The following is a 57,671-nucleotide window of genomic DNA, read 5'->3' on the forward strand; positions in this document are numbered from 1 at the left end:
TTACAAGAATACATTTACTATTATAATCACAAACGAATGAAGGCAAAATTAAAAGACCTAAGTCCAGTAGAATACCGAACTCAGGTCTTGGAAGCGCCTAACTTTATGTCTAACTTTTTTGGGTCAGATCACATTATACGGGAAGCTTTTTTTTCGGGACGGAGGGACAGGTTCCTCGTCCCATTTTTTTATAATCAGGGAATGAACGACAAATCTAGAACGGAAACAAGAGGAAAAGTCGTTCATCGAGGGTATGAACGACAAAACTAGAAAGGAATCGATATCATGACGATGACTACTAGCAAATCAAACTTCATCCGCATCGGCTATCACCAATAAACTATTTCTAAAGTTTTATAAATTTGACTCCAATAGAAGAACCCAAAACGGGGTACTACCAACAAATATATAATGTTGGTGGTACCCTTTTTAACTTCTAAAACAGCCCACTGTAATATTAACATTAAATCAAACCACTTCTAAATATGTTAATGAAAGCAGTTAAGAGGGAGAATGTACAACCTTGAAACTCGTCTCAATATGTTTATTCATAAGTGTTTCTGCTTTAATTGGATCTCGCTCTTTTAAGGCCTCTAAAATCTGTTCATGATCGTTAATTAAGACAGGGAAACTATACGTATGTCCTTTTAGGAGGCAATTCCGGATATAGAGCACTTTTGTACTGATTACTTCAAATAATTGAATAAGCTGTTTATTTTGTGAAGAAAGTGTAATGGTGTCATGGAATTGTTGATTTAAGCGTGTCAGTTTTTCCGTATTATTTTTTTCTAAGGCTTTTTTAGTATCTTTTATAATTTGTTCGAGATCTTTTAATTGATCATCTGTAATTTTTTGTGCAGCTAGTCTAACCGATAGTAACTCTAAGCTTCTTCTGCATTCATAAATATCTATTATGTCATCTGGACTTGGGTTATAAACAAAGAGGTAACTATCTTTTTGTTCGATCAGCTCATCTTTCGTTAACATTCGAATAGCTTCTCTAACTGTCCCTCTGCTTACTCCTATTTGTTCTGCCAATTTAGATTCAACGAGACGCTCACTAGGTTGAAATTCTCCATTTAAAATTTTTTCTTTGACGATTTGATATACCTGAATATGAAGCGCGTCTGTTTTTTTAATTTCCCTCATTTCATTTCTCCCTTCAATTGTCGTATGTTCCATAGTTGATTCATGATATAAGGTTGATTTCATAACTTTGAAGCATTAACTTGGACTTTGAGTGTCAAATCTCCATTTTAGGAGTCTCTTTATATTAGCGAAATGATAGAAGAATATAAGTTTACTGTTGGTAAATTAATATTAAACTAAATATCTATCAGAAAAAAGCAAAATTTCTAAATTTTTTATACTGTTAACTGTTGACAGTCAACAATGGAGAAGTTAAGATAAAAAAACAGGTTTTCCATTTTCTGAAAATAGAAAACTTGTGAAAAAGCGCTTACATAATACGTTAAATGGAGAAAAATCGAGTGAAAATATTTGAAGGTATTTTATAACTATCTTCCTAGAATATTGGGAACTTGGAGAAATGAAATCATTTAACAAGGGGGTGACCATTCATGGGAATGACAATGTCAGAAAAGATTCTAGCTAAGGCTTCGGGGAAGTCTAGCGTAAAGGCTGGAGAGATCGTTTGGGTAAATGTAGATATTGCCTTAATGCATGATTTATTAGGTCCATGGTTAGTTGACGGAGGTTTTCGTCGTCTAGGAGGAAAACTATTTGATAAGGATAAAGTGGTGGTAGTTTCCGATCACTGTACACCTCCAGCAACAGTTCAACAAGCGGATATTTTAAAATTCACAAGAGATTGGGCACGTAATCACGACCTTCCTTACTATTACGAATTTGAAGGACCTTGTCATCAGGTGATTGTAGAGCATGGTCATGTTCGTCCTGGACGCTTAATTCTAGGTACTGATTCACATACATGTATGGCAGGTGCACTTGGGGCGTTTGCAACTGGGATTGGTTCTACCGAAATGATTGGTGTTCTATTAACAGGTGAAACATGGTTGAAAGTTCCTGAAACAATCAAAGTTGTATGGGATGGAAAGTTAAAAGAAGGCGTATATGCAAAAGATATTGTGTTAAAAACAATTAAGGAACTTGGACATGCCGGCGCAACCTATCAAACAATTGAATTCTCTGGCAGTGCGATTAAAGAATTGTCAATGGATGAAAGATTAGTATTATCGAACATGGCAGTCGAAGCGGGTGCGAAGACTGGTTTAATCGAACCGGATGAAACAGTGGTTGAATACTTACGCTCTAAAGGTGTACAAGATGAAATCGAATTGTTTGCAAGTGATGAAGATGCGGTTTATTCCCATGTGTTACATTTTGATGCTTCTGAATTAGAGCCTCAAGTTGCTTGCCCACACGAGGTAGATAATGTACATCCAGTTAGCGATGTAGAAGGAAAAGCGGTCGATCAAGTGTATTTAGGTTCATGTACAAATGGTCGAATTGGTGATTTGCGAATAGCCGCAGAAATATTAAAAGGAAGAAAAATCGCCAAACATGTCCGCTGTTTAGTTGTACCAGCCTCACAACATGTTTGGATGCAGGCCAATAAAGAAGGAATTTTAACCACGTTAACTGAGGCAGGCTGTATCGTTAATATGCCATCCTGTGGTGCATGTGGCGGGTTCACAAGTGGTGTTATAGGAGCAGGAGAAGTCGTCATGTCTTCATCCAATCGAAATTTTAGAGGACGAATGGGAAGTTCAGACGGTGAAGTGTATCTAGGGTCACCAGCAACTGTTGCAGCAACAGCGATCGAAGGAAAAATAGCGGACCCACGAAAGTATTTGTCGAAGGAGGTCATGCTTTAATGTCATTCGTAATTAGAGGACGAGTATGGAAGTACGGAGATAACATCAATACGGACATTATTTCTCCCGGACAATATATGAGCTATCCAGTTGAAAAGCAAGCTGAGCATGCAATGGAAGCAATTGATGCGGAATTTGCAAAAAAAGTTCAACCGGGTGATGTGATTGTTGCTGGAAATAACTTCGGTTCTGGCTCAAGTAGGGAAACAGCACAAATGGTATTAAAATACCACAAAATAGGGGCTATTGTTGCAAACTCCTTCGCGCGTATTTTTTATCGTAATTCGATTAATGTTGGTCTTCCAGTAGTCGAAATGATCGATACATCCGTCATTGAAGAGGGCGATGAAATCGAAATCAACCTATTGGAAGGAAAAATCATTAACCATACAAAGGGTGAAGAATACGAAGGAACAAAACTGCCTGAGCATTTAATCGAAATGGTAAAAGTCGGTGGTTTGGAACCGTACCTAGCAAAGAAACTAGGAATATCTTAAATTTTCAATAAGTTTAATGAAACTAGTAAAACCTATAACAAATAAGAAAAGCAATTCTTTCATAAACCAGGAGGGCTCGAAATGAGTAAAAATTATCGTGTAGGTCTAATTGTTCCAAGTTCTAATACAACAATGGAAACAGAAATCCCAGCAATGCTTAATAGAAGAATGCAAACAAAACCAGAAGAAACATTTACATTCCACTCTGCTCGTATGCGTATGATGCATGTGAATCCGGAAGAATTAAAGAAAATGGATGTGGATAGTGACCGTTGTGCAGTCGAATTGTCTGACGCTCGCTGTGACGTGTTGGCTTACGCTTGTCTTGTAGCGATTATGTGCCAGGGACCAGGGTATCATGAAATTTCTCAAGAACGTTTAGGTAAAGTGACGGAAGAAAACGGAGGGAAATCTCCAGTTGTAAGTAGTGCAGGTGCATTAATCGAAGGGTTAGAAGCAATCGGTGCCAAAAAAGTATCCATTATCACGCCTTATATGAAGCCGCTTACACAAACGGTGATCGAATATTTAAACGGGGCAGGAATTGAAGTGATTGACTCTATTAGTTTAGAAGTAGCTGATAATCTAGAAGTTGGTCGTTTGGATCCTGAAAATTTAATTGGCATTGCAGATCGACTTAATATTCAAGGTGCAGATGCCGTTGTTTTATCCGCTTGTGTACAAATGCCATCACTGCCAGCTATTCAAAGGGTTCAAGACAGATTAGGGGTACCTGTTTTATCAGCTGGAGTCGCAACAGTTTATAAAATCTTAAAGGAACTAAACCTTTCAACTGAAGTTCCTGAAGCAGGTCATTTGTTATCAGGGAAATTTTAATCGAAACAATTATAAAAAGGAGAGAGACTAATAGATTTAGGGATCTAGAGAAAGCTAGCACTAGTCTCTCGATGTTTCTTGCTCGAATTGTACCATGTTCGATTCTTTATAAACTTTAGAGAATATCAGGTTTGTAAAAAGAGTTCCAATTTATGAGTACATAACAAGTAAGTTTAACGGTTTCTTTATCAATTGGTATATAGCTAGATTGAGAGCTATTACTGTTAACAGTACAAATAACAAATTTATAAAATGAAATGTCGGAATATTCATAATTGAGATTAAGCTTTCCATTTAGTTTCACGGAGAATCATTCACACAAACAGAATCAATAAGGAGGCGAAATATATGAGTTTAGAAATCATCACACTTATCGTGCTTTTAGCAATGTTTATAGTTGGGTCAGTTATTTCAGTAAATATGGGCGTTTTAGGAATGGTAGCTGCCTTTATAGTAGGTACCTATGTTAGTGGATTAGAAGTGGCTGACGTGTTTGCAGCATTCCCAGTTCAAATGTTTATCTTGTTAGCGGGGGTTACCTATTTATTTGCCATTGCATTAAATAATGGAACACTTGATATGATTATATCTGCCGGTTTAAAGCTAGTGAAAGGAAATGTAGGGCTTCTTCCTTGGGTACTATTTTCATTAGCGGCTTTATTATCAGCTGTTGGAGCTTCAACGGTTGCCATTGCACCAATTTTATTCCCAATTGCGATGCGTTTGGCATTTAAACATAAAATTAACCCAATTTTGATGGGGACTTTGATTTCTACCGGAATGTATGCGGGTTCATTCTCACCACTTAATATCTTTGGATTGGTTGTAAAGGGTGTTATGGACACACAAAACATATCCTATTCCCCAATCATGCTGTTAGTTTACTGTTTCATTTTTTACGTATTAATCTCAGTAGTCGTCTTTATTGCATTCGGTGGAATTAAATTAATTAAACTTCATACTAAAGGTGTGATCGGTGGATTAGAAGCAGCTGCTACAGTTGAAAGCGGAGTTACAGGGGCTGCTAATAGTAAAGATGAAAATCCGACTTGGTATAAAATTGTTACACTTTTAGGTATTGGCCTTCTGATTACATTAGCTTTAGCATACGGAATGGATATGGGCTTCGGCGCTCTAATGATTGGACTAGCACTATCATTAATCCGTCCGAAAGATCAATCACAAGTCATTAAACAGATGCCTTGGGGTGTTATGTTAATGATCTGTGGGATTATGACGTATATTGGTGTGATGGACAAAGTAGGAACGATGGATTTCATGACAGATCAAATCGCAAGTGTTGGTAGTCCGACTTTCGCTACATTAATTGCTGCTTATGTGGGTGGAATTATCTCTGCCTTTGCTTCCACAACTGGTTTCTTAACAGCAGTTATTCCATTAGCTGCACCAATTTTACAAGATCCAACGATGTCTTCACTTGGCGTACTTTCTACATTAGCCATTGCAGCAAGTGTGGTTGATATTAGTCCATTCTCTACAAACGGTGCGTTAATCATGGCAAACGTTCAAGGTGTGGAAGAGCGTTCATTCTTTAAAAAGCTATTATTAATCGCAGCATTATTCATCGCATTTGGACCAGGTCTTGCATGGCTTATTTTCACAGTGATGCTGTAACTATATTTAAAATTGAACTTGGGGGAATGTATAAATGAAAGCGGTTGTAATTTCTGATTTTGGCGGTCCTGAAGTGTTAAAGTTAATTGAAATGGAACAACCATCAATTGGATCAAAACAAGTACTAATTAAAGTTGTCTCGACATCGGTCAATTTTGCTGATATCAAAGCAAGATTTGGCCAATATCATGGAACGGGTCAACCACCATTTATCCCTGGATTAGATGCAGCGGGAATTGTTGAAGCAGTTGGCTCGGAAGTTCAAAAAGTAAAAGTGGGGGACAGAGTAATTGCATTCCCTAAAAATGGCTCCTATGCCGAGTATGTTGTCGCAGAAGAAGAGTTAACTTTTGTCCTTCCTGATCAACTAGATTTTGATATTGCAGCGGCTTGTCCGACTGTAGCTTTTACTTCCTATAAGCTTCTAGCAGATGTTGCAAGAGTTCAGGAGGGTGAAACCGTTCTAATTCATGCAGCAGCCGGTGGAATTGGTACTACCGCTATTCAGTTAGCAAAAATCTTAGGAGCAGGCCAAGTAATCGGAACAGTTGGGAATAAATCAAAAATTTCTGCTGCTGTCGATGCTGGTGCAGACCATGTGATTTGCTATGAAACTGAAGACTTTGCTGAAAAAGTTAATGAATTAACTGACGGAAACGGTGCGGATGTGATTTTGGATTCGATCTCCGGATGGGTGACTGAAAAAAGCTTAGATTGCTTAGCTTACTATGGTAGATTAGTAAATTTCGGAATAGCTAATGGTGATGTACCTGGCATTGTGAAAAGTACCGACTTGCATTCTAGCTGCCGTTCTATTTTAGGTTTTAGTTTAGGGACAACCCGTAATCGTCGTCCTCACCTATTACAAGACACGGCCGATAAAGTACTTCCATATTTAGCAGATGGTCGTCTTCAAATGAAAATCGGTGCGCGGTATTCTTTGGAAGAAGCAGCTAAAGCACATGAACTCATTGAATCAAGACAAAGTACGGGTAAAGTGTTGCTAAATGTGAACCCATAAAATTTGTGTAAAAACCACTAGCACTGCGTGAATAGTTTAATACAAGAGCCGTAGATTTTAGTGGCAAGTAGATGGCTTCGGTAATACACCGGAGTCATTTTTTATCGATTCAACTTTAAATCCTCTTAAAAAAGTATAATATTTAGGAAAAATTTTTCGTATGACGTAATTTTATTATGTAAACTATAAATGGTAAAATTTGAGCATCGCAAGTTAATCTTTTATAATGGAGACGAACCAAATAAATGATAATCGGAGGATTTTATGAAACTAGGCGCATTCTCAGTTAGTTTAACGGTGAAAGACATTCATGCATCAAAAGCATTTTATGAAAAGCTTGGATTTACAGAATTAGGTGGGAACATCGAGCAAAATTGGTTAATTTTAAAAAATGGCGATACAGTCATTGGGCTATTCCAAGGAATGTTTGAAAAAAACTTGCTAACATTTAATCCAGGCTGGAATCAAAATGCCGAAAATCTTGACTCTTTCACCGACATACGTGACTTACAAAAACAACTAAAGGAAAATGGAATCAATTTTATTTCGGAAGTAGATGAAACGACAGAGGGACCTGCAAGCTTTATCATTAAAGATCCAGATGGCAACCCAATTTTATTCGATCAACATCGTTAACATAGGTGATAACTGAGGTAAAGAATAGTATTGTTGGAGGAAGGGGACTTTAGCTCTTCTTCTTTTTTTGTTGTTCGAGGTAAAGGGATTGGCTGATTTATTGGAGAAGGCTATTTGCTTAAGGAGATTTTTAGTGAGTTTATAATTATATTATGTAAACTATTATTTTAAAAGATATTGATGAGATAAAGAAAAAAGTTCCCGTTATTTTCTATATAATATGGTTTTTTAAAAACATAAGGGAATTTTCTTCCGTTAATGGATAAAGTGAAGGCTTTAGAAGTTGAAATAAGAGAATAAAATTCCGTTAAGTGCTCTAATCCAGAGGGAGATTTGAAGATTTTGATGAGATAAGGGAAAAAGTTTCCGTTATTTTTCAAATAATATGGTTTTTTTGACAATTAAGGGAATTTTGTTCCGTTAATGATTAAGGTGGTGGCTTTTGAAACTGAAATAAGAGAATAAAATTCCGTTAAGTGCTCTAATCCAGAGGGAGATTTGAAGATTTTGATGAGATAAGGGAAAAAGTTTCCGTTATTTTTCAAATAATATGGTTTTTTTGACAATTAAGGGAATTTTGTTCCGTTAATGATTAAGGTGGTGGCTTTTGAAACTGAAATAAGAGAATAAAATTCCGTTATATGCTCTAAATCAGGAAAAATTTGAACATTTTGATGAGATAAGGGAAAAAGTTTCTGTTAATTTTCATATAATACAGTTTTTTAGAAACATAAGGGAATTTTGTTCCGTTATTGAATAAAGTGGTGGCTTTTGAAGCTGAAATAAGAGAATAAAATTCCTTTATATGCTCTAAATCAGGAAAAATTTGAACATTTTGATGAGATAAGGAAAAAAGTTTCCGTTAATTTTCATATAATACAGTTTTTTAGAAACATAAGGGAATTTTGTTCCGTTATTGAATAAAGTGGCGGCTTTTGAAGCTGAAATAAGAGAATAAAATTCCGTTAATTGCGCCAAATCAGGAAAAATTTGGACATTTTGATGAGATAAGGGAAAAAGTTTCCGTTATTTTTCAAATAATAAGGTTTTTTTGACAATTAAGGGAATTATCTTCCGTTATTGAATAAAGGGGAAGCCTTAGAACCTAAATAAGAGAAATAATTTCGGTTACTTCTTTAAATAAGGCAGATTCCGCTATCTATTGCCGGCACTGCAGTGGCTATTCTTCCCAATAAAAATAACCCGATTGTTATCCCTTTTTTAGAAGGATCCTATTTGGAAAATTATGGACTTATATTTTTGCTCCTGCGTTGAAATAACCTTTGCTCTTCGCAAAAAAACGCGCGACACTATCTTCAAAATGTGTTCTCTGAAAAATGGACTCTACTTTAGATTATTGCTCCTGCGCTGCCATTGCTGCTCGTCGCAAAAAAAGGACCGACTTCCTCTATAAAAGAAGGTTTTTTCTAAAGAATTTTTGCAGTACTATTAATTATTGCTCCTGCGCCGCAATGTTGCTCGTCGCAAAAAAAGGACCGACTTCCTCTATAAAAGAAGTTTTTTCTACAGAATTATTGCAGTACTATTGATTATTGCTCCTGCGCCGCGGTAGCTGCTCGTCGCAATAAAAAATAACCCGATAACTACTTCTATTCAAAGGGAGATTACCTTAAGAAATATAAACTACTTTAGATTATTGCTCCTGCGCCGCAATGTTGCTCGTCGCAATAAAAAATAACCCGACTACTACTACTATTCAAAGGGAGATTACCTTAAGAAATATAAACTACTTTAGATTATTGCTCCTGCGCTGCGGTAGCTGCTCGTCGCAAAAAAATGGACCGACTTAAAGAGTCGGTCCATTTTCTTATTGATGCTTTCTTTGGAAATCTAACATGAAGTTTGCTAGTGCTTGGCAAGCTTCGAATGGTACTGCATTGTAAGTTGATGCACGGCAACCACCAACTGAACGGTGACCGTTTAATCCAACAAATCCAGCTGCTTTTGCTTCAGCTAAGAATTGTTTTTCTAATTCTTCGTCAGCTACACGGAATGTGATGTTCATTAAAGAACGGCTATCTTCCGTTGCATGTCCTGTAAAGAAGCCATTGCTGTTGTCGATCACATCATATATGACTTTTGCTTTTTCTACATTTTGTTTTTCGATTGCTTCTAGGCCACCTTTTTCTTCAACCCAACGTAACACCTCGCCTAACATGTAAATACCAAATGTTGGAGGTGTGTTGTATAAAGAGTTTGAATCGGCGTGTGTTGTGTATTTTAACATTGTCGGAATATTTGTATTAGCTTTTTCAAGTAAGTCTTTACGGATGATGACAACCGTCACACCTGATGGACCTAAGTTTTTTTGAGCACCTGCATAAATGATGCCGAATTTACTCACATCAACAGGGCGAGAAAGAATGTCACTAGACATATCTGCCACTAAAGGAACATCGCCAGTTTCAGGGAATTCTTTCCATTGTGTACCGTAAATTGTGTTATTAGAAGTAACATGAACATAAGCATCATCTGCATTGAACCCGATTTCACTTAAAGCCGGGATGTTGCGATATTTATTTTCTTTTGTACTAGCAGCTTCCACTGGAGTACCAAATAGTTTTGCTTCTTTTAATGCTTTTTCAGACCAAGAGCCAGTTAAAACATAACTTGCTTTTTGTCCTTCAGATAAGAAGTTCATTGGCACCATTGTAAATTGTAAACTTGCGCCACCTTGTAAGAATAATACTTCATAGTTTTCTGGAATAGAAAAAAGCTTACGTAAACGAGCGATTGCACTATTATGTACTTCTTCGTAATTTGCACTACGGTGACTCATTTCCATGATGGACATGCCAGCACCTTGGAAGTTTACGATTTCTTGTTGTGCTTTTTCAAGAACCTCAAGTGGTAGTGCAGATGGGCCTGCGTTAAAATTGTATGCACGTTGATTTGTCAAATTAATCACTCCTTGTACTAGTCGAAAAATATCGAATTACTCTATTTGATTATATACTTTTTTAGATAGAATTGGTTCAATTTTTCAATAATATAATGAATTTTGCAATTAATTTGAATAAAAACGCTTTCTTTTCGCGTATATGAGAAAAGAAAGGGGAAATTGAGATTATAGTATCCCACATTTAATAGATAAAGACGAACAAATTGTCATATTAGACCAGGTCATCGATAGGAAATACGAATATTGAGAATGAAATTAAAAAGGGATTGATTCATCGTTCGTGTTTTTATCTAAAAAATAAGTGGTTTCACATAATTGATAAAATCTCGAAATCTGAATCCTATAGAAAAAGGAATTTTACATTTTCTATTGAAATAGTAATTAGGAATAGACTAAGTAATAATTTAGAAAGAGGTGAACGGTCATGACATATTTAATATCATTATTATTTTATGTTGTACCCGCCCTGATCCTTTTGTGGTTTATGGTGAATATCGTATCATCGCAAAGAGAACGAAATAAAATATTAAGAGAAATTGCAGAAAAGCTAGATCATATAAGCAAAAAAGCTGACTGGGATAAAAAAGGGGAATAGTTTCATGTGTTTAGTTAATTTTAATTTTCAACAACATTCGAAATATAAGCTAATTGTAGTCGCTAATCGAGATGAAGAATATGGACGCCCGACGCAAGCAGCGCATTTTTGGGAAGACGAGCCGAACCTATTAGCCGGAAGGGATTTATTACAGAAGGGGACATGGCTGGGCATTTCAAAAAATGGACGTTTTGCGGCTTTAACGAATTACCGTGACCCAAGTGAACCACCTAGACCATTTTCGCGAGGGGATCTTGTGCGAAATTTTTTAACAATTGATCAAACAGCCGCCTCTTACATTAGTGAACTCAGACAAAAAAGAGAGCTTTACGGTGGATATAATCTGATCGTTGGAAATGGTGAAGAACTCATCCATTACAATAATGTTTTAGATGAAACAAATATCATCACACCAGGCGCACATAGTGTAAGCAATGCCTCACTTAATTCCCCTTGGCCTAAAGTAACAAAGGGAAGAACAAGATTACAAAAGTATATCGATACACATCCTGAGGAAGTTCAAATTGAAGAATTATTTTCGTTTTTATTAGACCGCGAACAAGCACCAGATGCTGAATTGCCATCTACAGGCGTTGGGATTGAAATGGAACGTAATCTATCTTCATTATTTATTCAAATTCCTGACTATGGGACACGATCATCGACAGTTGTTTTAATCGATCAACAAAATAACGTGACCTTTGTAGAACGTACATATATTGAAGGGGAGTTTGACTCAGAAAAACAATTTTCATTTCAGGTGTAACAAGAAAGGACTGCTTCTGAATGAGTTTCAGAACAGTCCTTTTCGCCAATTTAAAAACTATTAAATAGTTTGGCTCCTGGGGTTAACTCGGCGCATAAAAAAGCCTTGGACACATTAGGATGAAGAGGAAAATCACCCATGCGAACTAAAAATCCCCCACAAGCATCCAAAATCCTCTTTATTCTGGGTACGTCATCCCCGAGCGTAAACCCCGTCTCAAAAATTGCCTCTCAAGTAAGCAACTTATGCCATTTCCGTATAGTCTTTTGATTTTGTTAAAACATACGTCAAACTAAATACCCCTAGTAAACTAATCACACTCGCTACAAGTAAGTCATCACTGTATTCAATGAATTTAAACCCTAGTGTGAGCGATATACCATCTTCAGACCCATTTGGTAAGTAATAAAGATAATGATCCACCATTAAATCGATACTGCAAAGAATATAACAAAAAACGAAGCCCATCATAGCGGTTATGCCGTATTGCTTCCAATTTTGATTTTGGCCGCTTATTAACTGATAGTACAAAGAAAAAATCGTAATGGCTACGATAATGGTTGCAAGTTCAAACCAATCAACATACAAAGATTTTGTAATAGCTAATACCAATAATAATGTAATCGAAGTTCCAATTAATATGGATTTATTCACTCGGGATCATCTCCTTGCTAGTTTTGGTATTTCTACTATTCTTCTATTTACAGAAGATTCCCTTTATTTCATACGAAAAAACGTTCGACAGTGTTCGTAGATGTTTGTCATCGAATGATTATTATTAGATACTTTAGCCTAGTTCGCAGTTGTGGTTTTGTCGAAAAGATGGTGTAAATAGTTCGAGAAAATGGTGGAATAAATAATGAAATAAATAAGGTAAAACGGATTTCCAGATAAGAAAATAAAAAATTGTTGTTATCTAAACGAATGTCACTATTTTGTTGCCACCTTTTGCATTTACTAGTGTAGTAATGGCTGTAGGCTTTAGAAGCTAGTCAGTGGAAATTTTTTTCCGAAATCTCCACACCTGTCCATTACCACAGGAAGGAAACGCCATAAACTATAATATATCTTGAATGAAGGGGGTTAGAATTATGGGATACTCTAACGTTGGTGGAGCAGGCGGTTACGGATGTAACGGATTCGCATTATTAGTAGTCCTTTTCATCCTATTAATTATCGTTGGTACACATTTCAGCAATAAAGGCTACTACTAATTTATACTAACTTAAACAGCATATAACGTTTAAATGGATTCTAGAGTTTAGGCTCTAGAATCCGTTTTTTGGTAAGTCTAAATCATTCCACAATTCACCCTTTTCTCTTATAATAAAAATAGTATTGAAGAAAAGGGGATTTTTGACATGGATTTAGGTTTGAAGGACAAAGTAGCAGTCATCACCGGTGCTAGTAAAGGAATTGGCCTTTACTCTGCTTTACAATTAGTAAAAGAAGGCGCAAAAGTAGCAATTGCAGCACGAGATGAAGAAACATTAAAAGAAGCACAAGAATTTATCCAACAGCAAACTGGCGAGAAAATATTCACCATTTCTGCCGATGTTTCAACAGAAGAAGAGTGTAAAAAAGTCATTGAGAAAACCGTTGAACATTTTGGACAATTAAATATTGTCATTAATAATGTCGGAACGTCTTCTGCAAATTCATTTGAAGATGTCGAAACAGAACTTTGGCACTCCGATCTAAATTTAAAATTATTTAGCGCGATCCACTGTTCGAAATATGCTTTACCCTATTTAAAAGAACAAAAGGGTGGGGCCATTTTAAATGTCACAGCAGTGCTAGCTAAAACGCCCCCAGCTTCAAGTTTACCAACAACTGTGAGTCGTTCAGCTGGACTAGCCTTAACAAAAGCGATGAGTAAAGATTTAGGAAAATACAATATTCGTGTAAATACAGTGTGTATCGGACTAATTCGTAGTCACCAACTCGAAGCGAAAAGTCAAAGAGAAATGCCAGGAGCGACTTGGGAAGAGTACTCAGCAGAAGTTGGGAAAACCATCCCACTTGGACGCATCGGAAATACAGAAGAAGCAGCCAATGTAATTACATTTTTAGTATCAGATGCTGCGTCCTACGTATCAGGCACTAGCGTCAATATTGATGGTGGTTCAGGAAATGCCCTTTAATTAGTATTAAAGAGGCCTGGACATAAGTAGAATTTTTAAGGAAAGCCACTATTTTTTTTAGTAAGATATTGATATTTTATAGTTTGAGAGCAATAAGTGTTAGCCATTCTCCGAAAAAACGCGGCCTACCACTGTAAGCCGCGCCAGTTTCCGGAAAGTTTAGAATGACAAATTTTATGTGAGCGGACCTTGCACAAAGCCGGGGGCAAAAACGCCACGTCCGCATGTCTTGCCCCCATGACCAAGCACGCGCGCGGCCTCAGAGACAAGTCGTAAAGACACGTACCACGTGGCTTTGCGGCTTGTGTGGGGAGCGAAAGCGCCACGTCCGCATGTCTCGCTCCCATGACCAACGTCGTGTTGGCCTCTTAGTCCGCTCTCACCAGATACTTTATAAGACTCATTATTAGAATTAACAGAAAAAAAACATCAGTTTTCTCTTTTTGAGAAACTGATGTTTTTTGGATTTGTCCCTACCTCTTTTTCATTTTTCGCTTCTCATATTTGAATCCACTACCAACTTATAGTTAAATGAAAATCAAGTGAAACTTTTTCACACCCTATTTCGTATGTAAATTAAGATCATACCAATGTACTTATAAACAACACAGGTCATCCTGTTACATAGATTTTCACAATTGAACGGAGGATTTCCATGTCAGAAATGAAAAACCCATTATTCGACGATTTAGAAACACGAAACAAAGAACAAACAACGAGTGATTTAGTCGCGCAACCTGAGCCAAAACAATTGGTTTCAACAGAAGAAATGTCTCAAATTCGAAAACGACAACTTGCCTTAAAAGAAGAACCACAAGTACAGGAGCTTGCCAAAAAAATTGATCCAAAAAATCAAATTGCAGTACTCGAATTTGGGAAAGAGACAGCAAAAGGAATTTCCACCTTCTCTGATAAAATGCTGGCCACAATTAAATCAAGTAAACTTGAAAAATCAAGTGCACTCATCAATAACTTGAATAAAATTATGGACCGTTTTGATCCACAAGATTTTAAAGAAGAGAAGAAAGGGATTCTATCGAAAATTTTCGGAAAAGGTAAAGAAAAACTTGAACGTCTACTTTCCAAATATGACACGATGAATAAGGAAGTAGATAACATATATAACGAAATACAAAAGTATGAGTTTGAAATGAAAAAGAACACGATGGAACTTGAGCAAATGTACGATCAAAACTTGGAATACTTCCAAAGTTTAAGTGAGCATGTTGCGGCAATTGAGGTAAAGCTAGACCAATTACACAGCCAAATACCTCAGGTTGAGGCAAGAGCCAATGAAGGGGACCAAGAAGCGATTATGGAACTCGAATCGTTACGTACGGTTATGGAGTTGCTAGAGCAACGTCGCTACGATTTAGAAATGGCGCAACAAGTATCATTCCAATCCGCACCTCAAATTCGAATGATTCAACAAGGGAACAATCACTTAATTGGTAAAATTAACTCTGCCTTTGTCACAACCATTCCTATTTTTAAGCAAGGATTAGTTCATGCAGTGACAATCCAACGTCAAAAACTCGTAGCAGATTCAATGAATGAATTAGATAAACGAACAAACGAAATGCTCGTCCGTAATGCAGAAAATATCCGTAAAAATAGTGTGGATATAGCACGAACAGCTGGGAACCCAAGCATTAAAATCGAAACCATTGAAACGACTTGGCAAACGATTATGGCAGGAATTGAAGAAACAAAACAAATCCAAGCTGAAACGATTGCAAACCGCGAAGAAGGTCGTAAACGTATTGAACAATTGCAGCTGGAATATGAGAAATTAAAACGGGTTTAACATGCACCCCCATCTTTTTAAGTAGAGAAAAAATCCGAATAGGAAAAAGAAAAATAGATTACCCGGCAAAAGTCAGGTAATCTATTTTTTCATTTTGCAAAGCTTCTAATTAGAAACCAAAACCTCTTCTTCGAATTGGATGGCAGTTTGGATTTGGGTTTTCAGGAGTCCCGCAATTTCTATTTGTTTCTGTAAATTCGTTTACAGTTGATTGTGTAACCGGGAAGTAATGTTCATTATGTCGTACATGACGGTTAATAGTTGTGATATGCGTTGGATGGATATGTGGTACTACTGTATGAAATATGTTAGTGCGAACGACGTGTTGAGTTGGTGATACATGTGCTGGTGCGATTTGAGTAGGATGTACATTAGGAGGACAACAAATTGGGCACTTACAACGATTAGAATGACCGATATTTCTGTTAAACATAGTTGTGCACCTCCTTCTATTAGAATGACCTTGCATTATTACTATATGTTCTGCTAAATAGAGTGAATAGTTAGATACCTAATTTTCCATACAAAAAGGAAAAATAGAGTGTATTTGTAAAATAATAGACTAACTTCATAGGTTAAATTTCTTAAGTGAAATGACTAAAGGGAGTAAGTGCATGGGTCAAGAATCCGTCTCATTATCTCTTCTAGTCTTGTAGTCCTCGGAACCAAATTAATTGAAATTAGTGGAATGAAAATGGAGGCTGGGACAAATCAAAAAACTTGCTGTTAATTCTAATAATAAATCCAATTAACTATCCGGTGAGAGCGGACTAAGCACACAAGCCGCAAAGCCACGTTGTACGTGTCTTTACGACTTGTCTTTGTGCTTTGTGTAAGGTCCGCTCACATAAAATTTGTCCTTCTAAACTTTCCGGAAACTGGCGCGGCTTACAGTGGTAGGCCGCGTTTTTTCGGAGAATGGCTAACACTTATTGCTCTCAATCTAAAAATTATCAATATCTTATTAAAGATAATAGACGCTATCCTTAAAATCTGTACTTTTGTCCGGGCCTCTTTTTAAATAGAGAATTAAGCATCATTTCGCATATGAAAACAAATATAAATCTTCTCGAAAAGAAAAAAGATTACCTATGTCAACATGATCATAGGTAATCTTTTTGATTATTTTACCAGTGTCTTCTTCCTTTATGGCAGTGTCTCATATGTTGACCATATGGTGCGCCACAGCAAGGAGATTGAGCGCCACCTACCATACCCGGTGCTCCGCCGTATGGAGATTGTACGCCGCCAACCATACCTGGTGCTTCGCCGTATGGAGATTGAGCGCCACCTACCATACCTGGTGCTCCGCCGTATGGAGATTGAGCGCCGCCAACCATACCTGGTATTCCACGGTTTGGAGATTGAGCGCCGCCAACCATACCTGGTGCTCCGCCGTATGGAGATTGTGCACCACCTACCATATTAGGTCCATTAAATCGGCTACTTTCCTGTTGGAATTCATTTACAGTTGATTGTGTAACAGGGAAGAAGTGCTCGTTGCGTCGAACATGGCGATTTACATTTGTGATATGAGTAGGATGAACATTTGGTACAACTGTAGGGAAAATATTAGTACGAACAACTTCTTGAGTCGGTGATACTTGTGCTGGTGCCACTTGAGTAGGGAATACTTTTGGTGGACAACAGATTGGGTTATTGCAATGATGATGATGTTTTCTTCTATTAAACATTCAAAATTCCTCCTTTCGCTTGGTAATAAGCTAACAATAATAATATATGAGCATTTAAATGGTGCTCCTAGTTGTATACCTATTTGAGAAATAATAAAAAAGAATAAATCGCCAAGTAGGGAGGATCTTCGTTTGAATATTATCATTAATAAAACATTTAACTCGTAAAAATTAACTTTGTGTGAATTCAAAATATTTATCGTTGAAAAACTGAATGAATTCCTTTACAATTAATTCATACTAAACGAATAGGTTTTAATGGAATACAAATAAGGATGGTGCACTAATGATGGCAAACCTTTTAAATGAAACAAAACAATATTTGGATGTAGTTAATAAACAGCCATCACTCCATACGATGACACCGGTAGAAGTACGAGAACTACGTGCAGGGCAACCAAAACCGCTAAACAATAAAACACAAGTAAAAAATATAGAAGATCAACTGATTGAAGTTCGTGATGGAGCGTCTATCAAAATTCGAATCTACTCCCCAAAAGGAAAAGGACCGTTTCCAATTATCATTTATTACCACGGTGGAGGATGGGTTTTAAATAGCATTGAAACGTGCCACGAGTCTTGTCAATTGTTAGCAGCTAAAACGAATTCTATCGTCGTTTCGGTTGATTATCGATTAGCACCCGAATTTCCATTTCCAACGCCAGTATATGATGCGTATGATGCTTTTCTTTGGACAGTGAAAAATGTTGGAGAATTAAACGGTGTTGAGAATCAAATCACAGTAGCGGGTGATAGTGCAGGTGCTAACTTAGCGACTGTTGTATCAATGATGAGTCGAGATTTAAATGGCCCTACAATTGCTTCCCAATTTTTGCTATATCCCGTAACGGATTTAACGTATAATACACCTTCATATAACGAATTTGCTGAAGGATTTGGCCTGGAAAAGAAGGATATGGAATGGTTTGGCCATTATTACTTGCAACAAGAAACTGAAAAACAAAATCCCTATGTAGCACCATTAAGAGCTGAACATTTAAATAATCTACCACCTGCCTTCATAAAAGTCGCAGAAAATGATGTATTACGTGATGAAGGCATTGCTTATGCAAAGCGTTTATCTTATTCAAACGTAACGGTTCAGTTAGAAACAGCAAAAGGGCTCATTCATAGCTTCTTTACGAAAAATGAAGTATTCAGTGAGTATATCGAAAAAACAATTGATCAATTTCATGAGTTTCGAAAAATGAATCATTAACAAAGTAGGTGCACAAGTTGTGTACCTTTTTTTATTATGTACGCGTATGATGTTCCAATAAAAGTGAGAAGATGGTGATAAGGGAGTGTTCTAAATGAAATGGCTCGTGTACTTTATTTTTATCATATTATATATCATGGTCACATTTTTTGGATTAGGCCCTGTGTTAATGGCAGATGGTTCATCACAGGAACGATTCATTACCTTTGTGGTTGTTGTCATCATCTATATCGTTATTACATTCTTCCTATTGTTATGGAGGAAAAAAGTGAATAAGAAAAAATAACCTAAAAGATTGCACATGTCTTTTAGGTTTTTATTTTTCAAAAAATATGTCTCTTATTTCTTCATAAATCCATATATAACGATTGGAGCGAGGGGTGTTAACGTTAGGAGAGGTTCGATGATTTAAAGAGAGTTAATCATATAAAACTACAAAGATAACAAAACCATTTTAATAGCCCGACTCAAGTGTTTAGCGAAACATACTATATAAATAGTTCGCTCTGGAAAAATAGAGTTATAGTTTCAAAATAAGAAATGGAGGCCAAAAGGATGAGTCAAATAACCATTAGTCCCGGGCATTACGGGCCAGGAACCGCCGCTCGAGATTTAATTGATGAAGGTACGGAAACTCGAAAAGTAGTGGATCGTGTCGTTGAGCTTTTGAAAAATGAAAAAATTGCGGTGAACAAAGTAGTCGACACACAATCGACGAGTCAATCACAGAACTTAAATTATTTAGTATCTGCGCACAATCGTACTCAAAGAAAGCTAGATGTCAGTATCCATTTTAATTCATCTGGCGAAAGGACTACTAAAGGGTTAGGGACAGAAGTGTTGTATGTCAATGAAAACTTAAAAGACTTTGCAAGTAAAGTTAGCAAAGCAATCTCTGTAGCAAGTGGGTTAAAAAACCGTGGAAGAAAGAAGCGAACTGAATTATTCTTCTTAAACAATACAGAAGAACCCGCTATTTTGATTGAAGTATGTTTTGTCAATTCAACTGTCGATGTCAACTTGTATCATACTCAATTTGAGAAAATATGCCGAGCCATTGCCGACGAGTTGATTCGTTTTGTTAAACCGAATTACGAACCAAAACCTGCAAAATCTCCACAACAAAATGTATCAGACGGGGGAAATTATTCATTACCACAAATTCATAAGTCAGGGGGAGTGGTAGGCGGATTTACGAGTCCATCTTTAGTTAGTCGTCTGGAGGCAATCCTACAAAATGAAAAATTACTCCAAGACATCCTCCAAAAAGGTGTGGATGAAAAAGTCTTCATGGCCAGCTGGTTAGACAAATTAAAGGCTGGCACACTAACTACAAGCGATTTACTCGGCCTTTGCGCTTTAATTGTGGAGAAAGAATTGAGTGGGACATAGGGATTTTCCCTTATCCCACTCAATTCTTTCGTGAATGTAGAAACTTTTCGCCCCTTTATCCGTATAACAAGTAGTAGCTATATAAATAGTAAAAAGAGTACGTTGAAAGGAGTTGCGTCATGACGTTAGCAATAGAACATGTTGTCAAGCGGTACAAAGACTTCACCGCGGTGAAAGACCTTAATTTTACTATCGATCAAGGGGAAATTTTCGGCCTAATAGGGCAAAATGGTGCTGGGAAAACTACTACTTTTCGTATGATCTTAAATTTACAAGAACCCACGAGTGGAAAGATTACATGGGATGGTTCTCCAATCAATTCTATTAATCGTGATTGGCTTGGCTATTTACCAGAGGAGCGCGGGATTTTCCCTCAAATGAAAGTAGAAGAGCAGCTATACTTTTTCGGAAAACTTCGAGGAATGAAGCAAGAAGAAATAAAAAAAGAAGTCGATTTCTGGATTCATCGCTTTGAATTAGATGAAAAACGACATGATAAAGCCGAAACATTATCAAAAGGGAATCAACAAAAAGTGCAGCTCATTGCGAGTTTTATTCATAAACCAAAGTTTTTAATATTAGATGAACCCTTTAGCGGACTTGACCCGGTAAATCGAGATTTACTGAAGGATGCCATTCTCTTATTAAAAGAACAAGGGATGACCATTCTTTTCTCAAGTCACCAAATGGATAATGTGGAGGAACTTTGTGATCATTTATGCCTATTAAAACGGGGTGTTTCCTTATTTTCAGGTAGCTTATTAGATTTGAAAAAGCAATATGGAAAAACGAAATTAACGATCCGTACTGACATGCAAAAAGAAGAGCTTGTAAAAATGGTAGGCGTAAAGGAAGTCAAACAGGAACGCGATGAATACGTCCTAACATTAATCGATGAATCTTTCGCAAAAGGCATTTTTGATGTCGTAGCAAAAGGACAATTTATTGAAAAATTCAGTCTCGATTATTTATCTTTAGATGAAATATTTAAAGATCAGGTAGGTGGCGACAATGAATAAACTTGGGATTTTAGTTAGTCAATTATATAAACAAAAGATTCGTTCTAAGTCATTTATTTTGATGACACTTTTATACATAGCGATCATCTCTGTAGTGATGTTCTGGACTGAGATTTCTTCCCTATTTAAAGGAGAAGATGAGGCACTGCAAATTGCTTTAATAAAAGAAACAGATGTTAATTTAGGACAAATCTTTGTATCCAATGAAGAGATTGAATTCTCCTACCATACAAAAGATGTTAAAACAAACATGTATGAACAAGTTAAAGATGGAACGTTAGATGCTGTTATTGTCTTTTCTGATGAAAATAAAAATTTAAAAGCAGAAATTGCAACTTTTTCACCGCTTGAACTTAATGATCAATCGGAAATCTCGTCATTAATCCAATATGCGGGAAAAATTTATGCGATTCAATCGATGAATTTATCAGCACAGGAAGCAGAGCAAATTTTAAACTCTGAACCGATTATCACATCAATCAGTCTAAATGAAGCAGGCACTGAGGGGAAAAGTGAGGATCAAAAACAATCAGGGATATGGGTATCCTATCTTGTAGGTATTGTCATTTACTTCTTTATCTCTGCCTTCCTATCAATGATTACGACGGATGTAGCATCGGAAAAAGGGTCTCGAGCATTAGAAATGTTACTCGTTAGTGTGAAACCGAGCACCCATTTCCAATCAAAACTATTCGGGGTATTCTTACTCGCTTTAACTCAATTTGCGATTTTATTCGGAGTGATTTTTGCTCTCCTTCGCTTTACGGATGGCGGCACAAAATGGGATATGGTCACATCTCTGGTCCAAGATCTATCCTATTCTTATGTGTTCTACGTGATTGTGTTTTTATTCTTAACGATTTTCTTGTTCTTAATTATCGGTGCACTATTCGGGTCACTTGTTTCTAAAGTTGAGGAAGCCGGTCAAGTGATGATGCCTGCTATTATGATTACACTTGTTGGATTTTACGTCATGATTTCAGGGATGGCAAATCCAGATACGTTGTTAATAAAAATCTTCTCATATATTCCTTTAACTTCAGGAATGGTTATGCCAATGCGAATTGCAGCAACTGATCTTAATACAATAGAGCCGATCATCTCACTTATTTTACTCATTGTAACGGTGATTGCCTTCTATACGCTGAGCCTATCCTTCTATAAACGAAGCGTTTTAACGTATAGCTCAGGTGGCGTTATTCAAAAAATTAAATCGGTCTTAAAATTTACTACGTAATTATTGAATGAAATGGAAGGGGGCGCCGAATCGGTTCGGTCGCCCCTTTAATATTGACAAAAAGTCGGTGTCTCACCTTAACACCAACTCCACAAAAGTGGGACGAGTAACCATCCTCATATCCCTAATCTATTAATTCACGGTTAACAAATTCACTTGAACATGTTTGGATTTCACTAAAAGGTTTAGTCGAAACAAAAATAGAGTTTTTAGTTGTTTGAAGCGAATAAAAACTTTCAGGATAATCTACAACACATCCATCCATTCCCACAGGTATTAGAAGGATTATTTCAATAAAGGATTCATCTAGCACGATATTTTTTAACATGAAATAGGGAGTACTAAAATAGTACCCTTCTTTTGTTCTGCCTAGCGCTATAAATGGTTTTGTAGAATTTGTCATTAACATAAAAGGAATAGAATAACATTTATTGATTTCTTCTAATGGGCGTTTTTCAAATAAATGTTCATTTATTTCCATTTTAAGTTACGTCCCTTCAACTTGTTGCATTATAAGGGGGTAATGTGAAATTCTATCTGTGAAGCTGCATCTATTGCATTCTTTTTCGCTTCGTCTTTTGTTTTGCCCTTTGCTAATACATATCCATATCGATCTCCCATTGATAAAGGAGGTGATAAGATTTTTCCCTTTTTTGGTTTGATAAACACCTTTAAAACCCCTTGCTGCTCCAGAGCAGTCTGTTTACCATCGACTTTCATTAATTCTCCATATTGATCAACAGTTAGATAATGCGCATATACCGTTTCTTCTTTTGTCCTATGAAGCGTTGGTGCGTTACCAAGATACACATTTAGAATTTGTTCTGCATAGTTAAATCCATATGCCTCTTGAATTAAATCGTTCATCACCCCACCTGAAATACGGGGATTTGCTTCAATTAATTTCCAACTATTTTGGACATATCGCATCTCCAAATGACAGTTCCCATTCTCTAAACCAAATGTTTGGATGATATCATTAGCCGTCTGAATAAGGGAATCTTTATACGTATTTTCTAATGCATTAGGAGAAATGCTATATCCCGTTACAATAAATTTTTCAGTTTTAGTTATTTCTTGTTCCACGATTGTGGCTATTTGAATGTTTCCTTGATGAACAATTGCCTCCACAATGACTTGTGGACCACTTAGATACTCTTCTATTAATAAGTCATCATCAAAACGAGTTCTTAAAAAATGGATTCGATTTCTAAGTTGAGCTCGATTTTTAATCAAATAAACATGCTTAGACCCACACGATTTTGGCAATTTCAATATGAGAGGAAAATTATTTTTTACATTCTTAAAAAAATGCCTTAAGGAAGCTTCATAAGGTAAAATATCAAAAAATGGAGAAAAGGGTTGATTTTGTAGTTGGTTTCGTGTTAGCAATTTATCTTCCATTACTTTAAATGCATCGACTGAAAGATTGGTTCCACATAATTCATTTGAAAAGCTTGCTGCGAGGTAAACATAGGAATCAATAAAACTGATTAAACAGACTACGTGTTCATTTTGCTGAATTTGTGCAATCGTTTCCCGAATGTGATCTAGTTCGTCAAAATCCACAAAATGAAATTCGTCTATTTCAATAAATTCGTCCTTTTCGTCTAAAATTCTTTTATTGGAAGTTAGTAAGTGCACTTTAAATCCAAGGCTTTTTGCAGCTATAATTCCTTCTCTTGAGGATCCAGATTTGTATGTTTCAAAAAAAATAATGGATTTCACTTTGGCGACACTCCACTACTAAAAAATCTTGATAGGGGTTTTCCGAAGTAATATTTAAAGTATGAAACTAAAGGTAGGGGAGAATTAACTAAATGATATATGACTGCAGATTTTGGATTTTTACATAATATTACTTCTTTTTTTCATTAATATATGAATGAATGGTGAAAGTGGTACATATTTAGGCCAGTAATACGCCGATTCACTAAAAACTACTTTTCCGGGAATAAAAAAGGTTTTAAATCCAGCAGCTTATGCGTATGAAATAAATCCAGTGTAAGGATGTTGCCGGTAATAAGCGTCCTAGAAATAAAATATTTTCCCATTATTTAATCATGCTTCGATTTAAATGAAATCTAATTTCTTTAGCTGCATTTTTAGCGTTTTCTTTCGCCAGTTCTGATGTATCCCCGGTAGCAATAACATAGCCGTATCGCTGACCCATAGATTTAGGTGGAGATAAAAATGTACCTTTTTTAGGTTTTATATAAACTTCTTCTACACCCGGACAAAGTAAAGCACGTTTTTTACCTGTTACTTTTTCTAAAATGCCGCTAGTAGAAACAAAGATATATTTTGTAAATAAATGTTTTTCCCATTTACGTGTTAAGTTCGGCTCCATTCCAAGTTGAATTTTTAATGTTTCTTCAACTAAATTTATGCCATATGCAATGTCAATCATTCTATTCATTGCTGCACCTGAGATTCTAGGATTGATTTCAATGAGTTTAACCTCGTTTTCTACAATTCTTATTTCTAAATGACAAGCACCCGTTTTTAACTCGAGGGTTTCAATGATGTTTTTGACTGCTCCTTCAATCGTTTCAAAAAAATCTTGATCGATCTCATTCAATAAGTTATACCCAGTAATAATAAAACGTTCTAAATTAACTAACTCTTGTTGGAAAATAGCTAGAATATGAATTTCTTCATTTACAACAACTGTTTCTACTAGGTATTGTGGGCCGTCAAGATATTCTTCTATTAAAATCATTACATCGGGATATCTTCTAGTTAGTAATTTGACACTTTTTCTGAGCTCACGATCATTTTCTACTTTGAACACGTCCCTTGAAGCGGTAGAAAAAGGGGATTTGATCATTAGTGGATAAGAAAGATGTTCTGTAATAGTAGAAATAGATTCTTCAAATTCCGTTCCATTTAACTTAATAAACTTAGGCGTGCAGGGTAAGTCCTTTAATAATTCTCTTGTTAAGGTTTTATCTTCCATTGCTTTTATGGCATTGAGTGACAGGCATCCATTACAATATTCTTCATGCAGTTCAACTGCTAAAGACACAAAAGGATCGACAAAGCTCACAATGCCTTCGATGAGTAACCCTTGCCTTTGGTTACTTTCAATGGTCTTTTTTATTTCTTGTAGATTTGTTAAATCAACTAAAATCATTCTGTGAACGTCTGGAAAGTTAACTCTTTGCTTGATGAAGTTCTTACTGTTCGTTAAAAGTACAGTAAAATAGCCTAGTTTTTCGGCGGCTTTAATTGCTTCTCTACTTGAGCCTGATTTTGTTGTGTGAAGGAAGATGATAGTTCTCAAGATAATTTTCCCTCTTTCTTTATTAAATATTGTATTAGCACGATTGTCTTTTATCGCGCATTACGGCATGTCGACGAAAAACGTCACATCCATGTGGCAACGTCGAAACTAGCACGTACTATGCGTCATAAGACTCACCTTTATTGTTATACTATTTATTATGGATGGAAATGAATGGTTGATTGTCATGAATAACCCAAATAAATTAGGAATATTGAATTATAAAAATTGGAAAATAGTAGGGGAGTGTCGTGTGGAAATGAACGAAACAATCTTAAACTTTCTTAACATGAAAATGTATAGAATTGTTTACATTTCACGAAAAAGTGGTAAGTTGACATTTTAAGTGATTTTCATAAGAGAATCGAGGGCATGGAGATCGATGGTACAAAAAAGGAACAAAATCTAACTAAATTTTCTAAATTTAAATGAATTGCAAGTACACGATGATACTTGAAGCACAAGGTTTAGTCAACGTTACCATAAAGGAGTAATTCCCGATATAAAGGATTAAGAGAAGTAATATTATAATAAAAATGCTAAATTATATTCTATGGTAAGTACTAACAATTTCGCTATATAAATTTGTTTGGAAATTTTTACGTACGGTTAATATTAAAAATAGTTTCTATTTATATGTAAGTTTAGTACTTGACTTATTTAATTGTTGTAACTATGATAGTTACGTAGGTGGTGGAAATCTTGATTAACACTCGTTTATCAATGGGAATTCACATATTATCACTAGTTGCTTTATCGAATGATCCTGAAAATCTTAATTCCGAATGGATAGCGACAAGCATAAACACAAATCCAGTTGTCGTACGAAGGTTAACGAGTTCATTAAAAAAAGCAAACCTAGTCAAAGCTTATGTAGGAAATCGGGGTCTTCAATTAATGAAAGAACCTGAAGATATTTCCTTACTTGAAATTTTAAAAGCCGTGGACCCGAATAATCACTTATTTCATATTCATCAAAACTCAAATATCCAATGTACTGTTGGTCGAAATATCGAATCGACATTAGGTTCGATTTTTAACGACATTCAAAAGGAAACTGAATGGAAGTTGGCAAATTTGAAACTCGATGATGTGATGAGAGATTTAGAAAGTAAAAACTAAAGCTTGGTTCTTCATTCAATAGAAGACAGCCTCGAGCGCAATTCAAATTCCAAATACAATTGCGCCGAGTTGAAAATTGATTTTAATCATGGTGAAACGTTACTATTCTGTGATTTCACGACAGAATCATTTAGGTTTCACTTTTTTCACCACTAATGTGTAACAATTATTATTACAAAAGTCTTGAGGAGGAAGTAAAATGAAAGTTGGCGTAATCGGTGCAACAGGTAAAGCGGGTCAGAAAATTGTACAGGAAGCAATATCAAGAGGCTTAGATGTAACTGCGATTGTACGAGATGCAAATAAGGTAACAGAAAATATTGCAACAATTGAAAAGGATGTTCTATCCCTTACAAAGCAAGATGTTGAAGGCTTTGACGTGTTAGTAAATGCATTCGGCGCACCATTAGGAAGTGAAGAACAACATGTCGTTGTAGGGAAACATTTAATTGAACTATTAGAGGGAACGAACATTCGCTTAATCGTTGTTGGAGGAGCTGGTAGTTTATATGTTGATGAAGCGAAAACAGTACGTGTCGTCGAAACACCAGATTTCCCAGAAATGTTTGTCCCGACAGCAAGTAACCAATTACAAAACTTATTAGATCTTGAAAAGTCTACGATTAACTGGACGTTCCTAAGCCCATCAGCATTCTTTGACCCAGAAGGACCTCGTACAGGGAAAATCACACTTGGAAAGGATCATTTATTAGTAAACAGCACGGGTGAAAGCTATGTGAGTTACGGAGACTTAGCGATTGCGTTAGTTGATGAAATTCAAAATGCTGCACACGTAAACCAACGCTTTACTGTTACTTCTGAAAAAGCGTAATTCATTTAATTAAAACCTATCATTTTAGGAGTTAATCCTAAGTGATAGGTTTTTAATTGTAAATGTATACCGTTTGTAAAGTTAAAAAACCATTTACTTCAAATAATCCGAAGACTATAATGAGTTTAGCCTTTTACATTAAGTCATTTACTTGCATCAGTATGTCAGTGTCTCCAACCATTAATAAAATGAAAATCTTTACTTCAAAGCTGTATTTAAGGGTTTTGGAGTAATCGATATAAAAAGATAAGAAGGTGTCTATCAATGAATGGAGAACAGAAAGGAATTCTTTATTCTTTTGTAGCGTACGGAATTTGGGGGTTATTTCCGTTATTTTGGAAGCTACTTGAACATGTTAACAGTATGGAAATTTTAGTGAGTCGGATGATTTGGTCTTTTATCTTTACTTCCATCTTCATACTTTTAATTGGTCAAAGAAAACTTTTAATTGAGGATTTAAAATCCCTCTGGAAAGAAAAAAAGATGTTTTTTTCTTTAGCAGGGGCTTCGTGTGTCATTACATTTAACTGGTATATCTATATTTGGGCTGTCAACAACGGTCATGTGATTGATACAAGTTTAGGTTATTATATTAACCCAATTATTACGGTTCTATGTGGAATGATTCTCTTTAAAGAAAAGTTAACGAAAGCACAAATGTTAGCTGTCATTGTTGCTTTGATTGGTGTTTTAATCATGGCCATTAGTTATGGGGAAATACCTTGGATTTCATTATTACTTGCTGGCTCATTTGCGATTTACGGGGTTCTCAAAAAGAAAATTACTCTGGATGCAACAAGAGGTCTCGCGATTGAAACATTATTTATTTTACCTTTTGCATTAGTTTATTATATTTATATTATGACAACTGATAACATGTCATTTTTACAGGTTAATTGGACAACAGATTTGCTTCTGATTTTAGCAGGGGTTGTAACTGCTTTTCCATTAGTCATGTTTGCAAAGGGAGCAAGATTACTTCCACAATCAATCATGGGCTTTATCCAATACGTTGCGCCAACACTAGTTCTAATTATTGGGGTCGTTTTATTCCATGAGCCTTTTACAAAAGTAGAACTTGCATCATTCTGTTTTATTTGGTTAGCAGTGGCTATTTTCTCAACATCGATGATTATCGAAACGAGAAAAAAACATCTTCAAGAACAAAAAACTGCAGAAGTGTAATGGTTTGTTCGAAAGCTTTTTGACACGTTACCACAGTGTTGGTCTTGGTGAACACAGATTTGTATAGCTATTTTGTAATGAAGTTAGAAGGACTGTCCAGAAGAATTCCCTTTCTGGACGGCTTTTTTCTTTTTTCAGTCTATTAAGACTTTTGTGATATGCTCGTAATAGATTTAAAATGTTCTTTGCATTCATGATGGAAAAACAAGCGTTTTAGGGAAGTTAGGGGGAGAAATCATGTACATCACGATTGGGGAACGTGAATTTTGTTTTTATAAAATGGAACTCGAAATGATTGAAACAAATATTCAAAATATATTTGCCAAGTTTGATAAAAAAACTATACAGGATCTAATTCAACATAAACGTTATGAATCGCTAAAATCGGTTGTCGAAAAGCACTATAAACATCTATTAAATTTACCTGTTGGAAAAGGTCTTTTACATTTAAAAAATGAAGGAGATTCGTTTTATAAAGAGTTTTTAAATAAATATGGGGATCGCAACTTTAGCCAATTTATTGTAAAGGGTAATGAGGCTCTATTAAATCAAAATGGAATTTATACCATTGATGTAGACGATGAGATGGTTTTTGTGGGGATTTGCTCTAGTTCGTTTAAGCTTCGTTTTAATCAGCATATTGGAAATCTTTCACCCAAAAGCTGTTATAAAGATGGTACAGCAACACATTGTCACATTAATTCACAAATCACTGAAAAAATTCATCACGCTAAAATCAACTTTAAAATATGTCCATTGAAGGAATCAGATGATGTGAGAAAGGTGAAAAACGCCATTATTAAACGGTTTGAACCCATTTGGAATTTACGAGCATCAAATGATGAGTTTTTATCATATAATTAATACTTTTTTTACTGTTTTTTCTTATCTTAATTTTTTAACCTATGACTTCACATTCACTACACATTTTCTTCATAATATCGTCACAAAGGAAGAAAGCGCTTTTTTCTGTAAAATTTGGTACGATGAAGACATTAATTGTAAGGAGCGAACGATATGGGAACAGATATTAATATCTTTTTTGCGTTCGGTGCAGGTTTTTTAAGTTTTATCTCACCATGTACATTACCGCTATATCCTGCATTCCTGTCATACATAACAGGTATGAGTTATAGTGAACTAACAAATGAAAAGGGTATGTTACAAAGACGGGCTATTTTACATACGTTATTTTTCTTGCTTGGATTTTCAATCATTTTCATCGCGATCGGATTCAGTACTTCTTTAGTTAAGGAATTTTTTATAAGCTATCAAGACTTAATTCGCCAAGTTGGGGCTATTCTCATTGTCGTCTTCGGTTTAATGATTGTTGGTTTATTGCAAATTGACTTCTTAATGAAAGATCGGAAATTTGAATTTAAAAATAGACCATCTGGCTACCTTGGTACTCTGTTAATTGGGATTGCCTTTGCTGCCGGGTGGACGCCATGTACAGGACCAATTCTAATGTCTATCATTGCTTTAGCGGGTACGAATCCTGATTCTGCTATTTGGTACATGCTTGCATACGTCCTTGGATTTGCGATTCCTTTCTTTGTATTATCATTCTTTATTTCTCGATTAGGATGGATCCGAAGAAACAGCCAAAAAATCGTAAAAATTGGTGGATATATTATGATTGCAGTTGGGGTTTTATTATTCTTTGATGGTATGACGTTAATAATCCGCATTCTTTCACCATTATTCGGCGGTTTCACTGGATTTTAAAAATATTTCCAATTAGCACGATAATTTATGTTATACTAATATTCAGTAAATTTTTAACATACATCTTATGTTTGACTTATTGTGAAGGGGATATGAGTAAATGCCAACTGTTTTGGTAGTTGATGATGCATTATTTATGAGAGCAAGCGTCGGAAATATGTTTAGAGAATGGGGATTCGAAGTTATAGGAGAGGCTTCAGATGGTAGAGAAGCTGTCGAACTATATAAAGAATTTCAACCTGATCTTGTGACAATGGATTTAACGATGCCCGTCATGTCAGGCTTTGATGCATTAAAAGAGATTATTCAACAATTCCCGAATGCAAACGTTATTATGATTACCGCTCTCGGTCAGCAAAGAGTAATTGTTGATGCATTAGAAGCAGGGGCGAAGGATTTTATTGCAAAGCCCTTTGAAGCACTTCAATTGAAAGCTGTTGTACAAAATGTATTAGGCAGTTATGAAATGTAATAAAAACTGAATAAAAAATACTTTTATTTAAAGTAGAATTCGCATCATCTTTAGGAAATTACCAACTAGACGTTACAATTGTGAAAAAGTCGAGTTGGTTCGTTAAAGGAAACAGCGAATTCTTTTTTTGGAAATACACATAGATTACTAAAATGTAATGTTGTTATCTAGTTGTAGATTTTTTTATCCAAATGCGATATTATCATTACGTCTTTTACATAAGTTTTATATTACGCATGAGACGGTAATGATTTCAAATGATAGAGGAGGATTTTCATGTTTGCGAGTATACCTTCTCAATATTTACTAATCGGTTCAACTGTAATGGCTATTTTTATGGGTTCGCTCGTCATGTTTATGCGAATCAAATCTCAAAAAAAGCCTGTTAACGCAAAGAAAATTCTCATACCTCCTATTGCCATGTCAACAGGGGCACTAATGTTTATTTTTGAGGAATTCCGCGTTTCACCGATGCAAATACTGGAAGCTATGAGTGTGGGAATCGTATTTTCCACTGTTTTAATCGCAACGTCAAAATTTGAAGTGCGAGATCAACAAATCTTCATGAAACGTTCAAAAGCCTTTTTCTTTATATTAATTGGTTTACTTCTAGTTAGAATATTAGCTAAAGTTATTTTATCGAGTGCGTTCGATGTAGCTGAACTAGGCGGAATGTTTTGGATCTTGGCATTTTCGATGTTATGGCCTTGGCGAATTGCGATGTTAATAAAATATAAAAAAATTGAAAAGTCTCAAATGATAAAACCCTAGATTTATAATAATCTAGGTGTTTTTTTTTTTGAAAAATTACCCGTGATAATCGTGTAGTTTATAGGAATAGAAAAAGTGGCTGATGGATGAGTCATCTTTACTAACAAACAGAACATATGATGAATGGAATATCGCAAAAAGTAGATATATGAACAGGTAGAACTATTTTTTGCAGTTGCACAAATGTTTGTACTCTATATGGAAGCTGAATTCAAAGTAGTATGCTTCACATTTGAAGGGGGTAGACTTTTGTCACACAATGATCAGTTTTGGTTAAAGGGTACACCTTATACCAATTCCAATAATGAACGGTTTGGAAGAATGTTTCCTAACCTCCCATCTTTCCCCCGAGACACCGAAAAAGATCGGGAGGCACTATTGGAGCTTGGGAAAAAAGGCGGAATTATGGACCAAACGACTAAAAACCTAGACAATCCAAACATCTTTGCAGGTTTTACATTTTTCGGCCAATTTATAGATCACGATATTACGTTCGATCCAATGTCCAGTTTTGAAAAACAGAACAATCCGGAAGCCATTGAAAACTATCGAACACCCGTTTTAGAGATGGATCATATTTACGGAAGGGGACCCTTTGCAGATCCTCATTTATATGATATTACAACTGGAGGCGTCAAACTTTTAGTTGAAAACGTATCTTCAGAAAAAGATTCTCCATACGATGTACCTAGAAACAGTCAAAATACGGCGTTGGTAGTTGATCCAAGGAACGATGAGAATATGATTATTTGTCAGCTTCACTTGGCATTTCTAAAATTCCATAATGAAATGGTTGATTACGTTATGCGTGAAGGTGTTAAACATCCTTTCGAAGCTTTTGAAAAAGCGCAACGTCTTGTCAGGTGGCATTACCAATGGATTATTCTGTATGAATACTTGCCCCTTCTTGTTGGAAAAACGTTAGTGAAAGACATTCTTGCTAATGGCCGTAAATTCTACAGGTGGAGAAACAAACCTTATATTCCGGTAGAGTTTTCTATGGCAGCATTCCGTTTAGGCCACAGCCAAGTTCGACCATTTTATAAGGTGAATGAACAATTTAGCGCACCAATATTTAATGACAGTCAAGATTTAAGCCATTCAGATCCCGATGACTTACGAGGGGGGAAACGTGCTCCGAGACGTTATGTGGAATGGGGCAACTTTTTTAACACTGGAACTGGCACTCCTCAGCTAGGCAAAATGATTGATACGACATTATCCAGCCCACTGTTTGAATTACCGTTCGTTCAACCCCCTAAATCTCTTGCCCAACGGAATCTATTGCGAGGCCTGTCATTTGGTTTGCCGTGCGGACAGGATGTTTCAGAAGCAATGCGCATTAAACCGCTCGATCATAGGGATTTGTCTGACGTTTCAGAGTTAGGTTTCCATAGAAAAACCCCACTATGGTTCTATATTTTACGTGAGGCCGAAATTCATGCTGACGGAAAGAGACTAGGTCCTGTTGGTAGTAGGATTGTGGCAGAAGTATTAATTGGCTTGCTACAAGCGGATGAGAACTCTTTCATTAGACAAAATACGAATTGGAAACCAATTTTAGGGAAAAAGGGGAAATTTGGTATAGTTGATCTTCTGAAATTTGCTAAAGTGGTTTAAAATGGGGATGAAGTAAATTTGTCCTTCTAAACTTTCCGGAAACTGGCGCGGCTTACAGTGGTAGGCCGCGTTTTTTCGGAGAATGGCTAACACTTATTGGTCTTAAACTATAAAATATCAATATCTTACTAAAAATAATAGTGGCTTTCCTTAAAAATTCTACTTATGTCCCGGCCTCTTTTTCTAATTTAATAATAGTAAAGGATATGAATATACAGTATTAGGCACCTTTTTGCTCAATGACATAAGTTAATGGCCTAACTAGTAAAAAGCGCCTTCTGCTCGGACGCACACGCCGTAAGTCATGTTAGCGATGCCACGCCATAATTTTGCCGACTATTAGTTAAGCAGGCGCCTTTTTGTTTTGCTTATTCAAACAGATTTTCATAAGGAGAAACGTCGATTTTCATTTCATCTAATTTTTTACGTAAAAATTTGTGATCGCGTTTTGGTGTGGCTTGGATATATCCACGGATAATTACGTCATTATTAATAGACTTTACGCGTTCTCTTAGTGCAATTTCTGCAATCTTTCCAGCGATTTTTTCCTTTGCCGTTTGACGGAATAATTCCGGGACAGGACTAACTAATTCATTTAGCAATTCTTTTGCTTCGTCACCCCATAAGTGTAGAGACTTTTCTATGTAGTATGCTTGCCAATCTAAATCAGATCGACCATCTTCCTTCGGTAAAGCCTTTAAGAATTTACGAAACATGAAAAATCCACCAATCGCCATTAGTGCTACCATGACGAATGTCCAAAATGCGATAAACAACATAAACCCACCTTCAAAATTCAAAGCGTTCACCTCTTTAACCTCTCTAACTCCCATTATAAAAGGTACTGAAAATTTTTTCATTAACAATGTCTCTTTTTGTCTCTTAAAACACTATATAAATAGGCGAAAGGGGGTGAAGTTAATGGCAACATTCAATTTCCAAAACGCAACATTAAAAATTTCTTATGAAACTGGAGTTGATGAAGCTGGTAAACCAGTATTTACTTCTAAAACTTACAACAATGTTCGTGAAAATGTAACACCAACTCAAGTTGCAGCAGTCATCCAAGGAATTGCAAGTTTATCAAATTATCCATTAAGTGCAGCGTTAAAAACAGAAACAGAAGAAATTCAATTCTAATATGCAAAGCGCGAAAAAAGAATTAGCATGAAGCTAACAAAACATGTAGAAAAGAGGGAAACAGTCTATGTCACAAGTTCTTGAAATGAAATTTGATACAGCCAATGGGAAAACAATCACCATCTCGGTGAACGATCCGAAACCTGGTTTAACAGGAGCTGAAATATCAAATGTTATGCAAACTATTATGGATCAAGATGTTTTTCATCACGAAGGGAATGCGTTAATTGGTAAAAACCAAGCTAGAATTGTGGAGCGTAATATAACAGAAATCACACTAGCATAACGCAATACCTGATCAATAAGAGCTTTTAATTAATTAGTCGACAAATCCAATTACTTACGGACTTTGTCGACTTTTTCCATCATTAATTTCGAAAGGGGTTAAACGAAGATGCAAGAATGGGTCATGTTAGTTCAAGAAATTGGTTTTCCAATTCTCGTCTCTTTTTATTTATTGTACCGAATTGAAGCCAAACTTGAAGCAATTCATACCGCTCTTCTATCGATGAATCAAGCCTAACTTCAATTGTGAAACAACCTTCACAAATTTGTGATGAATGTGTCACTTTAAATACATTGTACAAAAACTCCCATTTTCGGTAAGATGAGAGAAGGACTATAGGGAGTTGAAGCAGATGAAAATGAAACTTAAAGGTCTTGTATTACTGATTGTTGTCGCATCCTTCTTAAGTGCTTGCAGTAATTATGATTTCAAACCGACAACAGAATATGAGATTGAGGATTTTAAAGCAGTTGACCATCGGGGCGATACGGTATCACTTGAAAGCTTGAAGGGGAAGCCTTGGCTTGCGATGTTTATTTTCACAAATTGTACAACAGTATGTCAGCCAATGACATTTAATATGACTGAAATACAACAAAGACTCGTAGATCGTGGTGTCGAAGATTATAATATTGTGGCTTTCTCAGTAGACCCAGCTACAGATACACCAGAAGTATTATCAAAATACTTTAGCCACTTTACCGTTCCAGATGAATCAAAATGGCATTTAGTAACGGGCTATGATCAAAAGTTTATTGAACAATTCGCATTAAATTCATTTAAAGCTTTAGTAAAAATGCCTCAAGAGGGCGACCAAGTGATGCATGGTGTGACATTTTATTTAGTTGATGAAAACGGAATTTCCGTGAAAAACTATTCAGGCTATGATGAAGATCCAAAAGGCGTCCAATTTGATACAATTGCCATTGATATGGAGACGTTAATCGAAGAGCGTTTAGGTAAATAATCATTATTATTGTGAGTAACTTTTTAATAAGTTACTCACTTTTTTATTTTGAAGAATATTTTCGTTGAAATATCAAACAATATTCAAGATGAAATTTGAATGGAGGTAATGAATAATGAAAACTGTAAAAGATGTAATGACTTCAAATATTCGAGTGTGTGCACCACATGATTCGCTAACGACTGCAGCACAAATTATGCGCGATGTTGATTGTGGATCCGTGCCAGTCTGTGAAGGGAAAAAAGTAGTTGGTGTGATTACTGACCGTGACATCGTCATTAATGTCATTGCAGACGGAAAAGATGCAAACCAAGTTCACTGTCATGATTGTATGACAACAGATGTGGTGACATGTTCATCGACAACCGATGTTCATGAAGCTGCTCGTCTAATGGCACAACACCAAATTCGTCGTATTCCAGTAGTAGATAACGGAGAACTTGTTGGTATTTGTGCAATTGGTGACTTGGCAAAAGAAAATATCTACGTCAATGAAGCTGGTGCAGCGTTAAGCGAGATTTCAGAACCAGATCATTACAGTCATTAATAAAAAGCATTTGGAATTTTGCAGATTCCAAATGCTTTTTTATAGTCTATATTAGAATTCTTCTCTTAACTGATCAAATACTTGTTGTAAGTCTGCAATAATGTCTTCCGCATGTTCAATACCAATAGAGAAGCGTAATAAGCGGTTATCAACACCACGTGCCATACGTTCTTCTAGAGGAATATCTGCATGTGTTTGTGTTGCTGGGTAAGTGATGAAGCTCTCAACACCACCAAGACTTTCGGCAAACGTAATTAATTGCATTTTTTGTAAGAACGGATTAATCATCGCTTCATCTTTAACCTTGAATGAAAGCATACCACCTTTACCTGTATATAAAACATCCGTAACAAGTGGCTCAGTAGCTAAGTAAGCAGCAACTTTTTTTCCGTTTTCATCATGTTGCTTTAAACGTAAGTGCATTGTTTTTAAACCACGAATCACTAGCCAACAATCCATTGGTCCTAAAACAAGCCCCATGCCGTTTTGTGCAAATGCTAATTTTTCACATAATTCTTGGCCTTTAGCTACAACAAGTCCTGCAAGTACATCATTGTGACCCGCGATGTATTTTGTTGCACTGTGAAGAACGATATTTGCACCGTGATCGATTGGACGTTGGAAGTAAGGTGTATAGAACGTATTGTCCACTATGAATAATAGGTTATGCTTTTTCGAAAGAGTAGCATATACATCTAAATCAAACTCAAGCATTAATGGGTTTGTTGGTGTTTCAAGGAAAATGGCTTTCGTATGTTCGTTAATTAACGATTCGACTTGGTCAGCACTTGCAAAATCTGAATAAACAGGTTTGATGTTGTAAGTTTCACTAAACGTTTTAAGTAAACGATACGTACCACCGTAAACATCATCTGGAACAATAATTTCGTCCCCTGGTTTGAATAATGATAATACTAACTGAACAGCAGCCATACCTGAGCTACATGCAAAACCAGCGTCACCATTTTCAAGTTCCGCAATTCCTTTTTCAAGGATGTCACGAGTAGGGTTTTTTGTACGTGTATAGTCGTAGCCAGTTGATTGCCCAATACCAGCGTGTTTATAAGCAGTCGACATATAAATCGGTGGGTTTACAGCGCCAGTTTTTGGATCACTTAAATTCCCTAATTGCACCAATTTTGTTTCAATAGATCGTTTTGTCATGTTCTCACTCTTTCTTAAATTAAATAATGAATCTATTATATTTATTCAATTTATCACGTTAAAATAGTGAAAACAACACCATCAACTGAATAATATGACATTTTTACAATAAAAAAAGTATTTGACGTAAATTAGTCAAACACATTCAATATGGTTAAGCTTGCTCTTTTTTTAGTAAATCACGGATTTCTTTTAGCAGTTCTTCTTTTGGATCTAATTCTGGTTCAGCTGGTTCTTCAACAGTTTCTTCTTTCTTTTTACGATTTAACTTTGTCAATACACGAAGAGCCATAAAGATTGAGAAAGAAATGATTAAAAAGTCGATAATTGATTGAATGAAAACACCAATTTTCAAACTATCTTCAGGACCAAATGCTAATGAATTGGTTAAATCGATTCCACCAGTTAGCATTCCAACAAGCGGCATAATAATATTTTCAACTAATGAAGTAACTATCTTCCCAAAGGCACCGCCAATCACAACAGCGATTGCTAAGTCTAGTACATTGCCCTTCATCGCAAATTCTTTAAAATCTTTCCACATATTACCCTTATCCTTTCTTGTTGTATGTTACTATATTTGTATAGGTTTGCATTATACTATTTTTTTCTTCTTAATGCTCTTTAGACGACATTATTAACAATAACGATACATTTTACATAGAAAGTAATAGATAGGTGGCGAATATGGCGAAGAAAAAGAATAAAAAGAAAAAACAGTTCCTAACCCCTGGTGTAAAACTATTTTTAGTCGTTTTACTCATCCCAGCGTCCATTACGATGTATTTCCTCGTTTTTCTAGCATGGCAAGAACTTAAAACATTTTCTATCTTTGAAAAACTACTATATAAATCCGAGCTAGAAGAATTACAAGCAGATTTCGACCTAGAAATACCTGAAGAATACATACCGATTTACATAGCCGCAAGTGAGAAATATGATGTGCCATGGACATTACTTGCTGCGCATCATCGAGTGGAAACACGCTTCTCCTCAATGAAGACGCTTGTTTCACCAGTAGGGGCAGAAGGACATTTACAATTCATGCCTTGTACATTTGTTGGATGGAGTCATCCTTCATGCAGTGGGAAGGGGCAAGGTGCGATCAGTGAAAATGAAAAAACCGATCCGGCTGTAATCAAAAAGTATGGAGGATATGGAATCGATGCCAATGGTGATGGAATTGCAGATCCCTATGATATTGAAGATGCAGTCTATAGTGCAGCTAATTACTTATCGAAGGCCGGCGTTTCAGAAGGAAAATTAAAAAAAGCAATCTTTAGCTATAACCATAGTGATGAATATGTTGAAGATATCCTTCGTTATTATAAATTATACGAAAGTGTAAGTGATGAAATCGAATATGTTGTTTTAGCAAAAAGGGAAGACGATCACATCAGATAATTTGATGATGCAAGCGAACATGATCAAGGAAAAGTCGTGGTGCGTAAAGAGTGTAAATACATGAAAGGGTAGTAAAGAAATGTAAGCGCACCTAAATGAAGTAATATTGCACGTAATATGCCAGAACTGGCACGTAAAGCGAACAAACTCGCACGTAACCAGTGAATACCCACACATAAAGCAACCAATTCCACACAAAATCAATGAAATCCCACTCATAAAAAATCAACCAAAACTAAAATAAACTCAAAAAAGCAGGCTCAATCTCTATGAGCCTGCTCTTAAAAGCAACCTTAAGTTGCTTTTCTGAAGGAACGCATAATAAACGTTACAATGAAGATTAATGCGATTGCACCAAGTATGGCAGGGAAGACGTAGAAGTCAGCAACTTCCCATCCCCAGTTACCTAAAATGGCACTACCAATCCAAGAACCAACAATCCCTGCAACAATATTACCGATGACACCACCTGGAACGTCCCTTCCAATGATGACACCAGCTAACCACCCAAGTACCCCACCGATAATTAAATACCAAATAAAGCTCATCATGTGTGTTTTCATCTCCTATGCTATTTGATGTGAAAGCGTGTAGTAACCTTTAATGAAATAATTTCAATTTGTTACACAAACTTTTTACAGAAGACAAAGATCAATAATTCCACATGCAGGGGTTAGTACGTTCGCTTCGTTAGTAATATGTGCAAAATTGCATTTTAAATGCATGACTTTGAAATTTTAATCCATTTCATAGATGAAACATACTCAAGTAACTATGAACTTTTATCTTCTGGGTTTCATTATTTTTTCTTTTAAAAAACAAAATATACGAATTTGATTGAATGAAGTTAGAAAATAACAAAAATGCAAGACTGAATTTTCAAAAAAAGTTTGCAATTTTAGAAAAATTGTCATATAATTGTCACAACTTAGAAAAATGAGGTGGTCACTATGGATTTAAAATCAATGAAAAAGTGGAGAAAGCAGGGAATTCTTTTTGCAAGTGTACATTCGATCATCTTGTTTAATCTTGTTGTTGATTTATTGTACGCTCATTTTTAATTTACAGAGTCTAGCATATTGCTAGACTTTTTTCATTTTATAGCTCATTTCATTCTGAAACTAACATGCATATGACATTGTTTAATGATTTCAAGAAGAAACTTTGGACGTTAAACCGAGCGAACAAAATAAAAATAGTGTATTCAATTCAAACTTTTTAGATAAATATAAATGTCTTGAAATTTTCAAAAATATTAACCAAAACAGAAAATTTTCAACAATAGATAGAGAGAAAGCGTTTTCAAATATTTTATAGTATTTTAAATTGTGCAAATAATTAAAAAAACACTGTTGACGAAGGAGGAGAAAATGTACTATGATAGCAACAATTTAATACGTTTAACTTATAACAAACGTAGCAATTTCATGTAACTTCCAAACGAAGTTATAGTTTGATATTCGTGCTAATATAGTATTATCAATATACTAATTGGTTACTAGTAAGTGAGGGGCGATACATTAATGAGAAGTGACATGATTAAAGTAGGAGTTGATCGTGCTCCTCACCGTAGTCTTCTTTATGCTACGGGAAAAGTAAAAGCTAAAGATTTAGGAAAACCATTTATTGGTGTTTGTAACTCTTATATCGACATCATTCCTGGTCACGTTCACTTGCGCGAGTTTGCGGACGTAGTAAAGGAAGCGATTATTGAAGCAGGCGGAATTCCATTTGAATTTAATACGATTGGTGTAGATGACGGTATTGCAATGGGTCATATTGGTATGAGATATTCATTACCAAGTCGTGAGTTAATTGCCGATTCAGCAGAAACTGTTATTAATGCGCACTGGTTTGATGGTGTATTTTATATACCAAACTGTGACAAAATTACACCAGGGATGTTAATGGCTGCTGTTCGTACAAATGTACCATCGATCTTTGTTTCTGGAGGTCCAATGGAAGCTGGTACGAGTGCTAGTGGTAAGCAATTATCTTTAACATCTGTATTTGAAGGAGTAGGCGCTCATAAATCAGGCAATATGTCAGCTGAAGAGCTTTTAGACATTGAAAATAACGCTTGTCCAACTTGTGGTTCATGTTCTGGTATGTTTACAGCTAATTCAATGAACTGCTTAATGGAAATGTTAGGTGTTGCTCTACCAGGTAACGGTACAATTGTTGCTACAAGTGAAAGACGTAAAGAATTAATTTACGAAGCTGCAAAACAATTAGTTCGTATGATCAAAGAAGATGTAAAGCCTCGTGATATTATTACCAAAGAAGCAATTGATGATGCATTTGCTTTAGATATGGCAATGGGTGGATCAACAAATACTGTACTACATACTTTAGCTATTGCAAATGAAGCTGAAATTGAGTATAACTTAGAGGATATCAACAAGGTTGCTGCACGAGTTCCATATTTAGCGAAAATCATGCCAGCATCTGATATCTCAATGGACGATATCAACAAAGCAGGTGGCGTTGAGTCTATTATTAATGAGTTAACTAAAATTCCTGGTGCAATTCATCCAGATCGTATTACTGTTACAGGTAAAACAATGGGTGAGTTAGTACAAGATCACAATATCATAAATGACAAAGTTATTCGCACGAAGGATAACCCATATAGTCCAGTTGGAGGATTATCAATTTTATTTGGTAACATTGCTCCAGAAGGTTCAGTAATCAAGGTCGGCGCTGTTGACCCATCTATTAAAGAATTCACTGGCGAAGCAATTGTCTTTGAATCTCAAGATGAAGCTCAAGCAGCAATTGATAATGGTACTGTTCGAGAAGGTCATGTTGTAGTAATTCGCTACGAAGGTCCTAAAGGTGGGCCAGGTATGCCAGAAATGCTTGCACCAACTTCTGCGATCATGGGTCGTGGGTTAGGTACAAAAGTGGCATTAATCACAGATGGCCGTTTCAGTGGTGCATCTCGTGGTATTTCAATCGGTCATATCTCACCAGAAGCTGCAGAGGGTGGTCCTATTGCATTAGTTGAAAATGGTGATATCATCGAAATTGATTTACCAAACCGTACAATCAACCTAAAAGTATCAGATGATGTGTTAGAAGAACGTCGTCAAAACTTAAAACCTTTTGAACCTAAAATCAAAACAGGTTGGTTAGCTAGATATTCAAAACTTGTAACAAATGCTTCTAAAGGTGGAGTAATGAAAATATAATGTCTTGATTATATTTCTAATAAGGCATATACTTTTAATAAATTATATATTTTGAAAATTAACAAAAAGTTGTATAATTAAATTAATCGTAAAATATAGAACGTTATAAAAATATATTTAACTCGATGATGAGGTTAAAGGTTATAGAGAATTGTATCTACCAGAGAGTCGGTATTGCTGGAAGCCGACGATACAACTATATCCGACATCCCCTCGGAGTGAGCTATTAAACGCGTAAGCAATTAGATAGCTCCGGGCATAATCGAATGCTCGTTACTAATGAATAGTGTATCCGACTGGTTGCACATTGAATTTTCGGAATTTTCGAGTCATTCAATGCGGACGGATAGTTTCCCACTATTCACGAGGTAGCAATTTACTGCTACGAACAAGGGTGGTACCATGAAAGTCTTTTTCATCCCTACGCAAAGGTTTTATTTGGCGTCGGAGAAAAAGGCTTTTTTATTTTTATTAAAAACCTTATCGAAAGGGAGGAGTTAGCAAAATGACTGCTAAATTATCAACAAATGAAAAAGTAGATTCATCAAAAGCAGCACAACCAGCAGAACAAACAAAACCAAGAAATGGTTCTGATATATTAATTCAAGCACTTCATGATCAAGGCGTTGATACAATTTTCGGTTATCCGGGTGGGGCTGTACTAAACGTATATGATGCACTATACAAAAACCCAATCCGTCACATTTTGACAAGACACGAACAAGGCGCTATCCATGCTGCAGAAGGTTATGCACGTGTCTTAAATAAACCAGGTGTAGTACTAGTTACCTCTGGACCAGGGGCAACAAACCTAGTAACAGGGATTACAGATGCAATGATTGATTCTATCCCATTAGTTGTTTTGACTGGTCAAGTTGCAACAAATGTAATTGGCTCAGATGCTTTCCAAGAAGCAGACGTGATTGGAATTACAACTCCTATTACGAAGCACAATTACCAAGTTCAAAATGTAAATGACATACCAAGAATTGTTAAAGAAGCATTCCATATTGCAAATAGCGGTCGTAAAGGTCCAGTGCTAATCGACTTCCCTAAAAATATTTCGGGAGCAGTTTTTGATGAATCCTTTGCACAAAATGCAAACGAAGAGATTTATCTACCAGGTTATCAACCAAATACAAAACCAAATTACTTACAAATTCAAAAAGCAATGAACGAAATAAGTAACGCTAAAAAACCATTAATTCTTGCTGGTGCTGGTGTACTTTTCGCAGAAGCACAAGAAGAATTAACTGAATTTGTCGAAAAGTTCAACATTCCAGTAATTAATACACTTCTTGGTTTAGGTAGTATTCACGGTGATCATCAATTAAATTACGGTATGGCAGGGATGCACGGAGCAGCCGTTGCCAATGATGCAATTCAAAAAGCAGATTTATTAATCAATATCGGCGCACGTTTCGATGATCGATTAACTGGAGATACAAAAGCATTTGCACCAAATGCAACGGTTGTACACATTGATATTGATCCAGCTGAAATTGGTAAAAACATCCCAACTGATATTCCGATTGTTGCCGATGCAAAAGAAGCGTTAAAAGCAATGCTTAAAAAGGATATTCAAGCACCAGATACTGCAGCATGGGTTGACTTTTTAAATCAAAAACGTGATGAATTCCCATATTGGTATGTTGAAGATGAAAATGCGATTTTACCACAACAAGTAATTGAAAAGGTTCATACAATCACTAATGGTGATGCAATCGTTTCAACAGACGTTGGTCAACATCAAATGTGGGCAGCACAATATTATCGTCACAATCATAGTCACCAGTGGATCACATCAGGTGGTCTTGGAACAATGGGCTTTGGTTTCCCAGCCGCAATCGGTGCACAATTTGCAAAACCTGATAAAAAGGTTGTCTCTATTGTAGGTGACGCAGGATTCCAAATGACATTACAAGAAATTGGTCTATTAAAAGAGTTTAACTTACCTGTCAAAGTAGTCATCGTTAATAACGGTGCTCTAGGTATGGTTCGTCAATGGCAAGAACTATTCTATGACCAACGCTATTCACAATCCTTAATGCCAGTTCAACCTGACTTTGTAAAATTAGCAGAAGCGTATGGCATTAAAGGAGTACGAATTACAAAAGCAGAAGAATTAGATACCGTTTTTGCTGACGCAATAAATTCTGATGAACCAGTGATCATTGATGCGCAAGTAAAACAGCTAGAAAATGTTTACCCAATGGTTCCTGCAGGTAAATCACTAGATGCTATAGTGGGGGTGAAAAAACCGTGAAACGCGTAATTAATGTAACAGTAATCAATCAAAGTGGCGTTTTAAATCGTGTTACTGGATTACTAATGAAACGCCAATTTAACATCGAATCCATTACAGTTGGACACACGGAACAACCAAACATCTCTAAAATGACGTTTGTTGTAAATATTGAAGATGAAACAAAGCTTGAACAGCTGGTTAAACAGCTCTCAAAGCAAATTGATGTAATTAAAGTAAATGACATTACAGATAATGCAATTGTTCTTCGTGAACTCGCACTCGTAAAAGTCGTTTCTCCAGCAAACTTAAGACTTGAAATGAATGCGATTGTGGAACCATTTAGACCACAAGTAATCGATACATCAAAAAATGTCGTTACTTATCAAGTGGTTGGTAACCCTGAAAAAATCGATGCATTCATCGAGCTCATTCGCCCATATGGCATTAAAGAATTAACACGTACAGGTGTAACTGCTTCTGTTCGTGAATCTCAAAAAATTGACACACCGCAACTTTCTATTCTCTAGTAGATTATGATTCTACGAAAGATAGTTAAGTATAGATAATCGCTAAAATCTTTAAAGATCTAAGTGATTTACAAAAATAAAAATATAAGTATTTATATCCTAGGAGGAAATGAAAATGACTAAAATGTACTATCAAAACGAAATCAACGAATCAGTATTAACAGGGAAAAAAATCGCTATTATCGGATATGGTTCTCAAGGTCACGCACATGCACAAAACTTAAAAGAATCTGGTTTTGACGTAGTAGTAGGTATTCGTCCAGGTAAATCATTCGACGCAGCAAAAGAAGACGGATTAGACGTTAAATCTGTTGCAGAAGCAGCAGCGGAAGCTGACATCATCCAAATCTTACTTCCAGATGAGCGTCAAAAAGCAGTTTATGAAGCAGAAATCGCTCCAAACTTACAACCAGGTAACGCTTTAATGTTCGCACACGGTTTCAACATTAACTTCGGTCAAATCGTACCACCAGCTGATGTTGACGTATTCTTAGTAGCTCCAAAAGGTCCTGGTCACTTAGTTCGTCGTACTTATGTTCAAGGTGCTGGTGTTCCAGCTTTATTCGCAATCTACCAAGATGCAACTGGTGAAGCTCGCGACTTAGCTTTAGCTTATGGTAAAGGAATCGGTGCTGCTCGCGCTGGTATGTTAGAAACTACATTCAAAGAAGAAACTGAAACTGACTTATTCGGTGAGCAAGTAGTTCTTTGTGGTGGTACAACTCAATTAGTTAAATATGGTTTCGAAACTTTAGTTGAAGCAGGATACCAACCAGAACTTGCTTACTTCGAAACATTACACGAATTAAAATTAATCGTTGACTTAATGTACGAAGGTGGTATGGAAACAATGCGTTATTCTGTTTCTGATACAGCTGAATGGGGTGACTACGTTTCAGGTCCTCGCATTATCGACGAGTCAGTTAAAGCTCGTATGAAAGACGTATTAACAGATATCCAAAACGGTACATTTGCAAAAGATTGGATCGAAGAAAACGAAACAAACCGCCCACGTTACACGAAGTACAAACAAGAAGGTGCTGATCACCAAATCGAACAAGTGGGTAGAAAATTACGTGAAATGATGCCATTCATTAATGAAGGCAAGAAAAAAGTGGTGATTAAATAGTGCGTAAAATTGATATTTTTGATACAACTCTACGTGATGGCGAACAGTCTGCTGGAATCAATTTAAATACTGCAGAAAAAATCGAGATCGCAAAACAATTAGAACGCCTTGGTGTTTCAATTATTGAAGCAGGTTTTCCTGCTTCAAGTCCTGGCGATTTTGATGCAGTAAATCGTATTGCTGGAACAGTTAAAAACTCAATCGTTACTGGTCTTGCTCGTTGTGTACAAAAAGATATCGATACGACTTGGGAAGCACTTAAAGTTGCGGAACAACCACATATTCACGTGTTCCTAGCAACATCTCCAATCCATATGGAATATAAATTAAAGAAAACTCCTGATCAAGTTTTGGAGCAAGCCGTAGAAGCTGTAAAATATGCAAAAAAATTCTTCGGGCTTGTTCAATGGTCGGCTGAGGATGCATTCCGTTCAGATCGTGAATTTTTAGTACGTATCATTGAAAAAGTAATCGCTGCAGGGGCAACGACAATTAATGTTCCAGATACAGTAGGTTACGCATCACCTCAAGAGTATGGTGAATTATTCAAATACCTACGCGAAAATGTACGCGGTGCAGACAACGTAAAATTCTCTGCTCACTGTCATGATGATTTAGGTATGGCTACTATTAACTCAATTTCTGCAATTCAAAATGGTGCAGACCAAGTTGAATGTACAATTAACGGTATTGGTGAACGTGCTGGTAACGCAGCATTAGAAGAAATCGGTGTAGCATTACACATCCGTAATGACATTTACCAAGTGGAAACAGGCCTAAACTTAAAAGAAATCAAACGTACTTCTCAATTAGTTAGTCGCTTAACTGGTGTTGTCATTCAGCCAAACAAAGCAGTTGTAGGGAAAAATGCCTTTGCACATGAATCTGGTATTCACCAAGATGGTGTGTTGAAAAACCCTGAAACATACGAAATTATTTCACCAGCTTTAATTGGTGAAGGGGAAGTGCCATTAGTTTTAGGTAAACACTCTGGTCGCGCTGCATTCCGCGATCGTGCATTTAAAATGGGCTATGATTTATCTGATGAAAAACTAAATAAGGCTTTCCAAGAGTTTAAAAAATTAGCGGATCGTAAAAAAGAAATTACTGAAGAAGATTTAGTCACTCTATTAACTGAAACTCAAGTTTCTGTTGAAGATATTCCTTTATTCGAACTTAAGAGTGTTCAAGTTTCTTACGGAACAGAAAACATTCCAACTGCAACAGCTTCAGTTGTTACTCCTGATGGCGAGTTGAAAACTCTTGCATCTACAGGTAACGGTTCAGTGGAAGCCATTTTCAATACACTTGAGCAATTAGTTGATGGTCCTGTTAGTATCCAGGATTACCGTGTGAAATCAGTTGGTAAAGGCCGTGACGCGCTAGGTGAAGCCGTTGTTAACATCTTATATAATGGTTTAACAACAACTGGCCGCGATGCTTCACAAGACGTACTTGAAGCAACTGCAGAAGCCTACTTAAATGCGATCAATCGTCATTTAATTCGCCAAAGTATTCAACCAAAACAACCTATACTTTAATAATTAGTTTTACATTTAAGTTGAATTTCAACTAAGCGCCATCAAATACATCATTTGGTGGCGTTTCTATAAAGAAAAGCGGAGAACTTCCGGTTAAACTCCGACAACAACTGGCCGACAAAAGATCGCTCTTTGACCTTGTGGGCGGTTCTGAAGTTGTCGAGGAGCTTGGTGTTTGGAGCTAGACACTAGAAGCGCAATGCTTCTCATTCTGCCGAAAAACTAGGCAATAGATAAATAGATATATCGCGAACACGTAATATAAAACATTACATAATCACGTGTTCGATGAAATTTTAAAAAATCACGGCGGTACACCGCTAAACTTGCAAAGAGGTGTTTTTCCATGGAAAAGAAAATTACAGTACTACCTGGAGATGGGATTGGTCCAGAAGTTGTTGCTGCTGCTATTCGTGTATTACAAGCAATTGGAAAACGCTATAACCATGACTTCCAATTAGGATATGCTGCAATCGGCGGTGCTGCGATTGATCAATTTAACAATCCACTACCTGAAGAAACAATTGAAATGTGTAAACAAAGTGACGCTATTTTACTAGGTGCCGTTGGCGGTCCGAAATGGGATAACAACTCACCAGAATTACGTCCTGAAAAAGGCTTATTAAGAATCCGTAAAACATTTGATTTATTTGCTAACCTACGTCCGGTAAAAGCTTTCCCAAGTTTATTAAATGCTTCTCCATTAAAACGTGAAGTAGCAGAAAACGTAGATTTAATGATCGTTCGTGAATTAACTGGCGGTATTTACTTCGGTGAAAAACAGCGCACGGAAACAGATGCAAGTGACTTAAATATCTATACGCGTTCTGAAATTGAACGTATTGTGGATAATGCATTTGAAATGGCTCGTTTACGCAGAGGTAAACTTTGCTCAGTTGACAAAGCAAACGTATTAGAAACTTCAAGACTTTGGCGTGCCGTAGTTGATGAAAAGAAAGAACTAAATCCTGATATCGAAGTAGAACATAATCTAGTTGATTCTGTTGCAATGAAGTTAATTACAAACCCTGGTCATTATGATGTAGTTGTTACAGATAATATGTTCGGCGATATTTTAAGTGATGAAGCATCTGTTATTACAGGTTCATTAGGGGTATTACCTTCAGCTTCAATTCGTGGCGATAATTTCGGATTATATGAACCAGTTCACGGTTCAGCACCAGAAATTGCTGGATTAGGTATTGCAAATCCCGCTGCAACGATTTTATCTGTAGCAATGATGCTTCAATATTCATTCGGGATGAAAGAAGAAGCTGCAGAAATTGAACGTGCAGTAAATGCAGTATTCGAAGATGGACACTTCACTGCAGATCTTGCAAAAAATAACGAAACAGCTCTTTCTACAGATGAATGGACAGACAAAGTTATCGCAGAAATCGATACAAGTTTCGTATCCGATAGCATTATGGAAACTTATATTTAAGGATTGGTGAAGAGAATGGCTAAAAACATTATTGAAAAAGTTTGGGATTCACATGTTGTCTATCATGAAGATGGCAAACCGGATTTACTATATATCGATCTTCATTTAATTCATGAAGTAACGTCTCCTCAAGCATTTGAAGGTTTACGTTTAAATAATCGTAAAGTACGCCGTCCAGACCTTTGCTTTGCAACAATGGACCACAACGTACCAACAAAAAATTTGCCAACAATCAACGATCCAATCGCACGTACACAAGTAGAAACACTTGCTAAAAATGCGAAAGAATTTGGTATTGAATTAGCAGATATGGGTCATCCAGATCAAGGGATTGTACACGTTATTGGACCTGAATTAGGTTTAACTCAACCAGGTAAAACAATCGTTTGTGGTGACTCTCATACATCAACTCACGGTGCATTTGGTGCCATCGCTTTCGGTATTGGTACATCTGAAGTTGAGCACGTTTTATCAACTCAAACATTATGGCAAAGCAAACCAAAAACAATGGAAATCCGAGTAAACGGTAAACTAGGCGTTGGCGTTGAAGCGAAAGATATTATCTTAGCTATTATCGCAAAATTCGGAATTGATGTTGGTACTGGCCATATCGTTGAATTTACTGGTGAAGCAATTCACGGGTTATCGATGGAAGAGCGTATGACGATTTGTAACATGTCCATTGAAGCAGGTGCAAAAGCTGGTTTAGTATCACCTGATGAAATTACAGTTGAATACTTACGTGGAAAACGTTTTGCCCCACAAGGTGAAACATTTGAAGAAGCTGCTAACTACTGGTTAAGCCTAGCATCTGATGAAGGTGCAACTTATGATACAGTACTTGAAATTGATGCAACTGAAATTGAACCAATCGTCACTTGGGGAACAAACCCATCAATGGGCTCAGGCGTTTCACAGTCTGTGCCAACAGCAGATGATTATGAAACTGAATCAGATAAAGCAGCATTGAAAAAAGCTCTTGCATACATGGGCTTAGAAGAAGGCCAACCATTAACTTCTATAGAAGTACAAAATGTATTTATTGGTTCATGTACAAACTCACGTTTAAGTGACTTACGTGCAGCAGCAGAAGTAATTAAAGGTCAAAAAGTACATCCAAGTGTGAAAGCAATTGTTGTACCTGGATCTCATACAACTAAACGTCTAGCTGAAGAAGAAGGGTTAGATAAAGTCTTCATCGAAGCAGGATTTGAATGGCGTGAATCTGGATGCTCAATGTGTTTAGCAATGAACGATGATATTGTACCTGCTGGAGAACGTTGTGCGTCTACATCAAACCGTAACTTCGAAGGTCGTCAAGGTGCTGGTTCACGTACTCACTTAGTAAGTCCTCCAATGGCAGCTGCTGCAGCAATCGCAGGCCATTTCGTTGATGTTCGTGAATTCGTAAAGCAACACGCATAACATTGTAAAGCTTGAAAGGGTGAAATATATGAAACCAATTAATATCGTAAATAGTGTCATTGCTCCACTTGATCGTAAAAACGTGGATACTGACCAAATCATTTCAAAAGAATTTTTAAAACGAATCGAACGTACTGGTTTTGGTCAATTCCTATTTTATCACTGGCGCTTTGATGCACAAGGTAATGAAATATCTGACTTCGTTTTAAATAAACCAGAATATAAATCTTCTGAAATTTTAGTAGCACAAGAAAACTTTGGTTGTGGTTCATCACGTGAACACGCACCATGGGCAATTTTAGACTACGGTTTCCGTGTAGTCATTGCACCAAGTTTTGCGGATATTTTCCACAACAACTGCTTCAAAAATGGAATCCTTCCTATTAAATTAGCAGTTGAAGAATGTGATGAATTGCTAGCAAAAGGTCTTGAAAAACCTTATGCAATCGAAGTAAACCTTGAAGCACAAACAGTTACAGGGGAAGACGGTAAAGTGTACAACTTCAACATTGACCCTTACTACAAAGAAATGCTCCTAAATGGTTGGGACGAAATCGCGTTAACATTCAAATACGAAGACGCCATTTCAGCCTACGAAGCAAAACGCGTAGCATACTAAAAATAGGGACATCGGGGACAGGTACCTCGTCCCACTTTTAACTAAAAAGTAGTCGACACTTTATCATGAGTGTCGACTTTTTATTTTGGCTAGGTTATTACTAGCGGATAAGCAGTAATTAACGATTTAGTAAATTTTTGTGATAATATTATGGTTATGTCGTGAATGGGCTGTGGAATGTCACATTAAAGTATTTGATCGTTCATTTCCAATTCCTTATTTTATTAGAATGGAGCAATCCAATGAAAGCACTTATCTTTGAAAAATTTGGGGGACCGGACGTCTTACAATATAAAGAAATTCCTAATCCAATTCTAAAAGAGAATGAAATTTTAGTGAGAATGAAAGCAATTGGATTGAACTTTGCTGATATTTATAGAAGAAAGGGAAACTATCATCTAGCTGGTGAACCACCCTATATTTTAGGCTATGAAGGTTCCGGAATTGTTGAGCAAGTCAATGGAGAGATAACGGACATAAAGGCAGGGGATCGTGTTGCGTTTGCTGATGTTCCATTTGCGAATGCTGAACTTGTAGCGGTTCCTCGTGATAAAGTCATTTTTTTACCAGATGAGATTTCTTTCGAAACAGCTTCTGCCGTTTTATTGCAAGGATTGACTGCCCAATACTTGGCGAAAGATAGTTACAACATTAAACCGGGAACTAATATGCTAGTTCATGCGGCTGCGGGTGGGGTTGGTCAGAATCTTGTTCAAATCGGGAAACTTTTAGGTGCGCGCGTTATCGGTCTTACCTCTACCGCTGAAAAGTCAAAAGTTGCCTATGATGTAGGGGCGGATACTGTATTTTTATATGATGAGCGATGTGTTGAGAAAGTAAAGGAAACAACAAACGGTTTAGGTGTAGATGTAGTGTATGACTCTGTGGGTTCAACTTTAGAAGAGAGTTTTAAGGCTATTAAAATTGGTGGTACCGTTGTGTTTTTCGGCATGTCCGGCGGTGACCCAAGTCCTATAGATCCGCGTATGCTTATGGACACGTCTAAAACGCTGACTGGCGGAGACCTTTGGAACGTACTCAACTTCATTAGAAGAAAGAAATGTGCGATCTAAACAACTATTTGACTGGATTGTACAAGGTAAATTAACTATAAAAGAACCTACTCTATTTTCTTTAGAGGAAGGTGCAAAAGCTCATCAACTATTAGAAAATAGAAAAAGTGCTGGGAAGATTTTGTTGATTCCATAATAATTGTTATTTACAACGGGTCGCTTATCCCAATTAACTAAAACGCCATTTTTCTTGAAAGAAAAATGACGTTTTTTTGTCTCTGGCCCAGCCACTCATCATTCAATTAAATTGGGACAAGGAACCTGTCCCTATAGAATTACCAATGCATGTGAACCCAATTCTTTATAGCGTTGGAAAAAGAGATCCGCATCAATTGATTGATTGCCTTCTAAAGGATTCATCACTGTTACTTTTCCCTTCTTATATCCCGTTAACACCACTGCATGAAGATTGCGAAAAATTGGATGATTTTCATTTGTCCCATTGATGATCCAATTTCCATTTGTACGAGGTTTTTTTAAGTCAATCGTCACCCATATCAAAACTGGTACCCCAGATTCTACGTAGGATAATATTTCATCTCGTGGCGCTTCTGTTAAATCCATCGCCCGATAATTGCTGTTATGTTTAAAAAGTACACGATTGGCTGCTTCAACAATTGGTGGCGCATATACATAATAGCCACCAGTCTGTGATGACGGGTCACCTCCGTATGCTTCATTTGGATCTGGTCCAAATAATTGATTGCCTTTCTTTGTAACTTTACCACTTGGCATATATTTTTCAGCTAATTCCACTTTATCCGAAGTTATCCCATAATAGTTGAGGATTGCTGCTAATGATGTAATCTCACAACCGTGGGGTAGTTCGGGATTTTGCATTAAAATAGGGACGGAAAGAGGATTTTCTGATTGAACATTAAATGTTTGAACTTTAATTAATGGATTTTGTTTATCAAACACAAATGATTTCCGTGTTTGTTCCATCCACTCTCCAGTCTCTGTCACTCGATAGATGACGATATCATACGGGGATTTATCTTCCACCAAATCAAAATTTACAAATCCTTTGTCATTCACTAAGGAACTTGCGATTTTTTTCCCTGTATCGAAATCAAATAGTCCAACCGCCACATTTGAAACTTTCCGTTGACTCGTAAATTCAACCGCTTGAACAGTTAATGTATCGTAGTCAATGGATGCATAAATCTGGTCTTGATCCAAACTATTTTCAGTTTCAGTATTGCAAGCAACCAAAAGGGAAGAAAGGGAAATCGCAATCGCACATGTAAGTCTATTTGGTTGTATTTTCTTCAACATTCGCACATCCCTAGGTGATTTTTACACATTTCATTATACTATAGAAACAAACGAACTATTAGCGGTTAAAAAATGTTCGTCATAGCTCCAGTATATTATATAACAATAGGAAGCTTAACCTTATTATTGTTCATAATGACTACTACTATTCTTGAACTACTCCACTACTTGACCGACCATAAGAACCGGACCACTCGATCCAAGACAATGCCAATCATGATGCCTACTGAATATCGAATAAGATCCACCCAAAGAAAACCTTTGCCTAAAATTAAACCACCTAGCATTGTATGCCGAATCTGATTCATCCAATCTCCTTGATACAGTTGACTGAGTTCTATACCAAAACTAAATAAAAAACTAAACCACATTGAAGTAAGAAAACTGTTACGAACTAACAAGAAACGGAATCCAAAATAAACCATCATTGCCCACAAAATATCTCCCGCATTTTCCGCTACAAACAGCGGCAGTAGATCACTATATTTTCTAGAAGCGAGCCCTAATATAATGCTAAAAACAATTGCTATTAAATATGCAATCCTCATGACACTTATATAGGGAAGTTCATTTTTAGAACTCAAGTTGACTCACTCATTTCTACTGAATAATAAGATGAATTTTCATCACAAAATACCCCCCTAACTCTTGAAGTTCAAAAGGAAGGGGTACAGTTTCATTAAGTTAAATCATAACGCACGAATGATTTTTAATCTATTAAATATGTTGATAAAATCACCCCAATTTCGTATCAAACCACAATAATTTTCCCTGTTTACATTTTGGTATACGTGTTTGTAATCCCACTCTGGGTACTGTTTTAGAACTTGATCACCTGCAGCAAAAGCTTTGGCATCGGGAGGTCACTTGAAATAAGACTACTGTACCGTTAACTCGCGAAATGAAACCTTCAAATTACTTTCAGCATATTTGTCAATTTCCCAATCAATTTCGACATTTTTCTTTTTTATAAATAGGATGAAGTAAGTGCTGTACTCTATATCTATGATACAAGTGATCCGGGTTTGAAGAATTCGACAAGAATCTGCGTGATAAAGTCACATAAATACATATATCTCGTACGTTTCGACAGTTTTACTAACAGTGTTGCTATATACCTCTCTGTGGGAGTTTAATTTGATTAAACAATCACTACACAAGCGTTTCGGGAGAGTTGATGCTGTTGTTTAATTAAATTAAACCTCTTTCAAAGCTGATATTTGTCCAACTCCAACTGTTTAATCCTATTAAATTTTTGTTTCATAAGGAACATTTTGTTAAAATGGATATACGATAGAAGCGGGGTGTTGTTGATGAATGGACTGGGGGAACGTATTAAAAAACTTCGTATTGAAAAGAAGTTAACGTTAGCACAATTAGCTGGTGAGCGCCTCACAAAAGGAATGTTGAGCCTCATTGAAAATGGAAAAGCAAAGCCTTCCATGGAGAGTTTACATTACATCGCAGAACAACTAGGAGTAGACATCGTAGAATTGCTAAACGAAGGAAATGTGAAACAATTTCGCAAACTATTACTGGAGATCGAACAAGCCTATAAAGAAACCGCTAGTACATTTACCAAAGATGAGCTAGTCCAGTTAAATAAATTATTTCAACAACTAGATGATATTCGAGAACAACTACAAGGGAACACATACGAAGAAGTAAGATTATTAGATTTGCATACACGATTAAATCACCAACTTCATAATGTGCAAGATTTATCGGTTATGTATGATGTCATTACTGCTTACGAAAAAATTCATGTTTATCGACGAATTATTAGTTGCTATTCTTTTTTATGTGGGATGGCCTTTGAACGAAATGATTATATGATAGCTCTTCATTTTATGCAAGAGGCAGAACAGCGAGTTCAATCATATATTCATTTAATCGACCCTTTATCCACTTTAGATATGCATTATCAATTATCTGTTTTATACGCTGCTGTGGATGATAGTGAAAATACACAACACCATTTAGAACATGCCTTAGAAATCGCGCATAAAGAAAAAATTTATTATCGTATCGACGATTTTTATCGATTCATACTTCTCCAAGCCATTAGCCAAGGAGAGCAGGAAAAGAGTAAATATTACTTAACGAAACTAAAGCAACATGCGGACTTTACAGAAGATCCAGTTGTGAAACAATATTTAACTTTTTGTAAAGCTCATTACATCAACTTTATTGACAAGGAATATGAAAGAATTCCAAGGCTCGCAAAAGAAATAAATCACGATTTGACACAGGAACATGCACTTTTCGTTGCGAAGCTTTTCTGTATTGAAGAAACCTATGCGTTTTGGGCAAGGGGATATTATAAAGAAGCAATTGAATGCAGTAAAGAAATGAATATACCACCCAACGTTTATCACCCGATGGAGTTATCGCTCTTTTATCAATGTTTCGCAGTCCGCGCCTTATGTTTTGTTGAAGAAGGAGATAAAGAAGCGGCTAAAAGAGATATTGTTCAAGCCTATGATGGCGTGAAAAACTTTCCTAACACCATTTATAAAACCTATATCCACAACGCATACGGAAAAATACTATATGGCAGTAAGTAAGAAATGCAAGCCAGTGTGGTAAAAATACGTGATAACACCAAGCGTCAGGGTCAATTGTTGGATATTTGCTCAACATAGCTCATTCCGAAACGCCTAATCTGTAAACAGGAAATACAAGAAGAAAAACCGAGCAAATTTTTGCCCGGTTCTTTTTTGATTATGCTCTGGTTTGTTATTCTAAACTAAGTGTTAAGTATTCTTTGGTAGTTTGAAAGATTTTATAGGCTCCATAGTAATTAGGAGTTTATTGAGTGGATGAACGACATTACATTCAATTTTCTTACGAGACTTGTCGTTCATATCCTTGATGAACGACTTTTCACGAGATCTTTTCACTAGATTTGTCGTTCGTACCCTTGATGAACGACTTTCCAACCGATTTCCTCACTAGATTTGTCGTTCATAACCTTGATGAACGACTTTTCACGAGATCTTTTCACTAGATTTGTCGTTCGTACCCTTAATGAACGACTTTCCACCTGAATTTTCACGAAGAATTGCCGTTCATCACAGCCTAATTCTTTCCAGACCACTTAAAAACCTACAATATTATTAATATACTTTACTTCACAGACCCACTCACAAACTGTTGGTCTTTGTAGTACATGTTTTTTACTAATACATTTGGTCCCAAGCATTTGACAGCTGGACAATGACAGTTAAGGGATTTGGCTAAGTCAGTTTCAAGCCATTTATCGAAAATGTCAGGTAAATGATCTGTTTGAATATTTCCAAGGGCTGGTGTATCACCAAAGTCAGTCACAATGACGTCCCCTGTAAAGATATTAATATTTAATCGAGAGCGACCATCTGGATCGTTACGAACCGTTACATTTTTTGTGTCACGTAGGCGGTTTAATAACTCTTGATCTTCTGTTGACATGCTACATGGATAGAAGGGAAGTGTCCCGAACAGCATCCAAGTGTTTTCATCACGGATATCAAGTAAACGATGAATGGCTTTTCGCATTTCCTCTAACGATAAAGAAGTTAATGCGGAAGCGAAATCTGACGGGTACATTGGATGTATTTCATGCCTAGCACATTTCATCTCATCGACAATTTGATGATGTATATGTTCCAAATACGGAAGTGTCTTTTTGTTTAACATTGTCTCCGCCGATACCATTACACCGTTTTCAGAAAGCATACGAGAATTTTCAATCATGCGATCAAACAATGCTGAACGTTGATCGACAGTAGGTTTTCGTTCCATCATCGCAAAACCTGTTTCTACAAATTCTTCAACCGTCCCCCAGTTATGAGAAATATGAAGTACATCTAGATAAGGTGCGATATCTAAATAACGTTCGCCATCAATAGTTAAGTTCGAATTCATTTGCGTGCGAACTCCACGTTCATGGGCATATTTCAAAAGCGGTTTTACATAGTTTTCAACCGATTTTTTACTTAACATCGGTTCACCACCTGTAATGCTTAATGATCTAAGATGTGGGATTTCATCAAGGCGTTTAAGAATTATATCTAGTGGCAAGGCAGTTGGGTCCTTTGTTTGTAAAGTGTAACCAACCGCACAGTGTGCACATCGCATATTACATAAATTAGTTGTTGTAAATTCTACATTCGAGAGAGTTAACTTCCCAAATTGTTCGATATCTAAGTAAGACTCCCATGGGTCATAACTAGTAGTAATTTTTTCTAACGTATTCATTTATTATCTTCCTTTCCAACTACCAATTCTCTCATAGAAATAAATTTTCGGAAAGAACAAAATGCTACATGAAAGATTCATAGAGTGATTGCCTCCTTAAGAAAACGCAGCTTACCACTGTAAGCTGCGCTAAAATTAAGTTTAGATGTA

General features: G+C 36.3%; 55 protein-coding genes and 2 pseudogenes. 41 read left to right on the forward strand and 16 right to left on the reverse strand.

Going from position 1 to position 57,671, the window contains the following annotated elements; translation table 11 throughout:
- Positions 1–96 (forward strand): annotated as a pseudogene (locus JOD29_RS15705) (IS3 family transposase); the annotation flags it as partial.
- Positions 97–501: 405 nt separating this feature from the next.
- Here JOD29_RS15705 and JOD29_RS15710 read toward each other — a convergent pair.
- Positions 502–1,149 carry a GntR family transcriptional regulator gene (locus JOD29_RS15710; protein ID WP_158610590.1) on the reverse strand — a complete coding sequence of 216 codons (648 nt, stop codon included), beginning with the start codon at positions 1,147–1,149 and terminating at the stop codon, positions 502–504.
- A gap of 431 nt (positions 1,150–1,580) precedes the next feature.
- Here JOD29_RS15710 and JOD29_RS15715 point away from each other — a divergent pair, with 431 nt between their 5' ends.
- The 6 genes from JOD29_RS15715 (at position 1,581) to JOD29_RS15740 (ending at position 7,484) form a co-directional block, all read left to right on the forward strand.
- On the forward strand, positions 1,581–2,858 hold the full coding sequence (locus tag JOD29_RS15715) for a 3-isopropylmalate dehydratase large subunit (protein ID WP_124766412.1): 1,278 nt from the start codon (positions 1,581–1,583) through the stop codon (positions 2,856–2,858).
- Positions 2,858–3,355 carry a LeuD/DmdB family oxidoreductase small subunit gene (locus JOD29_RS15720; protein ID WP_124766413.1) on the forward strand — a complete coding sequence of 166 codons (498 nt, stop codon included), beginning with the start codon at positions 2,858–2,860 and terminating at the stop codon, positions 3,353–3,355. Before JOD29_RS15715 ends, JOD29_RS15720 begins: the two co-directional genes overlap by 1 nt.
- 81 nt (positions 3,356–3,436) lie before the next feature.
- Entirely contained in the window at positions 3,437–4,192 is a 756-nt protein-coding gene (locus JOD29_RS15725) for a maleate cis-trans isomerase family protein (protein WP_124766414.1), read from the forward strand.
- Positions 4,193–4,540: 348 nt separating this feature from the next.
- Positions 4,541–5,827 (forward strand): SLC13 family permease, encoded by a 1,287-nt coding sequence (locus JOD29_RS15730; protein WP_124766415.1) that lies wholly within the window; start codon positions 4,541–4,543, stop codon positions 5,825–5,827.
- A gap of 34 nt (positions 5,828–5,861) precedes the next feature.
- The gene (locus JOD29_RS15735; protein ID WP_124766416.1) at positions 5,862–6,848 is read left to right on the forward strand and encodes a quinone oxidoreductase family protein; all 987 of its coding nucleotides are present in this window, start codon (positions 5,862–5,864) and stop codon (positions 6,846–6,848) included.
- Between the two features lie 264 nt (positions 6,849–7,112).
- A complete protein-coding gene (locus tag JOD29_RS15740; RefSeq protein ID WP_124766417.1) occupies positions 7,113–7,484 on the forward strand; it encodes a VOC family protein in 372 nt (123 codons plus the stop codon).
- Positions 7,485–9,312: 1,828 nt separating this feature from the next.
- Here the strand turns inward: JOD29_RS15740 and serC are convergent.
- Entirely contained in the window at positions 9,313–10,404 is a 1,092-nt protein-coding gene (gene serC, locus JOD29_RS15745) for a 3-phosphoserine/phosphohydroxythreonine transaminase (protein ID WP_239585759.1), read from the reverse strand.
- A 427-nt stretch (positions 10,405–10,831) separates the two neighbouring features.
- On the opposite strand from serC, the gene JOD29_RS15750 reads away from it, so the two are divergent.
- A complete protein-coding gene (locus JOD29_RS15750; protein WP_192894252.1) occupies positions 10,832–11,002 on the forward strand; it encodes a hypothetical protein in 171 nt (56 codons plus the stop codon).
- Between the two features lie 4 nt (positions 11,003–11,006).
- Positions 11,007–11,768 (forward strand): NRDE family protein, encoded by a 762-nt coding sequence (locus tag JOD29_RS15755; protein ID WP_124766418.1) that lies wholly within the window; start codon positions 11,007–11,009, stop codon positions 11,766–11,768.
- 243 nt (positions 11,769–12,011) lie between these two features.
- Here the strand turns inward: JOD29_RS15755 and JOD29_RS15760 are convergent, their stop codons facing one another.
- Complete coding sequence (locus JOD29_RS15760) at positions 12,012–12,422, reverse strand: hypothetical protein (protein ID WP_124766419.1); 411 nt, start codon at positions 12,420–12,422, stop codon at positions 12,012–12,014.
- Between the two features lie 434 nt (positions 12,423–12,856).
- Here JOD29_RS15760 and JOD29_RS15765 point away from each other — a divergent pair, with 434 nt between their 5' ends.
- The 3 genes from JOD29_RS15765 to JOD29_RS15775 all read left to right on the forward strand — a co-directional run bounded on the left by JOD29_RS15765 (position 12,857) and on the right by JOD29_RS15775 (position 15,719).
- Positions 12,857–12,982, forward strand: coding sequence for a YjcZ family sporulation protein (locus JOD29_RS15765; RefSeq protein ID WP_192894253.1), 126 nt, complete (start codon positions 12,857–12,859; stop codon positions 12,980–12,982).
- A 147-nt stretch (positions 12,983–13,129) separates the two neighbouring features.
- Entirely contained in the window at positions 13,130–13,912 is a 783-nt protein-coding gene (locus tag JOD29_RS15770; RefSeq protein WP_124766421.1) for an SDR family NAD(P)-dependent oxidoreductase, read from the forward strand.
- A gap of 655 nt (positions 13,913–14,567) precedes the next feature.
- Positions 14,568–15,719, forward strand: coding sequence for a toxic anion resistance protein (locus JOD29_RS15775; RefSeq protein WP_124766422.1), 1,152 nt, complete (start codon positions 14,568–14,570; stop codon positions 15,717–15,719).
- A gap of 109 nt (positions 15,720–15,828) precedes the next feature.
- Here the strand turns inward: JOD29_RS15775 and JOD29_RS15780 are convergent, their stop codons facing one another.
- Together JOD29_RS15780 and JOD29_RS15785 are read right to left on the reverse strand one after the other, a co-directional pair.
- Positions 15,829–16,152, reverse strand: coding sequence for a CotD family spore coat protein (locus tag JOD29_RS15780; RefSeq protein WP_124766423.1), 324 nt, complete (start codon positions 16,150–16,152; stop codon positions 15,829–15,831).
- A gap of 694 nt (positions 16,153–16,846) precedes the next feature.
- On the reverse strand, positions 16,847–17,413 hold the full coding sequence (locus JOD29_RS15785) for a CotD family spore coat protein (RefSeq protein ID WP_124766424.1): 567 nt from the start codon (positions 17,411–17,413) through the stop codon (positions 16,847–16,849).
- Positions 17,414–17,699: 286 nt separating this feature from the next.
- Between JOD29_RS15785 and JOD29_RS15790 the strand changes: the two genes are divergently transcribed.
- The 5 genes from JOD29_RS15790 (at position 17,700) to JOD29_RS15810 (ending at position 22,280) form a co-directional block, all read left to right on the forward strand.
- Positions 17,700–18,632, forward strand: a complete 933-nt coding sequence (locus JOD29_RS15790) for an alpha/beta hydrolase (protein WP_239585760.1) — start codon at positions 17,700–17,702, stop codon at positions 18,630–18,632.
- Between the two features lie 94 nt (positions 18,633–18,726).
- Entirely contained in the window at positions 18,727–18,918 is a 192-nt protein-coding gene (locus tag JOD29_RS15795; protein ID WP_124766425.1) for a DUF6954 family protein, read from the forward strand.
- Between the two features lie 269 nt (positions 18,919–19,187).
- Positions 19,188–20,024 carry an N-acetylmuramoyl-L-alanine amidase gene (locus tag JOD29_RS15800; protein ID WP_158610591.1) on the forward strand — a complete coding sequence of 279 codons (837 nt, stop codon included), beginning with the start codon at positions 19,188–19,190 and terminating at the stop codon, positions 20,022–20,024.
- Positions 20,025–20,143: 119 nt separating this feature from the next.
- Positions 20,144–21,043, forward strand: a complete 900-nt coding sequence (locus tag JOD29_RS15805) for an ABC transporter ATP-binding protein (RefSeq protein WP_124766427.1) — start codon at positions 20,144–20,146, stop codon at positions 21,041–21,043.
- A complete protein-coding gene (locus JOD29_RS15810; protein WP_124766428.1) occupies positions 21,036–22,280 on the forward strand; it encodes an ABC transporter permease in 1,245 nt (414 codons plus the stop codon). Before JOD29_RS15805 ends, JOD29_RS15810 begins: the two co-directional genes overlap by 8 nt.
- Before the next feature lie 124 nt (positions 22,281–22,404).
- Here JOD29_RS15810 and JOD29_RS15815 read toward each other — a convergent pair whose 3' ends face one another.
- The 3 genes from JOD29_RS15815 to JOD29_RS15825 form a co-directional block, all read right to left on the reverse strand.
- Entirely contained in the window at positions 22,405–22,761 is a 357-nt protein-coding gene (locus JOD29_RS15815; protein ID WP_124766429.1) for a hypothetical protein, read from the reverse strand.
- A 29-nt stretch (positions 22,762–22,790) separates the two neighbouring features.
- Complete coding sequence (locus JOD29_RS15820) at positions 22,791–24,008, reverse strand: ATP-grasp domain-containing protein (protein WP_124766430.1); 1,218 nt, start codon at positions 24,006–24,008, stop codon at positions 22,791–22,793.
- 325 nt (positions 24,009–24,333) lie between these two features.
- Complete coding sequence (locus JOD29_RS15825) at positions 24,334–25,566, reverse strand: ATP-grasp domain-containing protein (protein WP_124766431.1); 1,233 nt, start codon at positions 25,564–25,566, stop codon at positions 24,334–24,336.
- 702 nt (positions 25,567–26,268) lie between these two features.
- Between JOD29_RS15825 and JOD29_RS15830 the strand changes: the two genes are divergently transcribed.
- The 8 genes from JOD29_RS15830 (at position 26,269) to JOD29_RS15865 (ending at position 33,296) form a co-directional block, all read left to right on the forward strand.
- A complete protein-coding gene (locus JOD29_RS15830) occupies positions 26,269–26,688 on the forward strand; it encodes an Rrf2 family transcriptional regulator (RefSeq protein WP_124766432.1) in 420 nt (139 codons plus the stop codon).
- 199 nt (positions 26,689–26,887) lie between these two features.
- Positions 26,888–27,520, forward strand: a complete 633-nt coding sequence (locus JOD29_RS15835) for an NAD(P)-dependent oxidoreductase (RefSeq protein ID WP_124766433.1) — start codon at positions 26,888–26,890, stop codon at positions 27,518–27,520.
- A gap of 264 nt (positions 27,521–27,784) precedes the next feature.
- On the forward strand, positions 27,785–28,705 hold the full coding sequence (gene rarD, locus JOD29_RS15840) for an EamA family transporter RarD (RefSeq protein WP_124766434.1): 921 nt from the start codon (positions 27,785–27,787) through the stop codon (positions 28,703–28,705).
- 237 nt (positions 28,706–28,942) lie between these two features.
- Entirely contained in the window at positions 28,943–29,569 is a 627-nt protein-coding gene (locus tag JOD29_RS15845; protein ID WP_124766435.1) for a GIY-YIG nuclease family protein, read from the forward strand.
- 153 nt (positions 29,570–29,722) lie between these two features.
- Positions 29,723–30,433, forward strand: coding sequence for a cytochrome c biogenesis CcdA family protein (locus JOD29_RS15850; protein ID WP_124766436.1), 711 nt, complete (start codon positions 29,723–29,725; stop codon positions 30,431–30,433).
- 100 nt (positions 30,434–30,533) lie between these two features.
- On the forward strand, positions 30,534–30,905 hold the full coding sequence (locus JOD29_RS15855; RefSeq protein WP_124766437.1) for a response regulator: 372 nt from the start codon (positions 30,534–30,536) through the stop codon (positions 30,903–30,905).
- Between the two features lie 276 nt (positions 30,906–31,181).
- Positions 31,182–31,676, forward strand: coding sequence for a CcdC family protein (locus tag JOD29_RS15860; protein WP_124766438.1), 495 nt, complete (start codon positions 31,182–31,184; stop codon positions 31,674–31,676).
- Between the two features lie 249 nt (positions 31,677–31,925).
- The gene (locus JOD29_RS15865) at positions 31,926–33,296 is read left to right on the forward strand and encodes a peroxidase family protein (protein WP_205101713.1); all 1,371 of its coding nucleotides are present in this window, start codon (positions 31,926–31,928) and stop codon (positions 33,294–33,296) included.
- Positions 33,297–33,664: 368 nt separating this feature from the next.
- On the opposite strand, the gene JOD29_RS15870 is transcribed toward JOD29_RS15865, so the two are convergent.
- The gene (locus tag JOD29_RS15870) at positions 33,665–34,129 is read right to left on the reverse strand and encodes a DUF2621 domain-containing protein (RefSeq protein ID WP_124766439.1); all 465 of its coding nucleotides are present in this window, start codon (positions 34,127–34,129) and stop codon (positions 33,665–33,667) included.
- 88 nt (positions 34,130–34,217) lie between these two features.
- On the opposite strand from JOD29_RS15870, the gene JOD29_RS15875 reads away from it, so the two are divergent.
- The 5 genes from JOD29_RS15875 to JOD29_RS15895 all read left to right on the forward strand — a co-directional run bounded on the left by JOD29_RS15875 (position 34,218) and on the right by JOD29_RS15895 (position 36,236).
- Positions 34,218–34,436, forward strand: a complete 219-nt coding sequence (locus tag JOD29_RS15875; protein WP_158610592.1) for a DUF1659 domain-containing protein — start codon at positions 34,218–34,220, stop codon at positions 34,434–34,436.
- A 67-nt stretch (positions 34,437–34,503) separates the two neighbouring features.
- Positions 34,504–34,722, forward strand: a complete 219-nt coding sequence (locus JOD29_RS15880) for a DUF2922 domain-containing protein (protein ID WP_124766441.1) — start codon at positions 34,504–34,506, stop codon at positions 34,720–34,722.
- Between the two features lie 108 nt (positions 34,723–34,830).
- The gene (locus tag JOD29_RS15885; RefSeq protein WP_124766442.1) at positions 34,831–34,959 is read left to right on the forward strand and encodes a YvrJ family protein; all 129 of its coding nucleotides are present in this window, start codon (positions 34,831–34,833) and stop codon (positions 34,957–34,959) included.
- Positions 34,960–35,074: 115 nt separating this feature from the next.
- On the forward strand, positions 35,075–35,689 hold the full coding sequence (locus tag JOD29_RS15890; protein ID WP_124766443.1) for an SCO family protein: 615 nt from the start codon (positions 35,075–35,077) through the stop codon (positions 35,687–35,689).
- Between the two features lie 115 nt (positions 35,690–35,804).
- On the forward strand, positions 35,805–36,236 hold the full coding sequence (locus tag JOD29_RS15895) for a CBS domain-containing protein (RefSeq protein WP_124766444.1): 432 nt from the start codon (positions 35,805–35,807) through the stop codon (positions 36,234–36,236).
- Positions 36,237–36,287: 51 nt separating this feature from the next.
- On the opposite strand, the gene JOD29_RS15900 is transcribed toward JOD29_RS15895, so the two are convergent.
- Positions 36,288–37,400: a methionine biosynthesis PLP-dependent protein gene (locus JOD29_RS15900; protein WP_124766445.1), complete on the reverse strand. Its 1,113-nt coding sequence runs from the start codon at positions 37,398–37,400 to the stop codon at positions 36,288–36,290.
- A gap of 154 nt (positions 37,401–37,554) precedes the next feature.
- Positions 37,555–37,944: a large conductance mechanosensitive channel protein MscL gene (gene mscL, locus JOD29_RS15905; protein WP_124766446.1), complete on the reverse strand. Its 390-nt coding sequence runs from the start codon at positions 37,942–37,944 to the stop codon at positions 37,555–37,557.
- 143 nt (positions 37,945–38,087) lie between these two features.
- Here mscL and JOD29_RS15910 point away from each other — a divergent pair, with 143 nt between their 5' ends.
- Positions 38,088–38,804 (forward strand): lytic transglycosylase domain-containing protein, encoded by a 717-nt coding sequence (locus JOD29_RS15910; RefSeq protein WP_124766447.1) that lies wholly within the window; start codon positions 38,088–38,090, stop codon positions 38,802–38,804.
- Positions 38,805–39,097: 293 nt separating this feature from the next.
- On the opposite strand, the gene JOD29_RS15915 is transcribed toward JOD29_RS15910, so the two are convergent.
- Positions 39,098–39,355 (reverse strand): GlsB/YeaQ/YmgE family stress response membrane protein, encoded by a 258-nt coding sequence (locus JOD29_RS15915; protein ID WP_124766448.1) that lies wholly within the window; start codon positions 39,353–39,355, stop codon positions 39,098–39,100.
- A 972-nt stretch (positions 39,356–40,327) separates the two neighbouring features.
- Here JOD29_RS15915 and ilvD point away from each other — a divergent pair.
- The 9 genes and pseudogenes from ilvD (at position 40,328) to JOD29_RS15960 (ending at position 52,140) form a co-directional block, all read left to right on the forward strand.
- Positions 40,328–41,998 carry a dihydroxy-acid dehydratase gene (gene ilvD / locus JOD29_RS15920; protein ID WP_124766449.1) on the forward strand — a complete coding sequence of 557 codons (1,671 nt, stop codon included), beginning with the start codon at positions 40,328–40,330 and terminating at the stop codon, positions 41,996–41,998.
- Positions 41,999–42,503: 505 nt separating this feature from the next.
- Positions 42,504–44,264: a biosynthetic-type acetolactate synthase large subunit gene (gene ilvB, locus JOD29_RS15925; protein WP_124766450.1), complete on the forward strand. Its 1,761-nt coding sequence runs from the start codon at positions 42,504–42,506 to the stop codon at positions 44,262–44,264.
- A complete protein-coding gene (ilvN, locus tag JOD29_RS15930; RefSeq protein ID WP_124766451.1) occupies positions 44,261–44,773 on the forward strand; it encodes an acetolactate synthase small subunit in 513 nt (170 codons plus the stop codon). Before ilvB ends, ilvN begins: the two co-directional genes overlap by 4 nt.
- A gap of 115 nt (positions 44,774–44,888) precedes the next feature.
- The gene (ilvC, locus tag JOD29_RS15935; protein WP_124766452.1) at positions 44,889–45,902 is read left to right on the forward strand and encodes a ketol-acid reductoisomerase; all 1,014 of its coding nucleotides are present in this window, start codon (positions 44,889–44,891) and stop codon (positions 45,900–45,902) included.
- Positions 45,902–47,443: a 2-isopropylmalate synthase gene (locus JOD29_RS15940; protein ID WP_124766453.1), complete on the forward strand. Its 1,542-nt coding sequence runs from the start codon at positions 45,902–45,904 to the stop codon at positions 47,441–47,443. Before ilvC ends, JOD29_RS15940 begins: the two co-directional genes overlap by 1 nt.
- Positions 47,444–47,789: 346 nt before the next feature.
- Entirely contained in the window at positions 47,790–48,887 is a 1,098-nt protein-coding gene (gene leuB, locus JOD29_RS15945) for a 3-isopropylmalate dehydrogenase (RefSeq protein WP_124766454.1), read from the forward strand.
- A 15-nt stretch (positions 48,888–48,902) separates the two neighbouring features.
- Entirely contained in the window at positions 48,903–50,312 is a 1,410-nt protein-coding gene (gene leuC, locus JOD29_RS15950) for a 3-isopropylmalate dehydratase large subunit (protein ID WP_124766455.1), read from the forward strand.
- Positions 50,313–50,340: 28 nt separating this feature from the next.
- On the forward strand, positions 50,341–50,931 hold the full coding sequence (leuD, locus tag JOD29_RS15955) for a 3-isopropylmalate dehydratase small subunit (protein WP_124766456.1): 591 nt from the start codon (positions 50,341–50,343) through the stop codon (positions 50,929–50,931).
- A gap of 242 nt (positions 50,932–51,173) precedes the next feature.
- Positions 51,174–52,140: pseudogene (locus tag JOD29_RS15960) on the forward strand (quinone oxidoreductase family protein).
- Between the two features lie 131 nt (positions 52,141–52,271).
- Here JOD29_RS15960 and JOD29_RS15965 read toward each other — a convergent pair.
- Together JOD29_RS15965 and JOD29_RS15970 are read right to left on the reverse strand one after the other, a co-directional pair.
- Positions 52,272–53,279, reverse strand: a complete 1,008-nt coding sequence (locus JOD29_RS15965) for a C39 family peptidase (protein WP_205101714.1) — start codon at positions 53,277–53,279, stop codon at positions 52,272–52,274.
- A gap of 167 nt (positions 53,280–53,446) precedes the next feature.
- Positions 53,447–53,866 carry a ribosomal maturation YjgA family protein gene (locus JOD29_RS15970; protein ID WP_338088330.1) on the reverse strand — a complete coding sequence of 140 codons (420 nt, stop codon included), beginning with the start codon at positions 53,864–53,866 and terminating at the stop codon, positions 53,447–53,449.
- Between the two features lie 729 nt (positions 53,867–54,595).
- Here JOD29_RS15970 and JOD29_RS15975 point away from each other — a divergent pair.
- Positions 54,596–55,849 (forward strand): helix-turn-helix domain-containing protein, encoded by a 1,254-nt coding sequence (locus JOD29_RS15975; RefSeq protein ID WP_124766458.1) that lies wholly within the window; start codon positions 54,596–54,598, stop codon positions 55,847–55,849.
- 335 nt (positions 55,850–56,184) lie between these two features.
- Here the strand turns inward: JOD29_RS15975 and JOD29_RS15980 are convergent, their stop codons facing one another.
- Together JOD29_RS15980 and yfkAB are read right to left on the reverse strand one after the other, a co-directional pair.
- A complete protein-coding gene (locus JOD29_RS15980; protein ID WP_124766459.1) occupies positions 56,185–56,382 on the reverse strand; it encodes a hypothetical protein in 198 nt (65 codons plus the stop codon).
- 29 nt (positions 56,383–56,411) lie between these two features.
- Positions 56,412–57,521: a radical SAM/CxCxxxxC motif protein YfkAB gene (gene yfkAB, locus JOD29_RS15985; protein ID WP_124766460.1), complete on the reverse strand. Its 1,110-nt coding sequence runs from the start codon at positions 57,519–57,521 to the stop codon at positions 56,412–56,414.
- Positions 57,522–57,671 lie beyond the last annotated feature (150 nt).

It is taken from the genome of Lysinibacillus composti, from assembly GCF_016908465.1.
GTDB lineage: Bacteria > Bacillota > Bacilli > Bacillales_A > Planococcaceae > Ureibacillus > Ureibacillus composti_A.

Bases quoted from the DNA above. Each gene is read 5' to 3' on its own strand.
- leuC (WP_124766455.1), top strand. From the start codon at position 48,903: ATGGCTAAAAACATTATTGAAAAAGTTTGGGATTCACATGTTGTCTAT.
- ilvB (WP_124766450.1), top strand. From the start codon at position 42,504: ATGACTGCTAAATTATCAACAAATGAAAAAGTAGATTCATCAAAAGCA.
- JOD29_RS15780 (WP_124766423.1), bottom strand. From the start codon at position 16,152: ATGTTTAACAGAAATATCGGTCATTCTAATCGTTGTAAGTGCCCAATT.
- JOD29_RS15860 (WP_124766438.1), top strand. From the start codon at position 31,182: ATGTTTGCGAGTATACCTTCTCAATATTTACTAATCGGTTCAACTGTA.
- ilvC (WP_124766452.1), top strand. From the start codon at position 44,889: ATGACTAAAATGTACTATCAAAACGAAATCAACGAATCAGTATTAACA.
- JOD29_RS15845 (WP_124766435.1), top strand. From the start codon at position 28,943: ATGTACATCACGATTGGGGAACGTGAATTTTGTTTTTATAAAATGGAA.
- JOD29_RS15755 (WP_124766418.1), top strand. From the start codon at position 11,007: ATGTGTTTAGTTAATTTTAATTTTCAACAACATTCGAAATATAAGCTA.
- JOD29_RS15855 (WP_124766437.1), top strand. From the start codon at position 30,534: ATGCCAACTGTTTTGGTAGTTGATGATGCATTATTTATGAGAGCAAGC.
- leuD (WP_124766456.1), top strand. From the start codon at position 50,341: ATGAAACCAATTAATATCGTAAATAGTGTCATTGCTCCACTTGATCGT.
- JOD29_RS15890 (WP_124766443.1), top strand. From the start codon at position 35,075: ATGAAAATGAAACTTAAAGGTCTTGTATTACTGATTGTTGTCGCATCC.
- JOD29_RS15720 (WP_124766413.1), top strand. From the start codon at position 2,858: ATGTCATTCGTAATTAGAGGACGAGTATGGAAGTACGGAGATAACATC.
- JOD29_RS15880 (WP_124766441.1), top strand. From the start codon at position 34,504: ATGTCACAAGTTCTTGAAATGAAATTTGATACAGCCAATGGGAAAACA.
- JOD29_RS15805 (WP_124766427.1), top strand. From the start codon at position 20,144: ATGACGTTAGCAATAGAACATGTTGTCAAGCGGTACAAAGACTTCACC.
- rarD (WP_124766434.1), top strand. From the start codon at position 27,785: ATGAATGGAGAACAGAAAGGAATTCTTTATTCTTTTGTAGCGTACGGA.
- JOD29_RS15975 (WP_124766458.1), top strand. From the start codon at position 54,596: ATGAATGGACTGGGGGAACGTATTAAAAAACTTCGTATTGAAAAGAAG.
- JOD29_RS15875 (WP_158610592.1), top strand. From the start codon at position 34,218: ATGGCAACATTCAATTTCCAAAACGCAACATTAAAAATTTCTTATGAA.
- JOD29_RS15725 (WP_124766414.1), top strand. From the start codon at position 3,437: ATGAGTAAAAATTATCGTGTAGGTCTAATTGTTCCAAGTTCTAATACA.
- JOD29_RS15790 (WP_239585760.1), top strand. From the start codon at position 17,700: ATGATGGCAAACCTTTTAAATGAAACAAAACAATATTTGGATGTAGTT.
- JOD29_RS15835 (WP_124766433.1), top strand. From the start codon at position 26,888: ATGAAAGTTGGCGTAATCGGTGCAACAGGTAAAGCGGGTCAGAAAATT.
- JOD29_RS15710 (WP_158610590.1), bottom strand. From the start codon at position 1,149: ATGAGGGAAATTAAAAAAACAGACGCGCTTCATATTCAGGTATATCAA.
- JOD29_RS15910 (WP_124766447.1), top strand. From the start codon at position 38,088: ATGGCGAAGAAAAAGAATAAAAAGAAAAAACAGTTCCTAACCCCTGGT.
- yfkAB (WP_124766460.1), bottom strand. From the start codon at position 57,521: ATGAATACGTTAGAAAAAATTACTACTAGTTATGACCCATGGGAGTCT.
- JOD29_RS15770 (WP_124766421.1), top strand. From the start codon at position 13,130: ATGGATTTAGGTTTGAAGGACAAAGTAGCAGTCATCACCGGTGCTAGT.
- JOD29_RS15740 (WP_124766417.1), top strand. From the start codon at position 7,113: ATGAAACTAGGCGCATTCTCAGTTAGTTTAACGGTGAAAGACATTCAT.
- JOD29_RS15885 (WP_124766442.1), top strand. From the start codon at position 34,831: ATGCAAGAATGGGTCATGTTAGTTCAAGAAATTGGTTTTCCAATTCTC.
- JOD29_RS15730 (WP_124766415.1), top strand. From the start codon at position 4,541: ATGAGTTTAGAAATCATCACACTTATCGTGCTTTTAGCAATGTTTATA.
- JOD29_RS15850 (WP_124766436.1), top strand. From the start codon at position 29,723: ATGGGAACAGATATTAATATCTTTTTTGCGTTCGGTGCAGGTTTTTTA.
- JOD29_RS15715 (WP_124766412.1), top strand. From the start codon at position 1,581: ATGGGAATGACAATGTCAGAAAAGATTCTAGCTAAGGCTTCGGGGAAG.
- JOD29_RS15900 (WP_124766445.1), bottom strand. From the start codon at position 37,400: ATGACAAAACGATCTATTGAAACAAAATTGGTGCAATTAGGGAATTTA.
- JOD29_RS15915 (WP_124766448.1), bottom strand. From the start codon at position 39,355: ATGATGAGCTTTATTTGGTATTTAATTATCGGTGGGGTACTTGGGTGG.
- JOD29_RS15870 (WP_124766439.1), bottom strand. From the start codon at position 34,129: ATGGGAGTTAGAGAGGTTAAAGAGGTGAACGCTTTGAATTTTGAAGGT.
- JOD29_RS15800 (WP_158610591.1), top strand. From the start codon at position 19,188: ATGAGTCAAATAACCATTAGTCCCGGGCATTACGGGCCAGGAACCGCC.
- JOD29_RS15750 (WP_192894252.1), top strand. From the start codon at position 10,832: ATGACATATTTAATATCATTATTATTTTATGTTGTACCCGCCCTGATC.
- JOD29_RS15775 (WP_124766422.1), top strand. From the start codon at position 14,568: ATGTCAGAAATGAAAAACCCATTATTCGACGATTTAGAAACACGAAAC.
- JOD29_RS15785 (WP_124766424.1), bottom strand. From the start codon at position 17,413: ATGTTTAATAGAAGAAAACATCATCATCATTGCAATAACCCAATCTGT.
- JOD29_RS15810 (WP_124766428.1), top strand. From the start codon at position 21,036: ATGAATAAACTTGGGATTTTAGTTAGTCAATTATATAAACAAAAGATT.
- JOD29_RS15735 (WP_124766416.1), top strand. From the start codon at position 5,862: ATGAAAGCGGTTGTAATTTCTGATTTTGGCGGTCCTGAAGTGTTAAAG.
- JOD29_RS15895 (WP_124766444.1), top strand. From the start codon at position 35,805: ATGAAAACTGTAAAAGATGTAATGACTTCAAATATTCGAGTGTGTGCA.
- JOD29_RS15815 (WP_124766429.1), bottom strand. From the start codon at position 22,761: ATGGAAATAAATGAACATTTATTTGAAAAACGCCCATTAGAAGAAATC.
- ilvD (WP_124766449.1), top strand. From the start codon at position 40,328: ATGAGAAGTGACATGATTAAAGTAGGAGTTGATCGTGCTCCTCACCGT.
- leuB (WP_124766454.1), top strand. From the start codon at position 47,790: ATGGAAAAGAAAATTACAGTACTACCTGGAGATGGGATTGGTCCAGAA.
- mscL (WP_124766446.1), bottom strand. From the start codon at position 37,944: ATGTGGAAAGATTTTAAAGAATTTGCGATGAAGGGCAATGTACTAGAC.
- JOD29_RS15795 (WP_124766425.1), top strand. From the start codon at position 18,727: ATGAAATGGCTCGTGTACTTTATTTTTATCATATTATATATCATGGTC.